Source organism: Halostagnicola kamekurae (assembly GCF_900116205.1).
Taxonomy (GTDB): domain Archaea; phylum Halobacteriota; class Halobacteria; order Halobacteriales; family Natrialbaceae; genus Halostagnicola; species Halostagnicola kamekurae.
This window is the reverse complement of record NZ_FOZS01000002.1, coordinates 888,591-943,405: the sequence shown is the minus strand read 5'-3', so window position 1 is coordinate 943,405 and position 54,815 is coordinate 888,591. Positions and strand designations below refer to the sequence as shown.

Annotated in this window: 60 protein-coding genes (2 of these 60 cut by a window edge); 40 read left to right on the top strand and 20 right to left on the bottom strand. The window is 64.8% G+C overall.

What is annotated here, in order from left to right; genetic code table 11:
* The 7 genes from BM348_RS21840 to BM348_RS12565 form a co-directional block, all read left to right on the top strand.
* Positions 1–347, top strand: the 3' portion of a protein-coding gene (locus BM348_RS21840; protein WP_245779442.1) for a hypothetical protein. The gene continues 127 nt to the left of window position 1, outside the view; only the last 347 of its 474 coding nucleotides appear in the window; the start codon falls outside the window, past its left edge; it ends in the stop codon at positions 345–347.
* 99 nt (positions 348–446) lie between these two features.
* Entirely contained in the window at positions 447–1,739 is a 1,293-nt protein-coding gene (gene aroA / locus BM348_RS12590) for a 3-phosphoshikimate 1-carboxyvinyltransferase (protein ID WP_092905147.1), read from the top strand.
* A 249-nt stretch (positions 1,740–1,988) separates the two neighbouring features.
* The gene (locus BM348_RS12585; RefSeq protein ID WP_092905146.1) at positions 1,989–2,741 is read left to right on the top strand and encodes an ABC transporter ATP-binding protein; all 753 of its coding nucleotides are present in this window, start codon (positions 1,989–1,991) and stop codon (positions 2,739–2,741) included.
* A gap of 116 nt (positions 2,742–2,857) precedes the next feature.
* Positions 2,858–4,489, top strand: a complete 1,632-nt coding sequence (locus tag BM348_RS12580; RefSeq protein ID WP_092905145.1) for a hypothetical protein — start codon at positions 2,858–2,860, stop codon at positions 4,487–4,489.
* 85 nt (positions 4,490–4,574) lie between these two features.
* Entirely contained in the window at positions 4,575–5,726 is a 1,152-nt protein-coding gene (aroC, locus tag BM348_RS12575) for a chorismate synthase (RefSeq protein ID WP_092905144.1), read from the top strand.
* A 351-nt stretch (positions 5,727–6,077) separates the two neighbouring features.
* Positions 6,078–7,991: a 2-oxoacid:acceptor oxidoreductase subunit alpha gene (locus BM348_RS12570; RefSeq protein ID WP_092905143.1), complete on the top strand. Its 1,914-nt coding sequence runs from the start codon at positions 6,078–6,080 to the stop codon at positions 7,989–7,991.
* 3 nt (positions 7,992–7,994) lie between these two features.
* A complete protein-coding gene (locus BM348_RS12565) occupies positions 7,995–8,930 on the top strand; it encodes a thiamine pyrophosphate-dependent enzyme (RefSeq protein ID WP_092905142.1) in 936 nt (311 codons plus the stop codon).
* A gap of 189 nt (positions 8,931–9,119) precedes the next feature.
* Here BM348_RS12565 and BM348_RS12560 read toward each other — a convergent pair whose 3' ends face one another.
* Both BM348_RS12560 and BM348_RS12555 read right to left on the bottom strand, forming a co-directional pair.
* Positions 9,120–10,283, bottom strand: coding sequence for an outer membrane lipoprotein-sorting protein (locus BM348_RS12560; RefSeq protein WP_092905141.1), 1,164 nt, complete (start codon positions 10,281–10,283; stop codon positions 9,120–9,122).
* 92 nt (positions 10,284–10,375) lie between these two features.
* Entirely contained in the window at positions 10,376–10,714 is a 339-nt protein-coding gene (locus BM348_RS12555) for a hypothetical protein (protein ID WP_092905140.1), read from the bottom strand.
* Positions 10,715–10,919: 205 nt separating this feature from the next.
* On the opposite strand from BM348_RS12555, the gene lrpA1 reads away from it, so the two are divergent.
* The 3 genes from lrpA1 to BM348_RS12540 all read left to right on the top strand — a co-directional run bounded on the left by lrpA1 (position 10,920) and on the right by BM348_RS12540 (position 12,577).
* Complete coding sequence (gene lrpA1, locus BM348_RS12550) at positions 10,920–11,348, top strand: HTH-type transcriptional regulator LrpA1 (protein WP_092905139.1); 429 nt, start codon at positions 10,920–10,922, stop codon at positions 11,346–11,348.
* A 64-nt stretch (positions 11,349–11,412) separates the two neighbouring features.
* Positions 11,413–11,901, top strand: a complete 489-nt coding sequence (locus BM348_RS12545) for an SRPBCC family protein (RefSeq protein ID WP_092905138.1) — start codon at positions 11,413–11,415, stop codon at positions 11,899–11,901.
* A gap of 103 nt (positions 11,902–12,004) precedes the next feature.
* The gene (locus BM348_RS12540; protein WP_092905137.1) at positions 12,005–12,577 is read left to right on the top strand and encodes a nitrous oxide reductase accessory protein NosL; all 573 of its coding nucleotides are present in this window, start codon (positions 12,005–12,007) and stop codon (positions 12,575–12,577) included.
* Positions 12,578–12,617: 40 nt separating this feature from the next.
* Here the strand turns inward: BM348_RS12540 and BM348_RS12535 are convergent, their stop codons facing one another.
* The 4 genes from BM348_RS12535 to BM348_RS12520 all read right to left on the bottom strand — a co-directional run bounded on the left by BM348_RS12535 (position 12,618) and on the right by BM348_RS12520 (position 15,317).
* Positions 12,618–13,067: a hypothetical protein gene (locus BM348_RS12535; protein ID WP_092905136.1), complete on the bottom strand. Its 450-nt coding sequence runs from the start codon at positions 13,065–13,067 to the stop codon at positions 12,618–12,620.
* An 88-nt stretch (positions 13,068–13,155) separates the two neighbouring features.
* Positions 13,156–13,902, bottom strand: coding sequence for a 7-cyano-7-deazaguanine synthase QueC (gene queC / locus BM348_RS12530; protein ID WP_092905135.1), 747 nt, complete (start codon positions 13,900–13,902; stop codon positions 13,156–13,158).
* A gap of 14 nt (positions 13,903–13,916) precedes the next feature.
* On the bottom strand, positions 13,917–14,834 hold the full coding sequence (locus tag BM348_RS12525; RefSeq protein WP_092905134.1) for a 7-carboxy-7-deazaguanine synthase QueE: 918 nt from the start codon (positions 14,832–14,834) through the stop codon (positions 13,917–13,919).
* Entirely contained in the window at positions 14,835–15,317 is a 483-nt protein-coding gene (locus BM348_RS12520) for a 6-pyruvoyl trahydropterin synthase family protein (protein WP_394328104.1), read from the bottom strand.
* A gap of 113 nt (positions 15,318–15,430) precedes the next feature.
* Here BM348_RS12520 and BM348_RS12515 point away from each other — a divergent pair, with 113 nt between their 5' ends.
* Complete coding sequence (locus BM348_RS12515) at positions 15,431–16,120, top strand: competence/damage-inducible protein A (protein WP_092905132.1); 690 nt, start codon at positions 15,431–15,433, stop codon at positions 16,118–16,120.
* On the opposite strand, the gene BM348_RS22205 is transcribed toward BM348_RS12515, so the two are convergent.
* On the bottom strand, positions 16,117–16,239 hold the full coding sequence (locus tag BM348_RS22205; protein WP_281244696.1) for a hypothetical protein: 123 nt from the start codon (positions 16,237–16,239) through the stop codon (positions 16,117–16,119). The genes BM348_RS12515 and BM348_RS22205 overlap by 4 nt on opposite strands.
* A gap of 118 nt (positions 16,240–16,357) precedes the next feature.
* Between BM348_RS22205 and BM348_RS12510 the strand changes: the two genes are divergently transcribed.
* The 6 genes from BM348_RS12510 to BM348_RS12485 all read left to right on the top strand — a co-directional run bounded on the left by BM348_RS12510 (position 16,358) and on the right by BM348_RS12485 (position 20,720).
* Positions 16,358–17,443, top strand: a complete 1,086-nt coding sequence (locus tag BM348_RS12510; RefSeq protein WP_092905131.1) for an ATP-NAD kinase family protein — start codon at positions 16,358–16,360, stop codon at positions 17,441–17,443.
* A 102-nt stretch (positions 17,444–17,545) separates the two neighbouring features.
* Entirely contained in the window at positions 17,546–18,577 is a 1,032-nt protein-coding gene (locus tag BM348_RS12505; RefSeq protein WP_092905130.1) for a phosphate signaling complex PhoU family protein, read from the top strand.
* Between the two features lie 102 nt (positions 18,578–18,679).
* The gene (locus tag BM348_RS12500; protein WP_050050350.1) at positions 18,680–18,883 is read left to right on the top strand and encodes a DUF7525 family protein; all 204 of its coding nucleotides are present in this window, start codon (positions 18,680–18,682) and stop codon (positions 18,881–18,883) included.
* A gap of 257 nt (positions 18,884–19,140) precedes the next feature.
* Positions 19,141–19,365: a DUF7123 family protein gene (locus BM348_RS12495; protein WP_050050349.1), complete on the top strand. Its 225-nt coding sequence runs from the start codon at positions 19,141–19,143 to the stop codon at positions 19,363–19,365.
* A gap of 52 nt (positions 19,366–19,417) precedes the next feature.
* Entirely contained in the window at positions 19,418–19,852 is a 435-nt protein-coding gene (locus BM348_RS12490) for an SRPBCC family protein (protein ID WP_092905129.1), read from the top strand.
* Positions 19,853–19,862: 10 nt separating this feature from the next.
* The gene (locus BM348_RS12485) at positions 19,863–20,720 is read left to right on the top strand and encodes a nitrilase-related carbon-nitrogen hydrolase (RefSeq protein ID WP_092905578.1); all 858 of its coding nucleotides are present in this window, start codon (positions 19,863–19,865) and stop codon (positions 20,718–20,720) included.
* Positions 20,721–20,965: 245 nt separating this feature from the next.
* On the opposite strand, the gene BM348_RS12480 is transcribed toward BM348_RS12485, so the two are convergent.
* Positions 20,966–21,772, bottom strand: coding sequence for an RIO1 family regulatory kinase/ATPase domain-containing protein (locus BM348_RS12480; protein WP_092905128.1), 807 nt, complete (start codon positions 21,770–21,772; stop codon positions 20,966–20,968).
* A gap of 163 nt (positions 21,773–21,935) precedes the next feature.
* On the opposite strand from BM348_RS12480, the gene BM348_RS12475 reads away from it, so the two are divergent.
* On the top strand, positions 21,936–23,279 hold the full coding sequence (locus BM348_RS12475; protein WP_092905127.1) for a DUF7544 domain-containing protein: 1,344 nt from the start codon (positions 21,936–21,938) through the stop codon (positions 23,277–23,279).
* A gap of 73 nt (positions 23,280–23,352) precedes the next feature.
* Positions 23,353–24,495: an acyl-CoA dehydrogenase family protein gene (locus BM348_RS12470; protein ID WP_092905126.1), complete on the top strand. Its 1,143-nt coding sequence runs from the start codon at positions 23,353–23,355 to the stop codon at positions 24,493–24,495.
* A 64-nt stretch (positions 24,496–24,559) separates the two neighbouring features.
* On the opposite strand, the gene BM348_RS12465 is transcribed toward BM348_RS12470, so the two are convergent.
* The 3 genes from BM348_RS12465 to BM348_RS12455 form a co-directional block, all read right to left on the bottom strand.
* Entirely contained in the window at positions 24,560–25,066 is a 507-nt protein-coding gene (locus BM348_RS12465; RefSeq protein ID WP_092905125.1) for a DUF2062 domain-containing protein, read from the bottom strand.
* Between the two features lie 99 nt (positions 25,067–25,165).
* Entirely contained in the window at positions 25,166–26,422 is a 1,257-nt protein-coding gene (locus BM348_RS12460; protein ID WP_092905124.1) for a Glu/Leu/Phe/Val family dehydrogenase, read from the bottom strand.
* A gap of 106 nt (positions 26,423–26,528) precedes the next feature.
* On the bottom strand, positions 26,529–27,392 hold the full coding sequence (locus BM348_RS12455) for an HpcH/HpaI aldolase/citrate lyase family protein (protein ID WP_092905123.1): 864 nt from the start codon (positions 27,390–27,392) through the stop codon (positions 26,529–26,531).
* A 159-nt stretch (positions 27,393–27,551) separates the two neighbouring features.
* Here BM348_RS12455 and BM348_RS12450 point away from each other — a divergent pair, with 159 nt between their 5' ends.
* Together BM348_RS12450 and BM348_RS12445 are read left to right on the top strand one after the other, a co-directional pair.
* The gene (locus BM348_RS12450) at positions 27,552–28,952 is read left to right on the top strand and encodes an NAD-dependent succinate-semialdehyde dehydrogenase (protein ID WP_092905576.1); all 1,401 of its coding nucleotides are present in this window, start codon (positions 27,552–27,554) and stop codon (positions 28,950–28,952) included.
* A 76-nt stretch (positions 28,953–29,028) separates the two neighbouring features.
* Positions 29,029–29,508 (top strand): MaoC family dehydratase, encoded by a 480-nt coding sequence (locus BM348_RS12445; protein ID WP_092905122.1) that lies wholly within the window; start codon positions 29,029–29,031, stop codon positions 29,506–29,508.
* A 43-nt stretch (positions 29,509–29,551) separates the two neighbouring features.
* Here BM348_RS12445 and BM348_RS12440 read toward each other — a convergent pair whose 3' ends face one another.
* On the bottom strand, positions 29,552–32,086 hold the full coding sequence (locus BM348_RS12440; RefSeq protein WP_092905121.1) for a DNA topoisomerase I: 2,535 nt from the start codon (positions 32,084–32,086) through the stop codon (positions 29,552–29,554).
* A 210-nt stretch (positions 32,087–32,296) separates the two neighbouring features.
* Here BM348_RS12440 and BM348_RS12435 point away from each other — a divergent pair, with 210 nt between their 5' ends.
* The 5 genes from BM348_RS12435 (at position 32,297) to BM348_RS12415 (ending at position 39,013) form a co-directional block, all read left to right on the top strand.
* Positions 32,297–32,845, top strand: a complete 549-nt coding sequence (locus tag BM348_RS12435) for a ribbon-helix-helix protein, CopG family (RefSeq protein ID WP_092905120.1) — start codon at positions 32,297–32,299, stop codon at positions 32,843–32,845.
* A gap of 279 nt (positions 32,846–33,124) precedes the next feature.
* Positions 33,125–34,330: an Nramp family divalent metal transporter gene (locus tag BM348_RS12430; protein WP_092905119.1), complete on the top strand. Its 1,206-nt coding sequence runs from the start codon at positions 33,125–33,127 to the stop codon at positions 34,328–34,330.
* Between the two features lie 33 nt (positions 34,331–34,363).
* Complete coding sequence (locus tag BM348_RS12425; protein ID WP_245779441.1) at positions 34,364–36,523, top strand: hydantoinase/oxoprolinase family protein; 2,160 nt, start codon at positions 34,364–34,366, stop codon at positions 36,521–36,523.
* The gene (locus BM348_RS12420; protein ID WP_394328096.1) at positions 36,520–38,253 is read left to right on the top strand and encodes a hydantoinase B/oxoprolinase family protein; all 1,734 of its coding nucleotides are present in this window, start codon (positions 36,520–36,522) and stop codon (positions 38,251–38,253) included. Before BM348_RS12425 ends, BM348_RS12420 begins: the two co-directional genes overlap by 4 nt.
* Entirely contained in the window at positions 38,246–39,013 is a 768-nt protein-coding gene (locus BM348_RS12415) for a maleate cis-trans isomerase family protein (protein WP_092905117.1), read from the top strand. Before BM348_RS12420 ends, BM348_RS12415 begins: the two co-directional genes overlap by 8 nt.
* Positions 39,014–39,046: 33 nt before the next feature.
* On the opposite strand, the gene pth2 is transcribed toward BM348_RS12415, so the two are convergent.
* A complete protein-coding gene (pth2, locus tag BM348_RS12410) occupies positions 39,047–39,385 on the bottom strand; it encodes a peptidyl-tRNA hydrolase Pth2 (protein ID WP_050050980.1) in 339 nt (112 codons plus the stop codon).
* 131 nt (positions 39,386–39,516) lie between these two features.
* Here pth2 and BM348_RS12405 point away from each other — a divergent pair, with 131 nt between their 5' ends.
* From BM348_RS12405 to BM348_RS12390, 4 genes are all read left to right on the top strand, one after another.
* On the top strand, positions 39,517–40,164 hold the full coding sequence (locus BM348_RS12405) for a DsbA family protein (protein ID WP_092905116.1): 648 nt from the start codon (positions 39,517–39,519) through the stop codon (positions 40,162–40,164).
* 110 nt (positions 40,165–40,274) lie between these two features.
* Entirely contained in the window at positions 40,275–40,877 is a 603-nt protein-coding gene (gene dcd / locus BM348_RS12400; RefSeq protein ID WP_092905115.1) for a dCTP deaminase, read from the top strand.
* A 94-nt stretch (positions 40,878–40,971) separates the two neighbouring features.
* Positions 40,972–41,871, top strand: a complete 900-nt coding sequence (locus BM348_RS12395) for a thiamine-phosphate synthase family protein (RefSeq protein WP_092905114.1) — start codon at positions 40,972–40,974, stop codon at positions 41,869–41,871.
* Between the two features lie 32 nt (positions 41,872–41,903).
* A complete protein-coding gene (locus tag BM348_RS12390; protein ID WP_092905113.1) occupies positions 41,904–42,578 on the top strand; it encodes a class I SAM-dependent methyltransferase in 675 nt (224 codons plus the stop codon).
* Positions 42,579–42,693: 115 nt separating this feature from the next.
* Here the strand turns inward: BM348_RS12390 and BM348_RS12385 are convergent, their stop codons facing one another.
* The 4 genes from BM348_RS12385 to BM348_RS12370 form a co-directional block, all read right to left on the bottom strand.
* Positions 42,694–43,089: a hypothetical protein gene (locus BM348_RS12385; protein ID WP_139231189.1), complete on the bottom strand. Its 396-nt coding sequence runs from the start codon at positions 43,087–43,089 to the stop codon at positions 42,694–42,696.
* Between the two features lie 91 nt (positions 43,090–43,180).
* Positions 43,181–43,615: an acyl-CoA thioesterase gene (locus tag BM348_RS12380; RefSeq protein WP_092905111.1), complete on the bottom strand. Its 435-nt coding sequence runs from the start codon at positions 43,613–43,615 to the stop codon at positions 43,181–43,183.
* Positions 43,616–43,675: 60 nt separating this feature from the next.
* Complete coding sequence (locus BM348_RS12375; protein WP_092905110.1) at positions 43,676–44,449, bottom strand: DUF7001 family protein; 774 nt, start codon at positions 44,447–44,449, stop codon at positions 43,676–43,678.
* A gap of 7 nt (positions 44,450–44,456) precedes the next feature.
* Positions 44,457–45,386, bottom strand: coding sequence for a sulfide-dependent adenosine diphosphate thiazole synthase (locus BM348_RS12370; protein ID WP_092905109.1), 930 nt, complete (start codon positions 45,384–45,386; stop codon positions 44,457–44,459).
* 135 nt (positions 45,387–45,521) lie between these two features.
* Here BM348_RS12370 and BM348_RS12365 point away from each other — a divergent pair, with 135 nt between their 5' ends.
* Entirely contained in the window at positions 45,522–46,163 is a 642-nt protein-coding gene (locus tag BM348_RS12365) for an alpha/beta hydrolase (protein WP_092905108.1), read from the top strand.
* A 40-nt stretch (positions 46,164–46,203) separates the two neighbouring features.
* On the opposite strand, the gene BM348_RS12360 is transcribed toward BM348_RS12365, so the two are convergent.
* Together BM348_RS12360 and BM348_RS12355 are read right to left on the bottom strand one after the other, a co-directional pair.
* Positions 46,204–46,893 (bottom strand): YqjF family protein, encoded by a 690-nt coding sequence (locus BM348_RS12360; RefSeq protein ID WP_092905107.1) that lies wholly within the window; start codon positions 46,891–46,893, stop codon positions 46,204–46,206.
* 93 nt (positions 46,894–46,986) lie between these two features.
* A complete protein-coding gene (locus BM348_RS12355; RefSeq protein ID WP_139231188.1) occupies positions 46,987–47,232 on the bottom strand; it encodes a hypothetical protein in 246 nt (81 codons plus the stop codon).
* A gap of 138 nt (positions 47,233–47,370) precedes the next feature.
* On the opposite strand from BM348_RS12355, the gene truD reads away from it, so the two are divergent.
* From truD to BM348_RS12315, 8 genes are all read left to right on the top strand, one after another.
* Entirely contained in the window at positions 47,371–48,789 is a 1,419-nt protein-coding gene (truD, locus tag BM348_RS12350) for a tRNA pseudouridine(13) synthase TruD (protein WP_092905105.1), read from the top strand.
* Positions 48,790–48,919: 130 nt separating this feature from the next.
* Positions 48,920–49,636 (top strand): DUF2103 domain-containing protein, encoded by a 717-nt coding sequence (locus BM348_RS12345; protein ID WP_092905104.1) that lies wholly within the window; start codon positions 48,920–48,922, stop codon positions 49,634–49,636.
* 125 nt (positions 49,637–49,761) lie between these two features.
* Positions 49,762–49,971: a hypothetical protein gene (locus tag BM348_RS12340; RefSeq protein ID WP_092905103.1), complete on the top strand. Its 210-nt coding sequence runs from the start codon at positions 49,762–49,764 to the stop codon at positions 49,969–49,971.
* Between the two features lie 42 nt (positions 49,972–50,013).
* Positions 50,014–50,286: a hypothetical protein gene (locus BM348_RS12335; protein ID WP_092905102.1), complete on the top strand. Its 273-nt coding sequence runs from the start codon at positions 50,014–50,016 to the stop codon at positions 50,284–50,286.
* Positions 50,287–50,307: 21 nt separating this feature from the next.
* The gene (locus BM348_RS12330) at positions 50,308–50,442 is read left to right on the top strand and encodes a DNA-directed RNA polymerase subunit P (protein ID WP_049952364.1); all 135 of its coding nucleotides are present in this window, start codon (positions 50,308–50,310) and stop codon (positions 50,440–50,442) included.
* A gap of 5 nt (positions 50,443–50,447) precedes the next feature.
* On the top strand, positions 50,448–50,705 hold the full coding sequence (locus BM348_RS12325; RefSeq protein ID WP_092905101.1) for a KEOPS complex subunit Pcc1: 258 nt from the start codon (positions 50,448–50,450) through the stop codon (positions 50,703–50,705).
* A gap of 116 nt (positions 50,706–50,821) precedes the next feature.
* Complete coding sequence (locus BM348_RS12320) at positions 50,822–51,223, top strand: prefoldin subunit beta (RefSeq protein WP_092905100.1); 402 nt, start codon at positions 50,822–50,824, stop codon at positions 51,221–51,223.
* Positions 51,224–51,329: 106 nt separating this feature from the next.
* Positions 51,330–51,599: a DUF3194 domain-containing protein gene (locus BM348_RS12315; RefSeq protein ID WP_092905099.1), complete on the top strand. Its 270-nt coding sequence runs from the start codon at positions 51,330–51,332 to the stop codon at positions 51,597–51,599.
* Positions 51,600–51,692: 93 nt separating this feature from the next.
* Here BM348_RS12315 and BM348_RS12310 read toward each other — a convergent pair whose 3' ends face one another.
* Positions 51,693–53,966, bottom strand: a complete 2,274-nt coding sequence (locus BM348_RS12310; RefSeq protein WP_092905098.1) for a VWA domain-containing protein — start codon at positions 53,964–53,966, stop codon at positions 51,693–51,695.
* A gap of 34 nt (positions 53,967–54,000) precedes the next feature.
* Here BM348_RS12310 and cobN point away from each other — a divergent pair, with 34 nt between their 5' ends.
* Positions 54,001–54,815: the start of a cobaltochelatase subunit CobN gene (gene cobN, locus BM348_RS12305; RefSeq protein WP_092905097.1), read on the top strand. The gene runs 3,145 nt beyond the window's last position; only the first 815 of its 3,960 coding nucleotides appear in the window; the start codon lies at positions 54,001–54,003; its stop codon lies off the right edge, out of view.

The window sequence follows — 54,815 nt, the reverse complement described above, 5'->3', positions numbered from 1 at the left end:
CCGCGGAGGCGGAACTTTCGTTCGACCTCCCGAACCCCGCGATACCGGACGGCTTCGAACTCGACCGAATCACCGTCCTGAACAGGGGTTTCGGCACGACGGCGACGAGCTGGTACGTCGAGCCGACCACGCCCGAACGCGAACTGTTCGTCGCCGTCAGGGAGCAACCCCGATTCCATCCGGACGTGCTCACACCGATCGATATCGCCGGTCACGAGGCGTATCGTCGCGCCGGTGGCCTCGAGAGCATCTTCTGGGAGTGCGAAGGCGTGAGCTACGAGGTTTCGAGCCCGCATCCGGGCGAACCGCTCGAGGAAATCGTGGCGTCGATCGGCTGTCCCGAGTGATCGAATCCTCCTGCAGAATCTGGCGGCCGAGAGAGCGGTCCGATCGTTCTGGCCAACCGTACCGGTATCGGTATAGGGCATCCACTCCACAGACCGAGCATGAACGTCACGCTCGCTCCGTCGGAGCTCGAGGGAACGGCGACGGCACCGCCATCGAAGAGTTACACGCATCGTGCGATTCTGGCGTCGGGGTACGCCGATAGCGCGACGGTCCGCGACGCGCTCTGGAGTGCGGATACGCGAGCGACCGCGCGTGCGGTGACCCTGTTCGGGGGCAGCGTCACCCGATCGGACGACGGGACCCTCGAGATCGAGGGCTTCGACGGGACTCCCGAGGTGCCGGCGGACGTGATCGACTGCGACAACAGCGGCACGACGATGCGTCTCGTCACCGCGGCGGCGGCGCTGGCCGACGGCACGAGCGTGCTCACCGGCGACGGGTCGCTCCGGTCGCGTCCACAGGGGCCGCTGCTCGAGGCGCTCTCGGATCTGGGAGCCGACGCGGCGAGCACGCGACAAAATGGACAGGCACCACTGGTCGTCACCGGTCCGCTGTCGGGCGACCGCGTGTCGATTCCGGGCGACGTGTCCTCGCAGTACATCACCGCCCTGTTGATGGCCGGCGCGGTGACGGCAGAGGGTCTCGAGATCGACCTCGAGACGGAACTCAAGTCCGCGCCGTACGTCGACGTGACGATCGAAGTGTTGGCTGACTTCGGCGTCGACGCCGAATCGACCGATGACGGCTTCGCGGTCCCGGGTGGGCAGTCCTACGCGCCCGAAGGCGGCGAGTACGCCGTCCCCGGCGACTTCTCGTCGATCTCGTATCCGCTCGCGGCGGGCGCGATCGCGAGCGAGGGTGGCGTTCGAATCGAGGGGGCACATCCGAGCGCGCAGGGTGACACCGCGATCGTCGATGTGGTCGATCGGATGGGCGCGAACGTCGAATGGAACCGCGACGACGGGACGATCGACGTCTCGACGGGTGCGCTCGAGGGAATCGACGTTTCGGTCGAAGACACGCCTGATCTCCTCCCGACGATCGCGACCCTCGGCGCGGTCGCCGACGGCGAGACGCGGATCACCGACGCTGAACACGTCCGATACAAGGAGACCGATCGCGTGAGCGCAATGGCGGAGGAACTCGAGAAGATGGGCGTCGAAACGACCGAAACCCGGGATTCATTGACCGTTCACGGCGACGAGTCGACGGTTCGGGGAGCGATCGTCGACGGACGCGGCGACCACCGCATCGTCATGTCGCTGGCGCTCGCGGGACTCGTCGCCGACGGCGAAACGACGATCCGGGGCGGCGAACACGTCGACGTTTCCTTCCCCGGGTTTTTCGACACCCTTTCGAGTCTCGGTGCGACGCTCGAGACCGAGAACTAAGGCGGCTCCAGCGTCTCACCCCTCGATTTTTCTGACCCGGAAAACGGTAGATCGTGTTTTATGGGTTCGAGGGAAACGAACGGATGCCCATGAATTGGCCGCTGACGCGAGTTCGGCTCAGGGGGAGCACTCGACGCGCCTCGCGTTCGTTCGGGGGACGCATTTTCGATTGGAACCGCGACACTAGCGGTGGGTTCTTTTAATTGGCATACACTTAGTGAGTGTACTCACAAGAGAAATTTTATAGACATGAACGCTATCACAGCAACCGATCTCACGAAGCGATTCGACGGAACAGTCGTCGTCGATAATCTCGATCTCGTCGTTCCCAGCGGCACCGTGTACGGCTTTCTCGGACCGAACGGTGCCGGGAAGACGACGACGATGCGAATGCTGACGACGTTGACGCGGCCGACTTCCGGGAGCGCGACGATCATGGGCGAACCGGTCACCGACCGCGACGCCGTCCGATCGTCGATCGGCTACCTCCCCGAGGACCCGCCGGTGTTCGACGAACTCACGGGCAGGGAACAACTCGAGTACTACGCGCGCCTCAGGGACATTCCAGAGGAGACCGCGAACAAACGCATCGACGGCTGGCTGGATCGGTTCGATCTCCGGGCAGATGCCACAAAGCGGATCGAGGCGTACTCGAAAGGGATGCGCCAGAAGATCGGACTCATCCAGGCCTTGCTACACGAACCCGATGTCGTCTTCCTCGACGAGCCGACGTCCGGACTCGACCCGCGCGCGGCGCGGACCGTTCTCGACGTCCTCGACCAGGTCGCCGACGAGGGCCACACCGTCTTCCTCTCGACGCACATCCTCTCGGTCGTCGAGGAACTGGCGGACCTCGTCGGCGTGCTCTATCAGGGCCGCATCGTCGAAGAGGGCGATCCGGCGGAGTTGACCGGAACGCTCGAGGCCGCGGAAGACTCCACTCTCGAGGACGTCTTCCTCTCGGTAACGACCGACCACAGTGCCCCAGTCGTCGGTGAGTAACGGATGTACGGAGCACTCTTCCGGCACAGTCACGAAAGGGTCGATCTCGCACCACCGTGGCGAAGACGACTCGAGCGGTCGGTGCAGCCGCGGGTACGACGGATGGAGGGGAGACTATGATCGGCGCGAATCGCTCGCAGGCGATGAGCCACGTCTGGACCGTCGGCCGAACGGAGATCCGCCGTCAGTGGCGCAAACTGCGCGACAATCCGATGCAATTGCTGGCCATCGTGATCGCGATCGGATTTATGGGACTGTTCGCTATGGTGGGAATCGGTCTGTTGTACGCGTTCGGATCGGGCGTCGCGTCCGGGGAGTTCGAGGAACCGCTCGAGGTCGCGCGGATGGGTGTCGTCTACGTCTGGATCTTCATCACGGGGTTGAGCGGCTACCAGACGTACGCGACCGGATTGGACCCGGATCGATCCGACGGCCTGTTGACGACGATTTCTCACCGCGAGTTGATCGGCGGGTTGGTCGTCGGTAAGCTACTTCTCTGGGGCGTCCCTGCGTTCGTCCTCGGCGGAATCGGCGCGCTCGTGTTCGCGGCCGGCGCCGGGTCGGTCGCCACCGCGCCGCTCCTGCTCGTTACCTTCTGTTCGATCGTCACGCTCGGCATTCTCTCCGGGTTCGTACTCGCCCTCGCGGTCAAGAACTCCGGGGCGAGGTCGAAGCTTCTGGCCCGTCTTCGGACGGTATTTCTCGCAATCCTCGGAGTGGTTTATATGGGCGTCTTCATCACCAACTCGGTCGGATCCGTGCTCGATCCGGTGGTTTCGATCGTGGTCCGAACTCCACTGGCGTGGTTCGGTGATCTGGCGCTACTCGCGCTCAGTACCGACGCGTCCGTACTCCGCGCGTTCGGTGCGGTCGGGTTGGTCGCCGTCGGCGTGGCGATCGCCCCCGCCGTCCTCGGCCGCCTCGCGGAGTGGCTCTGGTACGCCGACCCGGTTCGGGTCGATCACTACGAAACGAAGACAGAACCGACCGAATCGGGCTCCTCGAGGCTCGCGTCCGTCGTCTCGAGGCCGATTTACGGCGTCGCTCGAGTCGACTGGATCCGCGCCAGACGAAACCCGATCACGCTCTCGTTCGTACTCTACCCGCTGATGTTACTCGTGATGCCGATCACGTCGACCGTCCGGACCGGCAGCGTCGGTGGTATCCTCCCGCTTCTCGTCGGCCTCTCTGGGGCCTGGATCACCGGGTCGCTGTTCACGTTGAACGTGCTCGGGAACGAAGGCGCGTCGCTGCCGGTAACTGCGCTCGGAGTGTCCTCCGGTAAAACCCTGGTCGCCGGGCACGTGGTCGCCGGCGTCCTCGTCGGCGTCCCGGTGACGGTCATTGCGACCGCCGCACTGGGCATCGTGAGTCCGATGGTGCTCCCGCTGGTCGGCACGTACACGCTCTCGGCGCTCGTCCTGGGGCTGTGTGCCGGCCCGCTCGCGTCGGGAATCGGGACGCTCTTTCCGCGGTACGAGGAGGTGAGCGTCTCCCGGAGTCAGGAAGCGATCATCCCGAGTACGATCGCGTTCGCCGTCTACTCGATCGCGCTCTTTCTGGTCGCGGCGCCGACGATGTTCGCACACACGGGCCTCATCAACGACGCCCTCGCCGACTCGCTCGGCGTCCACCCCGTCGTTATCGGCGTTCTTGGGGCCGCACTGAGCGCAGCGATGGCGGGCTGTCTCGGCGCGCTGTCGGTGTTCCGCTCGTCTCGAGCGATCGAACGGTTCCACTTCGACTGACGAATTCCGCCGCGTCGATCGGGCCGCTCGAGTCCTTGGCTCGATCCCTGCATCGCTAAGTGTCCGCGTCTCTGATGTGGTGGTAATGAACGGCAATACGTTCGGTCGCCTCTTTCAGGTGACCACGTTCGGCGAGAGTCACGGCGAGGCGATGGGCTGTACGGTCTCGGGCTGTCCGGCCGGCCTCGAGCTGTCCGAATCGGACATCCAGGGGGACCTCGATCGGCGCAAACCGGGCCAGTCGATGATCACGACCAGTCGCGGCGAAGCCGACGCCGTCTCGATCAAATCGGGCGTCCAGGACGGGTACACGACCGGGACGCCGATCGGGATGGTCATCCAGAACAAGGACGCCCGGTCCGGCAAGTACGAGCCGTTTATCACCGCGCCGCGGCCGTCCCACGGCGATTTTACCTACTCGGCGAAGTTCGGGACGCGAAACTGGGGCGGAGGCGGTCGTTCGTCCGCGCGCGAAACGGTCAACTGGGTCGCCGCCGGCGCGATCGCGAAGAAGATCCTCGCGACCCAGGGGATCGAGCTCAAAGCGCACGTCAACCAGATCGGATCGGTCGAGGCACCGGAGGTGAGTTTCGAGGAGATCATAGAACACAGCGAGGAGAACGACGTTCGCTGTGCTCATCCCGAGACCGCAGCGGAGATGCAAGAACTCATCGAGGACTATCAGGAGGAAGGCGACTCTATCGGCGGTTCGATCTACTTCGAAGCCCAGGGAGTGCCGACCGGGCTGGGCGCGCCGCGATTCGATTCGCTCTCGGCGCGGCTCGGGCAGGCGATGATGGCCGTGCCCGCGACGACGGCCTTCGAGTTCGGTCTCGGCCGCGAGGCGCGCGAGTGGACCGGCAAGGACCGAAACGACGACTGGGAGTTCGACGCGGACGGGAACCCGACGCCGGTCGAGAACGACCACGGCGGCATTCAGGGCGGAATCAGTTCGGGCGAACCGATCTACGGCGAGGTAACGCTACACGCGCCGACCTCGATCCCGAAGAGCCAGCAGACCGCCGACTGGGAGACGGGAGAGCTGAAAGAAGAGAAGGTCATTGGCCGCCACGATCCGGTCCTTCCGCCGCGGGGCGTTCCGGTCGTCGAAGCGATGCTCGCGCTCACCCTCGTCGACTTCATGCTACTGTCGGGACGCATTAATCCGGATCGGCTCGACGATCAGCCCGGAGAGTACGACACCGACTACCATCCGAGTAATCCACAGAACGAGTAACCGGACTCTCGAGTTCGACGCAGATAGCCGAATCAGGCCAAACATATTATCGTTCCAGTACGTTTTCACTGTCGTTTCGGCGCTATTCGCTACGAGTGGCAGACTGGGCAGCTCTTTTTGGGTTTGGTGACCGAACGTCCACTCTACTAATAGATTACGCGAATTTGGTTTTCGAACGGGAGATATCACACACTTTTGGTGAACGTTCCGAACAAACATGAGAGATCTGACCGTCTAAAGTGGATGGTTGTTCATTCTTCACGATAGATGCATGGCAATCTATAGCAAAGTCTTTAGGGAGGTAAGACCGAAGAATCAGGTACTGCTGGCCCACCGGCCACTGACCTTACTATGAGCGATGACGAACTCATCTGGCGAATCGCAGGGGGTTCCGGGGATGGAATCGACTCGACGAGCCAGAACTTTGCAAAGGCGCTGATGCGCGCCGGGTTGCACGTATTCACCCACCGTCACTATCCGTCACGGATTCGCGGTGGTCACACGTACGTCGAGATCCGCGCATCGGCCGATGACGTACAGTCACGCGGCGACGGCTACAACTTCCTGCTCGCGCTGGGCGACTCGTTCGCGCGAAACCCACAGGAAGAGGCCTACTACGGAAACGAAGAGATCAAGCCGCTCTCGGAGAACCTAGACGACCTCCGCGAGGGCGGAATCATCGTCTACGACGAGGGGCTCATCAGCGAGGAGGACGTGGCAGATCTCGAGCTAGAAAAGCGTGCCGAGGAGAACGACTGGCACGTCTTCCCGATGGATCTCCGCGGCCTCGCGAAAGAACACGGCCGCGAAGTCATGCGAAACACCGCGGGCGTCGGCGTCACCGCCGCGTTGCTCGACATGGATCTCGAACACATCGAGGACCTCATGAGCGACGCGATGGGCGGTGACGTCCTCGAGTCGAACCTCGAGATCCTCCACGAGGCCTACGAGATCGTCAACGAGGAGTACGATTTCGAACACGACCTTCGCGCGCCGACCGGCGAGCACGAGACCGAGCAGGCGCTGCTCTCGGGTTCGAACGCGATCGCCTACGGCTCGATCGACGCCGGCTGTCGGTTCATCGCCGGCTACCCGATGACGCCGTGGACGGACGTGTTCACGATCCTCAGCCAGAACTTCCCGGATATGGGCGGGATCGCCGAACAGGTCGAAGACGAGATCGCGGCCGCGGCGCTGGCCGTCGGTGCCAGCCACGCGGGCGCGAAAGCGATGTCCGGCTCCTCCGGCGGCGGCTTCGCCCTGATGAGCGAGCCGCTCGGACTCGCGGAGATGACCGAGACGCCGATCGTCCTCCTCGAGTCGATGCGCGCCGGCCCCTCGACGGGGATGCCGACCAAACCCGAACAGGGCGACCTCGAGTTCGTCCTCTATACGAGTCAGGGTGACTCCTCTCGAGTCGTCTTCGCGCCGGGAACGATCGAGGAGTGTTACGAACAGACGCGCCTCGCGTTCCACATCGCCTACGAGTACCAGATTCCGTCGATCATCATCTACGACCAGAAGCTCTCGGGCGAGAACACGAACGTGCCGGTCGAGTTCTTCGACCGCGAGCCGAATCCGGACCTCGGCTCGACGCTCACCGAAGACGAACTCAAGGAGGCCGCACACGACGCCTCCGGGAAGTTCCACCGCTTCGCCTACGAGCACGAGTCGGGCGCCGAAAACGGCGTCAGCCCACGCTCGCTGCCCGGACAGGAAGGTGGGCGTTACCTCGCGACCGGTAACGAGCACACGCCCGTCGGTCACATCAGCGAGGACCCGGACAACCGCGTCTACCAGATGAGCCGCCGCGTCCAGAAGCTCGAGCACATTCGCGAGGAGCTCGACGAGGAACACGACTCGAACCAGACCTACTTCGGCGACGAGGACGCCGACTTCGGCATCATCACCTGGGGCTCCTCCCAGGGAGCAGTGGCCGAGGCGGTCTCCCGGCTCAACGAGAACGGCCAGTCGGTCAAGGCGATCGGCGTCTCCGACATGATGCCGTTCCCCGAGACCGAGATGGTCGAGTTCTTAGAGAGCGTCGACGAGGCGATGGTCGTCGAGATGAACGCGACCGCCCAGTTCCGCGGCCTGATCCAGAAGGAACTCGGACGCTACGGCGAGAAGATGACAAGTCTGTTGAAGTACAACGGCAACCCGTTCGAACCCGCAGAGGTCGTCGAATCCGCCGAGATCAACCTCAACGGTGGCGACGAGGAACCGTCCGCACAGGTACACATCGAACCCGCAGCAGGTGACTAACCCATGAGTGCATTCAACGCAATCGGCGACGAACGAGAGATCGACCGCGAGGAGTACACCCCAGGGGTCGAGCCACAGCCGACGTGGTGTCCGGGCTGTGGTGACTTCGGTGTGCTCAAATCGCTGAAACAGGCCCTTCCGGAAGTCGGACGAACCCCCGAAGAAACGCTCGTCTGTACCGGAATCGGCTGCTCGGGGAAGCTAAACAGCTACCTCGACACCTACGGTTTCCACACGATCCACGGCCGCTCGCTGCCGGTCGCTCGCGCGGCGAAACTCGCTAACGACGGCCTCGAAGTGATCGCCGCCGGCGGCGACGGCGACGGCTACGGCATCGGTGGCAACCACTTCATCCACACGGCTCGAGAGAACCACGACATGACCTACATCGTGTTCAACAACGAGATCTTCGGCCTGACGAAGGGCCAGACCTCGCCGACGAGCCCGAAGGGTCACAAGTCGAAGACCCAGCCCGGCGGAACGGCCAAGACGCCGATCCGACCGCTCTCGATGTCGCTGACCTCCGGTGCGACGTACATCGCCCGCACCGCGGCGGTCAACCCGAACCAGGCAAAAGAGATAATCGCGGAAGCGATCGAACACGACGGCTTCGCACACGTCGACTTCCTCACCCAGTGTCCGACCTGGAACAAGGACGCGCGCCAGTACGTCCCCTACATCGACGTTCAGGAGTCCGACGACTACGACTTCGACATCACCGACCGCGGCGAGGCCGCCCAGATGATGCAGGAGACCGAGGACGTCCTCAACGAGGGAACCGTCCTCACCGGTCGCTACTACGTCGACGAGGAGAGTCCGTCCTACCAGGAGGAGAAAAAGAACCTCGGTCGCGTCCCGCAGGAACCGCTGGCCGAGCGGTACTTCGACGACGACGCCGAGTGGGAACGCAGCTACGACCTGCTCGAGCGCCACACGTAACCACCGCGACCCGTTCGACCCGTTTTTCTTGGGGCTGGCCGCCGACGCGCCGATCTCACAAACCCGAAGAGACGGCTGTCAGCAAATACCGCGAGAACGATAGCCGTCGCGGACCGCCTCGGTTTCCCTCGCCTGTTCGGTTCGCCCCGTCTGTTCAATTCTCCGCGTCTGTGGACCGGTTCGATCCGATTAGGCGTGTAGCGACTGGGCGATCTCGAGGACCGTTTCCTCCTCGAGGTCCGCATCGGCGAAGACGTGGTAGTAGTGGCCGTCGTGTTCCCACTCGAGTTCGGTCCCGTGTTCGGTTTCGCCGAGTGTCGCGTCGGCACCGTTTACGGAAGCTGGCGACCCCTCGACCGGAATTGCCCGCGGGCCGTCGCCGATGGCGACCCGAACGCTTCGGTCTTCGTCGTCCCGGTAGGACTGTGTGACCTGTGTTCGGTCCTCCTTGAGATAGACGGTACGCGTGACCGACTCGAGATCGAAACCGGACGGGAGCGTGTCGGCGTCGGGAGCGCTCACGGTGAAGTAGACCGACTCGTTTGCGGCCTCGACAGTGTCGTACTCCGTGATCTCCGGGAGCGTGATCCCCTCCGACTCGGAATCGGCCGGCGGTTCGAACTCGAAGAGATCGTCCTCGAGTTCGTCGTTGAACGAAACGTCTCGGTACGTGACGCTAAACTCGACCCGATCGGAGACCATCTCGAACTGGAGCGGGAACATCGTCTCCGCGTCGAAGACGATCTCGATTTCGTTCGGCTGGTCGTCGTCGACGGCCTGGAGTTCCGTCTCGAGCGGAATCCGATAGGTCGTCTCATCGACCATGACGTCGATCGAGCGCTCGACCGTCTCGTTCTGGTGCGGTTCGAAGACGACCCGGTGGGCCCGTCGGCCGTCGACGGTCGTCTCATCGACCGATTGGACGTCGAACCGCTCGAAGTATCGTTCCTGTTCCGCGTAGATCCGCTCGAGTCGACTGGTATCGTTGTTCTGGCTTTCGTAGCTCGTGACCGATCCGGACTCCTGATGCCAGACCGTATCGCCGTCGTCGACGACGACGTAACCGCCGTCCTCGTCACCCGATCGCTCACCGCCGCCTTCGGTTCGGCTCTCGCCAGTCTCGCGGAGCCAGACGGACTCGGTTATCGTTCGGGTGTCGGAGCCGTTCGGAGTGGTCGTGGTCGTCGTCGTTTCGACCGTCGCCGAGAGGGTCTCGGGCGGCTCCGCTTTCGAGAGTTCCTGACGGACCTCGGTTCCCGATTCCGCAGCCCCATCGACGAAACCGACACAGCCAGCCGTCGGCACCACGAGAGCGAGAATGATGAAACCCAATGCGGTGCGAGGCAGTCTCATGCGAAATGACTTTCTCGTGGAGGCTATTATTTCATCGGATTCGAGTTGGAACCGCCTCGCGGCGCGATCGATCGGTCCTCTCGAAAACGTGTTCAGCCATCCGATTCGGTCCTCCGCTTTCCTCGAGGGCCGTACCCGCGGGCGAACAGCTTCGAGACGTGACTGAGAACCAGAAGGGATCCGACCAGTCCGCCGAGGGCGTACGGATGAAAGCCGTACGCTAGTTCTCGAAGTCCGTACAGGACGACGATCACGCCCATGAGAACGGCGGTGCCGCCGGCCCACCGCGAGGCGTAGGCCGGATCGACCGACTCCTCGTACGCCGAGTGGAGGTCGACGCGGCCTCGAACGGCGATCAGGTAGCCGAGATAGAGAATCGCCGCGCCACAGGCGAGCCAGACCAGCCCGCTGATCAGATTGTAGTCGATCATTGGGTGTTCTGCGGTCACCGGCCGAATAAGTTCCACGGTCGCCCGGCCTCGGTGTCGACTCACTCGTCGCCTCGAGTCCGTGATCCGGCGGTGACGAGACGTGTCGCGCTCACCGGCGGAGCGGCAGTTTCGGACCGGCGTTCATCAACGATCCGTCGTTTCCAGATACAAAAGATATTTTTCTGCGCCAGCAAAACATACTGGTATGAGCACTCAGGCAACGCAAGATCGCATCCTCGAGGTTCTCGAGGAGGATGCGCAGGCGTCCTACGCCGACATCGCCGATCGGGCGGACGTCTCGAAACCAACCGTTCGAAAATACATCAAACAACTCGAAGAAGAAGGCGTCATTATCGGCTACTCTGCGGATATCGATCCGAAGAAGCTCTCGAGCCAAACGATCGCACTCGTCGGGATCGACGTCGCCAGCGAGCGATACGTCGAGGCGACGAACGCGCTCAAATCCCTCCAGAAGGTCGAAGCGCTCTACAGTTCGAGCGGCGATCACATGCTGATGGCGGAGGTTCGAGCCGAGGACGGCGACTCGCTCGGCGAACTCATTTCCGACGAAATCCTCGAGATAGACGGCGTCACGGCGGCACATCCATCTTTCCTCCAGGAACGGTTGAAGTAATCGCCGACCGGACCCGACGAACGGCGGCTTCGTACTTTTCCCGCTCGAGGGCGTGTATCCGCCCATGGCTACCTACCAGCGAGAGACGCGAGTTCGGGCGCCGCTCGAGGACGTGTGGGAGTTTCACTCGTCGATTTCGGGACTCGAGGCGCTCACGCCCGACTGGTTGAACCTGCGCGTCGAGTCCGTGGTCGGCCCCGACGGCGACCGCGATCCGCCGGTGCTCGCCGCCGGGACCGGCGTCTCGCTTTCGATACGCCCGTTCGGTGTCGGTCCGAGACAGCGGTGGCGGTCGGTCATCACGGCGCGGGAACGGTCCGACGGCAGCGCGTACTTCCGGGACGAGATGATCGACGGCCCGTTCGAAACCTGGGTCCATACCCACTCGTTCCACGCGGACGGCGACGAGACGATCCTCCGCGATCACGTCGAGTACGCGCTTCCGTTCGGCGTCGTCGGCGACGCGGTCACGCCGTTCTCCCGGATCGGGTTCGAGCCGATGTTCCGGATCCGACACGGGCGAACGAAAGACCGACTCGAGTCGCCTCACTAACCGTTGTCTCGCACGTCCCGCGGGTGCGGTCGGAGCCCTCGATTCGAAGCGCGTTCGACGAGCGAACCAAATTGGTTTTGCGACTCGGCCGAGTACCTCCGGCATGAACCGAACCGGGAGCCGACCGCTCTCGAGGCGGGCGTTCGTCGCCGCCGCGGGCGTCGGCGCCGGATGCCTCGCGGGCTGTCTGAATCGCTCGGAGGAGCCCGAGGGGGACTCCGAAGACGAACCCGAGCCGATCGAACTCGTCGACCATCCCGGCGACGAGCCGATCGAGCCGCCCGAGGAGTACCGGTGTCCAGTCTGTAATATGCTGCCCGCCGATTGGGACAACTCGAACGCACAGCTCGTCCACGAAGGAGAAGGTGCCACGTTCTTCGACTCCGCGGGCTGTCTGTTCAATTACTACGTCGATCCAGCGAAAGAGGGGGGACCAGACGCGGAGATCAGCGCCGTCTGGACGACGGGCCACGAGAGTCTGGATCTGATCGACGCGACGGAGGCCTCGTTCGTCCTCGAGCACGATCAGGAGCGCATCGACGCGCCGATGGACAGTCCCGTGCCGTTCGCCGACCGAGACGACGCCGTCGCGTACGTCGAGGAGTACGACGACCTCACCGAAGACGACATCGTCGGACTCAAGGACGCGGACAGCGAGGCGGCCTCGATCTACTAGCCGTGATTGGTTTTCGTCTTCGCTGCGGCCTCGAAGCGACTCAGATCGTTCCCGGGGGATCGACCCCGCGGCGCGCGGGCTCACAGCCGTCGTGAAGCGGTGAGAGTAGCCGAAGGGCATAGACGAGCGCCACCGTCGTCCCCGCAGCGAGTACAAACAATAGTACGGGCTGTGCGAGGTGTAAGGTCTCGAGCGTCGAGAGTCCGAACCCGCTGCCGAACAGCGTCAGGAGTATCGTCGTGCTCGAGTCCTCCGGAAGTGCATCGATGACGAGCGATCGATAGCGCCGCGTGTACGCGATTCCAACGACGATACCGAGCGGAACCGCCGGCCAGCGCCACCCCGGATCGAGCCCGCCCACCTCGCTCGCGAGCAGCCAAACGACGAGGGGAAGCCCGGCGAGGAGGACGACGAATTCGCCGCGACGATCGGCAAAAACCGTCCAGTCGCCGTCCTCGTCTCGAAACCACTCGAGCGGTATCGATCGCATTTACTGGTAGTTCAATGCAGCGACGGATGAGCGTTTTCCTCGCGGTCGTTCGAGTCTGTGAGACGCTGATGGCCGAACCGGCGTGGCTCTACCCGTCGTCTGTCCCAGAGTGAGGGGGCCGTTTCGCGTACGCGATCGGATCGCGAGCGTCGTTGTTTCGGAACGCCTCGAGTCGAAACGCACACGAATCGCAGGTCCCGCAGGCGGGTTCATCGTCGCGATAGCACGACCAAGTGTGCTCGTAGGGGACCTCGAGTTCCAGCCCGCGGCGGGCGATGTCGGTCTTGGACCACTCGACGAACGGCGCTTCGATCGAGATGTCGGTCTCAGGTTTCGTCCCTGCGTCGACGACCGCCTCGAAGGCGTCGAAGAAGGCGGGCCGACAGTCGGGGTAGCCCGAGAAGTCCTCGCTGTGCGCGCCGATGAAAACCGCCCCACAGTCGTGGGCCTCCGCGTAGGAAACCGCCATCGCGAGGAGGTTCGCGTTGCGAAACGGAACGTAGGTGTTCGGAATCTCGTCGCTGTCGGGCTCTGCGTCCCCGACCGCGAGCTCGTCGTCGGTCAGACTCGAGCCGCCGATCGCGGCGAGATGGCCGGTTTCGATCCGAAGGAAGTCCTCGACCTCGAGGGCCTCCGCGAGTGTCCGCGCACACTCGAGTTCGCGCGTTTCCGTGCGCTGGCCGTAGGAGGTGTGCAGTGCGTATATGTCGTAGCCGCGCGCTCGAGCCTCGTAGGCGGCCGTCGCGCTGTCCATGCCGCCCGAGAGAAGGACGACGGCTCGCTTGTCCTGTGCTGTCGATTCGTCTGTCGTCGTGTCCTCTGTTGTCGGTGTCATTCGTGATCGGTTGATTACGTTTCGGGGGCGTCGTTCCACAGATCGACGTGGAGACGGGGCGTGTATCGAAAGCCGTGTTCCATCGCGAGTTCGGCGACGCGGGTCCGAGTTTCGGCGAGCCGGTCGCGGGTCGCGCCCTCGGGCATCAACAGCACGTCGTCGGCTGCGATCGACGCCGTCGACGCCGCGCGGAGGTCCTCGAGGATGGACTCGACTTCGGTTACGTCCGACTCGTCGGTGACGACGAACTTCAACTGGCTGTCGTACGTCTCGACCAGCCGCGCCATCGCCTCGAGATCGATCCGGTCGCGTTCGTGGCGCGACGCTATCCCGTCGGAGTCTCGACTCGAGTCGCCCGCGGATCGCTGACCACTCTCGGCGTCGTCCCCAGCGCCGTCACCAGATTGCTCCCCGCGCGGGTCCCGCTCGGGAGTCGGGGTGCTGTTCTCGAGTTTCGGGCTGATCGACGCGAGATCGATCGGCGCGTCGCGGAAGATCGTCCCGTTGGTCTCGACGGTCGTGTGATAGCCACGTTCCGAGAGCCGTTCGAGCAGGCGGACCGACTCTTCGTGAAGCAGCGGTTCGCCGCCCGTGAGCACGACGTGGTCCGCCCGCTCGAAGGACTCGACTTCGGCGACGATTTCGTCGAGGCCCATCCGGGCGTGGGTCGGCTCCCAGGACGTGTGATAGGAGTCACAGAACCAACAGCGCAGGTTACAGCCGCTCGTGCGAACGAACACGGACGGGACGCCGGCGAGGATCCCTTCCCCCTGTAGCGAGTAGAAGAGCTCGTTGATCGGTAGTGCGCCGTCCTCCTGGCTGTCTTTCGAGGTCTGCGTGGCACTGGTATCTCCGCTCGAGGCCCGAGCCGCGTCAGCGCCTCCGCTCGAGGCTGTCTCGTCCGAATCGGGGCCGGTACTCGAGACGGGCATTCAGAGACGGCCTCCGCCGCAGAGTTCGCTCGTTTCGCTCACTCGCACGCCGACGGATTCGACGGTTTCGGGCAGCGTTTCCGCGAGTTTCCGCTCGAGGACGACGCTCATGACCTCCGCCGTCGGCGGGTGCTCGAGGACGACGACCCCGTCGGCGTCGCCCGCAGTCTCGAACGCGTCGACGAGCGGATCACCGGCCTCGAGCAAGAACTTGTGGTCCCACTCGTCGATCACCTGGGTAATATCACCTTTGTCGACGACCCAGCCTTCGTCGGTCAACTCGCCCGTCACCGTGACGGCGACTTCGTAGTTGTGGCCGTGCGGACGAGCGCACTTCCCGTCGTGGTGGCGCAATCGATGCCCGGCGCTGATCCGAATCGGCCGGTCGTGGCCGATGCGGAGCGTTCGCGTGGTATCGAGGACGTTCGTCGAGCGAGGGCGCTCCGCGCTCGTCGAGGCGTCTCCGGTCTCGAGTTCCTTCATCATACCACAGGAATACCGCGAGAATACTTAGTTCCTCTCCTCTCGACGCTCGGCCGGCACGGCGACCGTTTCGAATGCGAGATAGCTATGGGTCAGGCGCGCGTAGAACGGACATGGACGTCGCAGTAGTGACCGTCGGGGACGAACTGCTCGCCGGTCGAACGACAAACACGAACGCAGCGTGGCTCGGCGAACGACTCGCCGACCGGGGCGTACGCGTCGAGCGCGCGACGACCGTTCCCGACCGCGTCGGCGACATCGCCCGCGTGGTCAACGAGTACCGCGCCGAGTACGACGCGGTGATCGTCACCGGCGGGCTCGGTCCGACCCACGACGACGTGACGATGGACGGCGTCGCCGCGGCCGTCGGACGACCGCTCGAGCCCCACGATGACGCGCTCGCCTGGCTGGCGGAAAACGGCGGCTACTCCCGCGAGGACCTGACGGACGGCACTGGCACGCTCCCGGCCGGGTCCCGGGCCCTCCACAATACGGAGGGGGTCGCACCCGGCGCCGTCCTCGAGAACATCTACGTCCTGCCGGGGGTCCCACGGGAAATGAAAACGATGTTCGAGGCGATCGCCCCCGAGTTCGACGGCGTCGAGACACACCGGGCCGTCGTGGTCGCAGACGAGCCCGAGAGCGCGCTCCTCGATCGACTCGCCGACCTCCGATCGGAGTTCGACGTCTCAGTCGGCAGTTACCCCGGCGAGTCGGTCCGCGTAACCATCGAGAGCTCCGATCCGGAGATCGTCGAGGCGGCCGCCGAGTGGCTCGAGCAGCGAGTCGAGAGCCCCGCCTAGCGGTACAGCGCCGAGAGCCAGCCGACGGTGAGAAGCAGGCTCACGATCAGAACGCCCCATCCGGTCCACGCCGGCAACACCGGTTCCGTCGCCAGAAGCAGGTCTGGTAGTGTACTCATGTACGGTAGTGTCCGCTCACCCCTCTTAACGTTTCAGAAACCGACCGATCCCGACCTATCGAGTCGCGACTGAACGCGAAGCCACACGCCTATTGGGGCGGACTCCCAAATTTCGCGCATGAACGAAATCGGGTTCGTCGTCAATCCGATCGCCGGAATGGGCGGTCGGGTCGGGTTGAAGGGAACGGACGGCAAACTCGAGGAGGCCCGACGACGAGGCGCGACGCCGCGCGCACCGGATCGCGCCTCCGACGCCCTCGAGACGCTGTACCGGCTGGATCCCTCGCCCACCGTCTACACGGCGGCCGGGAGCATGGGAGAATCGGCGGCGGTCGCCGCCGGGTTCGACCCGACCGTCGTCTTCGAACCCGAATCCGCGGCCGAAGGTGAATCCGAGACGACTGCCGAGGACACGCGCGGAGCCGTTCGGGCGTTTCTCGAGCGCGGGGTCGATCTCGTGGTGTTCGTCGGCGGCGACGGCACCGCCGCGGACGTCGCCGCGGTGCTGGAGGAAGCAGACGGGGAGACGCCGATGCTCGGCGTCCCCGCGGGGGTGAAAATTTATTCGTCAGTCTTCGCCGTGACGCCCGCAGACGCCGGTCGCGTGGCCGCCGAGTTCGACCGCGTGGAGTCGCGCGAGGTCAACGACATCGACGAGGCGGCCTACCGGGAGGGAACGGTCCGCTCGGAGCTACGGGCGGTGGTCCCGGTTCCGGTCGCTCCGGAGATCCAATCGAGCAAGCAACTCGCCAGCGGGAGCGTCGACTCGCTCGCCGATGGCTACGCTCGAGACGTCGACGCCGGGCGGACCTACGTGTTCGGCCCGGGGAGCACGGTCGGGCGAATCGAAGACGCATTCGAGATCGACGGCTCTCCCCTCGGCGTCGACGTCTGGCGGGACGGCGAGGTCTTGGTCCGAGACGGGTCCGAGAGCGAGATTCTGGCGGCGCTTTCGGACCCGGTCACGATCGTAGTGTCACCGATCGGCGGACAGGGGTTTCTCTTCGGCCGCGGCAACCACCAGCTCTCGCCCGCCGTGATCCGACGGTCCGACGCGCTCGATATCGTCGCCTCGACGGAGAAACTCGACGACATCGGCGCGTTTCACGTCGACACCGACGACGAGCGCCTGAACGAGGAGCTGCGAGGGTGGATCAAGGTCCGAACGGGCAGGTACACGACCCGGCTCGTGAAGGTTGTTTAAGGTCTGGTCCTGATCTGCTGCGGAGATTAACCATATAACGACAGCGCCGAATGTATGCAGCATATAGTCAAGATTAAGGCCCGGTCCAGCGTACGCTGTGACATGGAAACACGGAAAGTGCAACGGCTCGGTCCGTCGACGCTGGCGATGACGCTGCCGGCCGAGTGGGCGTCCGAGCACGGCGTCGAGAAAGGCGACGAAGTGTCGCTTCGAACCAGCGGCAAGGGCACGCTCACCGTGATGCCCGAATCCGCGAACTCGGAGGAAACCGAGGCGATCATCCACGCCGACGACCTCGATTCCGAAGCGGTCGAGCGGGCGATCGTCGCCCAGTACGTCCTCGGGCGACGAGTCATCCGCATCGAATGCGAAGACGGCGCGCTCGAGTCCGAACACATTAACGCGGTCTACCGCGCGGAGACGCAGTTGATGGGCCTCGGCGTCATCGAAGAGACGCCGGAGAACATCTCGATCCGCTGTTCGGTCGATCCGGAGGACTTCACGCTCGATAACCTCTTGGAGCGCCTCGAGCGAACCGGACGGACGATGCGCGGCGAAGCGATCAAGGCGCTGGCACACGGCAACCCCGACCTCGCACAGCGGGCACTCAACCGCGAGCGACAGGCGAACAAGATCTTCGTGTTACTGCTTCGTCTCATCTTTACGGCCTACCAGAACCCGAACCTCGCCCGCGCGGTCGGACTCAACAGCGGCTTCCCGCTGATCGGCTACCGATCGATCGCGAAGAACCTCGAGTTGACCGCGGACAACGCCGAGGACATCGCGGACATCGTGATGGAGACGGAGGGTCACACCCTCGACATCGACAGCAACGTGATGCGCGAGATTCGGGAACTGACCGAACTGGTCGACGACATCACCGCCCTCGCGGTCGAGTCGGCCGTCGAGCGAGACTACGACAAAACGATCGAAGCGCGAAAGCTCTACCGTGACATCGCGGATCGGGAAGAGGAGATCCTGGCCGAGTTGCCTGAGATGAACAACGACGACCTCCTCAAAGTTCGAGAGGTGCTGGTCAGCGTCCAGCAGACCGCGGGGTACGCGATGCGAAACACGGAGATCGCCGCAAATCTCGCGCTCAACGAGGAGTCCGACCACACGACGATCAAGTAACGCGGGACTCCTTGTCTGAACCCGCGGCGAACTCGAGGACTCGGCCGCTCGAACCGCCGCGAATGAGTGCAATTAAGAGCGTTCACTCGAAACCACCGTGATATGGCTACGCAAACGGAATCTGCGACCGACAAGGGCGTCGGTCTCTCGATGGCACTCGGTGCGCTCGCCGTCGTCGGTGCAATCGCAATGATCGTGGGTGCGCTCGAACTCGGCGGCATCCCCGAAATCACTGCGGCGGGCGGCTTCGCCGGCGCAGTAGCGTTTTCGATCCTCGCGGTCGCCGGGATTCACCTCTGGGACTGAGCTGCTGTCACCGGATTCTCCGTCGACCTCGCGGAGACCGGCAGCGAGACATCCGTTCGACAGTTCGTGTCGAACGGCGAACGTATTCTCGGGGAGGTCCAGCCCCGAAGCGTTGCCTCGAGAGTGCAAGTCCTAACAGCGTCGTTTCGACGAATTACGCGCACGCCGATCGGTCAGTAGCGGCGATAGTCGCTCCCAGCGGCCGGTCTCAGCCGTTAAGAGTTAAGGCGACCGAAACCCTAGATACCGTACTGACGATGACCGACTACTCCAACGAAGAACAGCGCATTCTCTCGTATCTCCGCGAGAGTGCGGCCCGAGGGGAGCAGTACTTCCGGGCGAAAAACATCGCATCGGCGATCGGCCTCTCGTCGAAGCAGGTCGGGGCTCGGCTCCCGCACCTCGCGGAGAAGTCGGAGGATGTCGATATCGAAAAGTGGGGTCGCGCGCGCTCGACGACCTGGAAAGTCACGCTCAGTTGAGTCAGTCGAGGATTCACCGTCTTTTTACCCGTCAATCACGGAGGTATCGCACATGACAGTACGGGTCGATCGATCGTTCGAAGTCGACGCGACTCCCGAGCGCGTCTGGGAGTTCATTTCCGACCCGGAGAACCGAGCGCGGGCGATCAGCGTCGTCTCCGAGTACACGATCGATGACGAAGCCGGCCGAGAGGCGACGTGGCACGTCGAACTTCCGATTCCGTTGGTTCGACAGACGATCACGGTCGAGACCGAGGACGTGACGCGAGCGCCGCCCAACGAGGTGGCGTTCGTCGGGCGGTCGAAGGTGATGGACGTGAAAGGGGAACACGAGATCACCCAGACCGAGACGGGCGCTCGCCTCGAGAATCAGTTCGTCGTCGACGGCAAACTCCCCGGCGTCGAGACGTTCTTCAAGCGGAACCTCGACGACGAACTCGAGAACCTCCGCCGAGCGCTCGAGAACGACCTCCGATCGGCCCCCTGAGCTGCCGATGGTGTCTGACCAATCGGACTCGAATTCGCGGGACCAGTCGACAGCGGGATCGGAGATCGAACTCGCGCTGGCACAGATCGCCATCGAACCGGGTGACGTCGACGGAAACGTCGAGCGAGCGACGGCGGCGGTCGGTCGAGCGGCCGCGGCCGGGGCCGATCTCGTCGCGCTCCCGGAACTGTTCAACGTCGGATACTTCGCTTTCGACGAATACGCGAGCCACGCCGAACCGATCGACGGGCGCACGTTCGGACGGCTCAGGGACGCGGCCATCGACCACGGCGTGGCCGTTCTGGCCGGCAGCATCGTCGAGGACCTTGCGGCGACCGACGCCGTTTCGACGCCCGCGGAAACCGGCCTCGCGAACACCGCGGCCCTGTTTAGCGCCGACGGCGCGCTCGAGTTGGTCTACCGAAAGCACCACCTCTTCGGGTACGAGTCCGCAGAGAGCGACCTGCTCGTTCCCGGCGAGTCCGTCGACACGGCGACGATCCGCGGCTTCACGGTGGGCGTGACGACCTGCTACGACCTCCGATTTCCCGAACTCTACCGCGAACTGGTCGACTCGGGCGCGCAGTTGCTGTTGATCCCCAGCGCGTGGCCGTACCCGCGAGTCGATCACTGGGAGGCGCTCTCGCGGGCTCGAGCGATCGAAAACCAGTGTTACGTCGCGACGATCAACGGGTCGGGATCGTTCGACGACGCCGACCTGCTCGGGCGGTCGACCGTCTACGATCCCTGGGGCGTCCGCCTGGCCTCGAGCGGCGACGATCCCGCGCTGGTCACGGCGACGGTCGATCCCGAGACGGTCGAAGGGGTTCGCTCGTCGTTTCCAGCGCTCGCGGACCGACGACGGTAGTCAGATTGCCGCGGAAGCTCCCGATTCGCGAACATGGTCGCGTGACGAACGTCGGTTCCGCGACCGAGAACTTTTTGTTCCTCCCGACCGGCATATGAGTTACCGGTTCGAGGCGCTTTTCACGTCTTCACCGGTACTGCTCGTCTCAGGCTCCGCCGAACTCCTCGAGGACGGATCCACCGCTCGCCCACGCCTTTCGCCTTCTCGTTTCAGTTACGACAGATAGTGGAGTCTGGTCGGCAGAGTCACTCCTGCAGGTCGGCGACCTTCTCGACTTCGCTTCGAAGCCTCGTGGAGTCGAACTGGTGGTCCGGGCGCATTCGCACGAAGTCGAGGAACTCCCGCGCCGACAGCAACGCGTCGGCGTCGTAGACCGCCGCCGCCTCGCGAACGGCGTCTCGAGCGCCGATTCGAGGCTCGAGGAGAGCCATCGCACACGCGAGGTCGTACGCCGTCGTTTCGTCCATGCGACCCGCCGAGACGCTCGTGGCGTCGATGACGTAGAGCTCTCCCTCACAGAGGAGGACGTTTTCCGCGCGCAGATCACCGTGTGCCAACTCGTTCGCGTGCATCGTCGCGAGCAGTTCGAACAGTTCCGGCGCTCGAGCGCGGACGTCCGAGTCGTCGACGTCGTCGAGCGACCGGAAGTCGGGAAGGTACTCGAGGACGAGGACGCCGAGACCGTTGACCTCGAACGACTCGATGGGTTTCGGCGCGTTGAGGCCGATTTCGCGGATTCGCTGTGTCGCGTCGTACTCGTGTTCGACCATCTGGCGAGGGGTATCGAACCGATCGAAAAAGCCCTCAGTCCCCGACGTGAACGCGCCCATGTTTCGCCCGGCCGTCAACAGCGCGTGGACCAGCGCGTTCTGCTTGGAGACAATCTTGACGAAGAACTCGTCGTCGATCACGCAGGGCGTCGAGAGCCAGTTGTCCGCCTCGAGAAACTCGACGCGCACCACGTCCCGGTCGTAGCGCTCCGCCAGGGTGCGTGCGACCCGCTCGAGACGACCCCATTCGATGGAGCCACGCGCGAGTTGACGGATGTCCATATGGTTTCGCTAAGGACGGTGAGGCATATATGCGTCTCGAACGGTTGTCGAGAATGGATGTCCGCCCGCGGGTGCCGTTCGGAAACTACTGAAACCCAATCGTTTCGTGTGACGTGCACAACAGTATTATTTTCATGGTGGCGATACAACCCCCGAGACAATCATGTATGCCGTGGATGATCTCAGCGACGCAATCGACGCGACTCGCGAGTTCCTGACGCCGATCAGTCTCGGCCTGGTCCTCAAACTCGCTCTCATCGTTTTCTTCGTGAGCAGCCTCGGGTTCTCCGGACCCGTGTTGCCGATGGGTGATCCCGGGATGATGGTCGACGATCCGACCCAGATTGGCACGCAGGGAGAATCTCAGGAAAGCATTCAAGAACTATACGAAGAGGAAACGGGCGAAGAGTTCCCCATGGATCAGATGATCGCGGTCGCGCTCGTTTTCGCGGCAGTCTTCTTCGTCATCGGGCTCATCTATATGTTCATCCAGGCAATACTGGAGTTCGTCCTCATCGAATCGCTTCGATCCGACGAGGTACACGTCAGACGATACTTCCTCGAGAACGTCGGGCGCGGGTTTCGACTGTTCCTCTTTCGAGTGGTCCTGAACGCCATCCCGGTCGCCATCGCAGGCGGACTGCTGTACTACCAGTTCACCGGTGGCGACGTACTCGATCAACTGACCGGTGCCACGATGTGGGGGGCCCTGGCGGTGGCAATCGTCTTCGCGCTCGTCTACAGTATCATCCTCAGCTTTACTACCGAGTTCGTCGCCCCGATCATGTTACTCGAGGACCGCGGGGTATTGAGCGCCTGGAGCCGGTTCTGGGCGACGTTCAAGGAAAACTGGGCGGAGTACGTCGTCTATCTCGTGCTCGCCTGGATCATCATGCTCGTCATCACGATCACCGCGTGGTTCGTCATCGCCGTTGCGGGATTCGTCCTCGCGATTCCGTTCGCGATTCTGGCGTTCGTCCTCTTTGTCCTCCTCGCGGACCTCGGCGTGATCGGCGGCATCGTCTTTACCGTCTTCATGATCGGTGCCCTCCTCACGTTCTTGTTGTTGCTGTCGGTCGTCTGGACGCCGATCACGGTCTACTTCCGGTATTACGCGCTCTTGTTGCTCGGGGACACGAACGCCGACCTCGATCTGATCCCGGATCTCCGCGGGGCGCTACGCGGCACCGCGGTCGGGGCGGCCGGTGGCGCTGGGACGGCGGGCCGAGAGACAGAGTCCGGCTGGGACGACGGAACTCGAGACGAGTACGATTCCGAACCCGACGACTCCTGGTCGACGACCGAACCGGACGACGACGACGGGTTCGAGTGGTACGAGACGCGCGATTCCACGGACGAATCGGTCGACGCAGACGAACCGGTCGACGACGGCGACACCGATACGAACGGCGAATCGGACCGAGACACTTCGACGGACGCCCGCGAGGACCGCGACGAGGACACGGACGACGACGATGACGACGGACTCGACGACCGCGGCTGGTAGCGTCGGGCAGTGACTCCGCCGGCCCCCTGATATCCGTCGGTGCGCTTATGCCTCGAGCCGGCAAGTATTGCGTATGGCCGCCGAACTTTCGGACGAGCATCGGATGATTCGCCAGACCGTCAGAGACGTCTGTACGGACGAGATCGAACCGATCGCTCAGGAGATCGAGGACGAACACCGGTTTCCCGAGGAGGTGTTCGACGTCCTCGCAGAACTCGACGTCATGGGCGTGCCGATCGGCGAGGAGTACGGCGGACTCGGGGGCGATACGATGATGTACGCGCTGGTCGCGGAGGAACTCGGTCGCGTCTCGGGGTCGGTCGGGCTCTCGTACGTCGCACACACTTCCCTGGCGTCGAAACCGCTCGAACTGTTCGGCACCGACGAGCAGAAAGAGCGGTGGCTTCGACCCCTCGCCGAGGGGGAGTACCTCGGCGGATGGGCGCTAACCGAACCCGAAAGCGGGTCGGACGCCTCCGGAATGAGCACGACGGCGCGAAAGGACGGAGCTGAGTGGGTTCTCGACGGGACCAAGCAGTTCATCACCAACGCGTCGGTCGCCGGTTCGATCCTCGTCAAGGCCGTGACCGACCCCGAGGCGGGGTACGACGGCATCTCGACGTTCATCGTCGATCCGAACGAGGACGAGGGCTTCGAGGTGACGACGACGTGGGAGAAGATGGGACTCAACGCCTCGCCGACGTGCGAGATCTCGTTCGACGACGTGCGCCTCCCGGCGAATCGCCTGCTCGGCGAGGAAGGCGAGGGCTGGGAGCAGACGAAAACGACCCTCGACGGCGGCCGCATTTCGATCGCCGCGCTCTCGACGGGACTGGCACAGGGGGCCTACGACCATGCCAAGCGCTACAGCACCGAGCGCGAACAGTTCGGGCAACCGATCGCGAAGTTCGACGCCGTCCGCGACAAGATCGTCGAGATGTACCGCAAAACCGAACGCGCGCGGCTGCTCACCTACGAGGCCGCCCGCACGTACGATCGGGGCGACCCCGTCACGAAAGCCTCCGCGCTCGCGAAACTCGACGCCAGCGAAGCCGCTCGAGAGGTCGCCGAAGACGCGGTGCAGGTGCTCGGCGGCTACGGCTATACGACCGACTTCGCCCCACAGCGGTTCTATCGCGACGCGAAACTCATGGAGATCGGCGAGGGCACAAGCGAGATACAGCGACTCGTCATCGGGCGGGAACTCGGGCTTTAATCGAGCCGGAGAATCGACGGGCCGATTGCCGGAGTACCCGCCGGGTCAGACAATCCACGTCGAGTCACTTGCGACGGTTGAACGGGAACAGCGATACCGAAACGACCGAGGAACGAACCGTCGTTCCCTCCCGTCGACGATACGACCGCGTCAGGTGGAAGGCTATTAGGTAGCCGATCGCGAACAGTATCGCTCCGATGACCACGTTGCCGACCAGCAGAAACTGGACGAGTTCGATCGCCGTATCGGCGGTCTCGTGCTCGAGCGTCACCAGTTGGTCCGAGCCGAGAAACGCGGTTCCGAGCCGGTAACTGCCGAGATAGACGGCTGGTTTGACGAGCGGGTTCAGGAGGATGGCCGCCGCGAACATCGCCGCCTTGCTCGCCCAGGACTGCCAGTACGCGAGCACCGCCAGTGCCCCGAGGCTGAGCCCGCCGGTCGGCATTGACGTCACGAAGAGCCCGATCGCGAAACTGATGGCGACCTCGTGTGCGGTGTGATCCGCTCTGAAAGCCGCCGTCAGTTCGCGTCGAACGCGGTCGCGATAGACCGCCACCCGTTCTCGAAGCATTCGGTTTGAGTCAATGGCAAGCCTTCAGGAAAAAACTATCGGTGGCGACGGGACGCGTTATAACGCCCGTAGCCCCCGTCACACTTGCGTTCCGGTGAATTACGGGAACGTTCCGGCTTCTTCGAACGCGCCGGCGACCCGCTCGAGGGCGACGACGTACGCCGCCGTCCGGAACGACTCGAGGTCGTTTTCTTCGTAGCTCTCGACGAGGTCGTCGAAGGCGACGACAATGATCGACTCGAGTTCCTCGTTGACGCGCTCTTCGGACCAGTAGAAGCGCTGTCGGTTCTGCACCCACTCGAAGTACGAGACGGTGACGCCGCCCGCGTTCGCGAGGATGTCGGGGATGACCAGCACGTCCTTGTCGGCCATAACCTGATCCGCTTCGGGCGTCAGCGGGCCGTTTGCGGCCTCCGAGATGACGTCGGCCTGCACCGACTCCGCGAGGTCGCCGTCGATGGCGTTCTCGAGCGCCGCGGGGATCAGCAGATCCACGTCGAGCGTGAGGATGTCTTCGTTCGTGATCTCATCGGTCGCGCCCTCGAATCCGGAGATCGAACCGGTTTCGTGTTTGTGATCTTTCGCGGCGACGGGGTCGAACCCGTCCGGGTTGTAGACGCCGCCGCTCGAGTCGCTGGCGGCGACGACTTTCGCGCCCATCTCGTCGATCAGCTTCGCGGCGATCCAGCCGGCGTTGCCGTAGCCCTGCACGGCGACTGTCGCGTCCTCGAGGTCCTTTCCGAGGTAGTCGAAGGCTTCGCGCGCGGCGAGGACGGTCGATCGGCCGGTCGCCTCGACGCGGCCCTCGCTGCCGCCCGAGTCCAGCGCCTTACCGGTGATGACGCCGGGCTGGGTCGTGTTCTCGAGGGTCTCGTAGGTGTCTTTGATCCAGTTCATCTCCCGCTGGCCGGTGTTTACGTCCGGCGCGGGAACGTCGCGATCGACGCCGATCAGCGGTCGGAGCTCCTTCGCGAACGCCCGCGTGAGCCGTTCGATCTCGTCTGCCGAGTACTCGTCGGGATCGATGATGATGCCGCCTTTCCCGCCGCCGTAGGGAATCCCGACAGTTGCACACTTGTACACCATCCAGCCGGAGAGCGCTTTCACTTCGTCACGGGAAACGCCCGGGTGGTAGCGAATGCCGCCTTTGTACGGGCCGCGGTCGCCGTTGAACTGCGAGCGAAACGCTTTGAATCGCTCGAGCGATCCGTCGTCGAGCTCGACGGTGAGATTCGTCTCGAGCACGCGCTCTGGGTGTTTGAGGCGCTCGATGACGTCGTCACTGGCGTCGACGTACGGGCTCGCCTCGTCGATCTGGGATTGCAAACTTTCGAACGGGTTGGTTTGCTCCGACATACACAGCTATTTTTCCGACCGGGGGATAAGCGTAGCGAATGTCTGTCACGGTCAGTTTTAAAACATATATAATTCATATAAATATGGCCTAGGATGGGAAGACCGTTCAGTTCGGCCCGATGTCGTCGTCCGCTCGGTCGAGAATTCGTTCGGCGCGTGCGATCAACGGCGCGTCGATCATCTCTCCGTCGACCTCGAAGACGCCGCGGCCGTCGTCGTCCGCGTCGCGTTTGGCCGCGAGGACGTCGCGCGCCCACGTCACCTCCTCGCCGGTGGGTTCGAACGCCGCCGCGATCGGAGCGACCTGTGCAGGGTGGATCGCGAGCTTGCCGTCGTAGCCCAGTTGGGCGGCGAACGCCGCCTCTTCACGCAGTCCGGTCTCGTCCTCGAAGTCGGTGAAGACGGTGTCTACCGCGTCGATGTCGGCGGCGGCCGCCGCGAGGACGACGCGCTCTCGAGCGTAGAGCACTTCCGTCCCCTCTGTCGTCCGCGTTGCGCCGATATCGGCGGCGAGGTCTTCGGCACCGAACACGAGCGCAGTGGTTTCGGGGACCGACGCGATTTCGGGTGCAGCGAGGACGCCCGCGGCGCTCTCGACGAGCGAAAAAATCGGCAGCGTCGCGTCGCGGTCGGCGAGACGACCGACGAGCGATCGAACGTCCTCGCTCGAGGCCACCTTCGGAAGCATGAGACTATCGACGGCCGGATCGTCGCGATCGTCTCCGAAGATCGCCTCGAGATCGGCCGCGACGGCGGTCGAACTCGGGTTGACGCGCACGCACACTTCGCAGTCGGGATCGAAGTCGGGGTCACCGAGAACGGTCGCGACCGTCTCTCGCGCCGCCGGTTTGTTCGACGGCGTGATCGCGTCCTCGAGATCGAAGACGATCACGTCCGCGCCGAACCGGGGCGCTTTTCGGAGTCGGTCGGCCTGATCGCCCGGTGTGAACAGAACGCTTCGACGAGCCATACGGTGTCTGCGTGGGTGAGTGAGGTGAAAGTACGGGTCGGTTTCGACGAGCGGACCGGTCGTTCCGTTGCGAGCGGAGAGGCGGTTCGTCGCTTGAGAACGCGGCCGTTGGCCGACGCCACCCTGAAACCTATGAGGCTCCTCGTCGTCACGATACCCATGTCAATCGAGAGCACGAATCCCGCGACCGGCGAGACCGTCGAGACGTACGAGGAGGACTCGAGCGCGGACCGAGACGAAGCGCTCGAGCGGGCCGAAGCGGTGTTCGACGAGTGGCGCGAGGTTCCGATCGAGGATCGACAGGAAATGTTGGCGCGTGCCGGCGAGCAGTTGCGCGAGAACGAGTCGACCTACGCGGAACTGATGACCGAGGAGATGGGCAAACCCATCGCACAGAGTCACGCTGAGGTCGAAAAGTGCGCCTGGCTCTGTGACTACTACGCGGAACACGCCGCCGAACACCTCCAGGACGATCGAATCGCGAGCGAGTCGGACGCCCGAACGCTCGTCAGCTACGAGCCCATCGGGACGGTGCTCGCGATCATGCCCTGGAACTTCCCGTTCTGGCAGGCGTTTCGCTTCGCCGTGCCGAACCTCGCCGCCGGCAACGTGGGGATCCTGAAACACGCCTCGAACGTTCCCGGCTGCGCTCGAGCCATCGAGGAGGTCTTCCGGGAGGCTGGCTGCCCCGAGGGCGCGTTCACGTCCCTGTTGATCGGCTCCGAGGAAATCGACGAGGTCATCGCCGACGACCGAATCGAGGCCGTCACGCTCACCGGCTCGAGCGGCGCGGGCCGTTCGGTCGCGGAAACGGCCGGCAGCGAACTGAAAAAGACCGTCCTCGAACTCGGCGGGAGCGACCCGTTCGTCGTCCTCGACGACGCGGACCTCGAGCTCGCGGTCGAGAAGGGAACGCAGGCGCGGCTCATCAACTCCGGACAGTCCTGCATCGCCGCGAAACGCTTCATCGTCGTCGAGGACGTCTACGACGAGTTCCTCGAGGCGTTCGTCGAACGCATGGACGAACAGGTCGTCGGCGACCCGACGGACGAGGACACCGACGTCGGCCCGCAGGCTCGCGAGGATCTCATGGAGACGCTCGACGAGCAGGTTCAAGAGACCGTCGAGCAGGGCGCGGAGTGTCACGTCGGCGGGGAACCCATGGACCGCGAGGGCGCGTTCTATCCGCCGACGGTGCTGACCGATATTCCCGAGGGCTCGCCGGCCGACCGGGAGGAGCTGTTCGGACCCGCCGCGTCGGTGTTTCGGGTGCCCGACGAGGAGGCGGCCATCGAGAAGGCGAACGACACCCAGTTCGGCCTCGGTGCGAGCGTCTGGACCGAAGACTACGCTCGAGGCGAACGCGTCGCCAGACGCTTCGAGTCGGGGATGGCGTTCGTGAACGAACTCGTCAAGTCCGATCCGAGACTGCCCTTCGGCGGCGTCAAGGCGTCCGGATACGGCCGCGAACTCGCCGAGCAGGGCATTCGGGAGTTCGTCAACGAGAAGACGATCTGGGTGCAACACCAGAACGGCGAGGACGACGGACTGGTCGAGTGAGCGGCGTCGAAGCGACCAGCAGTCCAGCGTTCTCATCACCAGAGACGTTTTTACCGTATTCCACAACGGTTCTGTTATGACCGGGCGCTACTACGAGGACCTCGAGGTCGGCGAGACCATCGAGCACGAGCGCAGTCGGACGATATCCGAGAGCGACAACCAGCGGTTTTGCGATCTGACGATGAACCAGCAGCCGCTGCACCTCGACTCCGAATTCGCCGCGGAGACCCAGTTCGGCGAGCGGATCGTCAACGGCCTCTACACGATGTCGCTCGCGGTCGGGATCTCGATCCCCGAAACGACCGACGGGACGATCGTGGCGAACCTCTCCTACGACGACGTCGAGCATCCCGCGCCGGTCTTTCACGGCGATACGATTCGCGCGCAATCGACCGTGACCGAGAAGCGAGAAACGTCAGACGGCGAGCGCGGCGTCGTCACAATGTGCGTCGAGGTCTTCAACCAGCACGACGAGCTAGTCTGTTCGTTCGATCGAACCGTTCTCTCGAGAAAGCGCGAGCACGTCGAAGACGGGCACAGCGACGAGAACGAGTAGCGACCGGCTTCGGGGCGCGATTCAGTCCGTTGCGGAACGCGATTCAGGCCTTGGCCTGCCACGTCCGAATCCGATCCGCGCTCACGCCCTCGACGCTCTCGGCGACGGCGTCCGGATCCGCGTCGGAGAGGTCCGCGACGTCTTCGATGCCCGCGTTCGCGAGCTTTTCGACGGTCTTCGCGCCGATTCCCTCGAGCGCTTCGAGATCCGAGCCGCTGTCGGCCTCCCGCGCCTGGAACTCCCGGTAGTTACAGATCGGACAGCCAAGTTCCCACGGCTCGTCGCCGTTGTGGACGAGCAGTTCCGGCAGGTCGTGTTCCTCGCATCGCTCCTCCGTTACCTCGATTTCGCCGCGGCGGGGAAGCGGCAGCGAGTACTCGCAGTCGGGATAACGGGTACAGCCGACGAGCCTCGAGCCGCTCTGGAGCGTCTTGACGGCGAGTTCTCCCCCGTGTTCGTCGCCGCACTCGGGGCACTCTCCGAGGGTGGGGCCCTCGCCAGCCTCCTCGGCCTTACAGAGCGCACAGCCGTGAACGAACGTCTGTCGCCCCGCGAGCATCTTCACCTCGTTGAGCCCGTGTTCCTCGCACTCTTCCTCGAGGATCAGGGGCTTGCCCGTCGAGGGCAGCGGAAGCGTGTTCTCACAGTCGGGGTAGCCGTCGCAGCCGATGAAGTACGAGCCGTGACGCGAGCGCCGAACGAGCAGGTCCTCGCCGCACTCCGGACATGGCCCGAGGCGCTTGTCGTCCTTGAGCGACTTGCGTAGTTGATCGCCGATCTCCTCACGGGAGTCGGCGAGATTCGCGAAGATGTCCTCGAGCATCTCGCGGGACTCGTCGGTCACGTCCTCGAGGGTCGCCTCGCCGTTCGCGATCGCGTCCATGTCGGCCTCGAGTTGGGCGGTCATCCCCTCGCTGACGACGCGGTCGGCGTAGTCCTCGGCGGCGGTGACGACGGCCATCGCGAGTCGCGTCGGCCGCGGCGGATCGCTCTCGATGTAGCCGCGATCGTAGAGTTTCTCGATGGTCTCGTGACGGGTCGACTTTGTTCCGATGCCCAGGTCCTCCATCGTCTCGATGAGCCGCGACTGGCCGTACCGCCGCGGGGGCTGGGTCTCCTTGGCCTCGAGTTCGGCGTCGGCGAGCGCGAGTTCCTCGCCCACGTCGACGGCGGGCACGAAGTTCTCGGAGGTGTTGAAGTACGGATAGACGGCGTGGTAGCCGGGTTCGACGAGCCGTTTGCCGTTGGCCTTGAGCCGCTCTTTCCCGTCGACCTCCGCGACGACCTTGAGGTGTTCCCACTCCGCGGGATCCGCGACGGTCGCGTAGAAGCGCCGCACGACGAGTTCGAAGACCTCCCACTCGTCGTCGCTCACGTCGCCACCGCGGGCTGGGATCTCTCCCGTCGGGTGGATCGGCGGGTGATCGGTCGTCTCCTCGTCGCCTTCCGTCGGGACGATCTCGTCGGCCTCGAGCAGCGATTCTGCGCTCTCGCCGAGCGTCGGGTGGCCGACGAAGTCGTCGAGCAGTTCCTCGGGATCCAGGTCGTCGGGATAGACCGTGTTGTCCGTTCGGGGGTAGGTGATGTAGCCCGCGGTGTAGAGGTCCTCGGCGATGGACATCGCGCGCTTTGCGGAGTAGCCGATGGCGCTCGCGGCGCGGATGAACTGGGTCGTGTTAAAGGGCGTCGGCGGCGAGTCCGTCCGCGTGCGGCCGTTGACGTCGACGACCGTCGCCGAGTCCGCGCTCGAGAGCGTCTCGTAGACGCTCTCGGCGGTAGCTTCGTCCCAGATTCGTTCGGCTTCGTTATCGTCCTCGTCGCGGTAGAAGTACTGGGCCTCGAAGGGCGCGGTCGGGTCCTCGCCGCTCTCGCCGTCGGCCTCGGCACCGTCGCCGCCGGCGGTCTTCGAGAGATCGGCGACCAGTTCCCAGTAGGACTCGGGGTCGAACGCCTCGATCTCGCGCTCGCGGTCGACCATCAGCTTGAGCGTCGGCGACTGGACTCGCCCGACGGAGATGAAGTCGTTGCCCAGTTGGCCCGAGGAAAGCGAGAGGAAACGGGTCAGCGACGCGCCCCAGATCAGGTCGATGATCTGGCGAGCCTCGCCGGCAGCGGCGAGGTCGAAGTCGAGTTCGTCGGGTTCGTCGAACGCCGATTTGACCTCGTTTTCGGTGATCGAGGAGAATCGCACCCGACGAATGGGAATGTCGTCGTTCGCCTCCTCGACGATCTCGTAGGCCTCCTTGCCGATGAGTTCGCCCTCGCGATCGTAGTCCGTCGCGATCGTCGCCCGTTCCGCCTTCCGCGCGAGAATTCGCAGCGTCGCGACGATGTTCTCCTTGGTCGGCGTCTTCTCGACGCTCGCGTCGATCAGTTCCGCGGGTTCGACGTCTCGCCAGTCGGAGTACTCCGGCGGGAAGTCCACACCGACGACGTGGCCCGACAGTCCCACGCAGCGCTTGCCGCCCCACTCGTAGACGTTCACCCCGTTCTCGCGACTCGAGTCCATCGAGCCCCCGCTCAGGATTTCGGCGATGCGCCGCGCAGCGTTGTCCTTCTCCGTGATTATCAGCTCCACGGTCGCTCACCTCCCGAGCCGAATCCATCTCTCATGATCGCTCGGTACGACCGAGATTGGGATAACGCTTTCGCCGAAATTCGCCCGAAACCGCCGGATAGCGCGGGTGTGCGTGCGCTGTGCGCTCGCGTGCGCGAGGTGGCCTTTCGAGATGTGGCTCCACAAGCGCGTGTGCGGACAGTTATCCCGCTGGAATCCCTCCCCGAACGTATGACGCGCCGAATGACGGTATCGCTCGACGACGACGCGGAGACGGCACTCGAGTCGCTCATGTCCCAGACCGACAACGGGCAGAGCGAGGTGGTTCGACGGGCGCTCGCGTTCTACGCGGCGAACTTCGAGGCGGCAAGCGGGCGACCGAGCGACAATTTAGAGCAGTACTACCAGATGCTCTCCTCGGGCGAGCACGTGCTGCTCGACGTCGACTTCCTGCACTGTTTTCTCGAGCATTTATACGAGGCGGGCGACCCTGACCCCGAGTTCGTCGAGGCAGCGGATCGAGTTTCAGACTACCACGCTCACGAGTACGCAGAGCGATTCGAGAGCGTCGAAGAACTGCTCGAGTGGCTGTCGTTCTGTGGTTTCCTCGCCGTTCGGTCACAGGGAGAGGGCGTCTATCAGATCGTCTTCGCGTCCGAGCCGATCCGCTGGTTCATGACGCGGTTCATCGAGCGCAGCACGGTCGACCTGCCGGTCGATCTCGAGATCGATCAGGGGCTGTCGAAGGTACTCATCACCGAACGTCGATCGGCCGAGTGAGTGGGCGGCGGCGCGCGATCAACGGACCGGGTTCGTTTCGATCGAAGTAGCGCTCGTTCTGTCGAAAGTGGTACTCGTTCCGACTGGAGTAGCACTCGTTTCGACCGGAGTTGCGCTTTCCGATCGAGGCTTCTGCTCGAGACCACATCATACGCTTTCATAGATCCTCATACGAGTTCATACGAGATCGGCGTATGCGAACGCGTACCGCATCTCGTATGATCGACTCTCAACAACCCTTTTGTCGATTACAGAGAGGGATGTGAGTGGATATCGCACATGGGCATCGTAGAACAACTCAAGGCGATCGGTCCGGGGGCGCTGGTCGCGGCGGCGTTCGTGGGACCGGGTACAGTAACGACAGCGAGCGTCATCGGAGCCGAGTACGCCTATCTCCTGTTATGGACTATCGCGTTCTCGATCGTCGCGACGATGGTCCTCCAGGAGATGAGCGCCCGGCTCGGGCTCGTTTCTCGAGAAGGACTGGGGGAAGCGCTTCGAAACGAGTTTTCGAACCCGATCGTCAGGACGGTCACCGTCGGATTGGTGGTCGCCGCGATCGGCATCGGAACGGCGGCGTTCCAGACCGGCAACATCGTCGGCGGCGCTGCGGGATTGGCCACCATCACCGGCGTTAGCGAGACCGTCTGGGGGCCGCTAATCGGCATCGTCGCGGGTGCGTTGCTCTGGACGGGCAACTACAAGCTGATCGAACGGGTGTTCATCGGTCTCGTCACGATCATGGGGCTGGCGTTCGTCGTCAACGCGATCATGGTCCGGCCGGATTTCGGAGCCATCGCCGGCGGACTCGTTCCGCGCGTTCCGGACGGATCGGCCTACCTGATCGCTGGCCTCGTCGGAACGACCGTCGTCGGCTACAACCTGTTCCTTCACGCGAGCACCGTCCAAGAGCGCTGGGACGGTCCGGAGGACCTCGCCGAGTGTCGTACCGACACCATCGCGATGGTCGCCATCGGCGGGATCATCACGACCTCGATCGTCGTAACCGCGGCGGCGGTGTTCCCCGAGGGAACCACGATCGAAAACGTCGGCGAGATGGCCGACCAGTTAGAGCCGGTCTTCGGCGGGTACGCGATGACCTTCTTCGCGATCGGGCTGTTCGCCGCCGGCTTTACGAGCGCGATGAGCGCGCCGCTGGCCGGAGCCTACGCGACCGCTGGCGCGCTGGGCTGGGAACGTGACCTCACGTCGACGCGGTTCCGGGCGATCTGGATCGCGATCCTCGGCGTCGGGATCGTCTTCTCGGCGCTCGATTACAGCCCAGTGGAGATCATCGTCTTCGCACAGGTCGCGAACGGCCTTTTGCTGCCGATCCTCGCGGTCTTCCTGATCTACGCGATGAACAACGAGACCCTGCTCGGCGAGTACACGAACGGGACGCTCCAGAACGTCCTCGGCGCGGTGATCACGCTGGTCGTCGTCGGGCTCGGTCTCCAGACGCTGTACGACGTGCTTCTCGCGTAACGAACGCACCAGCATTATCTTTCCACCTCTCACATGAACGAATCAGACATGACGGACGGAATCGAATCGGACCAACCAACGCACGACGGGACTCCGGCGGGCGATGGACCGGAACGCTCGAGCGACGGCCACTCGGAACGCTCGAGCGGCGGTAATTCAGGCGACTCGAGCGCGGCGGAGACTCGAGTCGGCGTCGACGTGGGCGGCACGTTCACCGACGTGGCGCTCTCGGTCGAGGATCGGCTGGTCACCGCGAAGGTGCCGACGACCGACGACCAGAGCGTCGGCGTCCTCGAGGGGATCGAGAAGGCCTGCGAGCGCGCGGGCATCGATCCGGGCGAGATCGACGAGTTCGCCCACGCGATGACGGTCTCGGTCAACGCCCTGCTCGAGCGCGGCGGCGCTAAGACCGCGCTGGTCACGACCGCGGGCTTTCGGGACGTCCTCGAGATCGGCAGACAGGACCGGCCCGACCTGTACGATCTCGAGGTCGAGAAGCCGGACCCGCTCGTACCCCGACGCCGGCGGTTCGAACTCGACGAACGAACGACGCCGGACGGAATCGAACGAGCGGTCGACCCCGACGAGGTTCGGGAACTGGCCGCGACGCTCCGCGAGCGCGACGTCGAGAGCGTCGCGATCTGTCTGCTCCACGCCTACGCGGATCCCGAGAACGAGCGGGTCGTCGCCGATATTCTTCGGGACGAACTCGAGGTTCCGGTGTCGGCCTCCCACGAGGTGCTCGCGGAGTTCCGGGAGTTCGAGCGGACCTCGACGACGGCCGTCGACGCCTACGTTCGCCCGGCGATCGACAGCTACGTCGGCCGACTGGTCGACGAGGCGACGGACGCCGGCATTCCCGCGCCGCGAATCATGCAGGCCAACGGCGGCATCGCAGACCCCGAGACGGTTCGCCAGCAGGCGGTCACGACGACGCTTTCGGGGCCGGCCGCGGGCGTGGTCGGTGCCGCGGCGACGGTCGACGACGCCGCTGTCGACGGACTGGTCACCTTCGACATGGGCGGCACCTCGAGCGACGTGAGCCTCGTCCGTGACGGCGAGGCCGAGCGGACGACCGACTCCGAAATCGACGGCCTCCCGATCCGGACGCCGATGGTCGACGTGAACACCGTCGGCGCTGGCGGCGGATCGATCGCCTGGGTCGACGCCGGGGGCGCGCTCCGCGTCGGACCGCGGTCGTCGGGTGCCCAGCCCGGTCCGGCCTGCTACGGCCGCGGCGGCACCGAACCGACGGTGACCGACGCGAACGTCGTGCTGGGATACATCGGCCCCGAGACGGCACTGGGCGGCGAGTTCACCCTCGACGTCGAGGCCGCCCACGACGCGCTGGAACGACTGGCCGATGAAGCCGGCCTCGAGAGCGCGCTCGAGGCGGCCCGCGGGGTCTACCGCGTCGCGAACGCGACGATGACCCGGACGATCCGGTCGGTCACCGTCGAGCGGGGCCACGATCCGCGCTCGTTCGCGCTCGTCGCCTTCGGCGGCGCGGGGCCGATGCACGCGGCGGCGCTCGCCGAGAGCCTCGAGGTCGACCGCGTCGTCGTCCCGCGACCGGGCGGCGTCCTCTCGGCGTTCGGTCTCCTCGCGGCCGACGAGAGCTACGACGCGGTCCGAACCGTCGGCGTCGACCTCGAGACCGCCGATACGGACCGTCTCGAGAACGTCTACGACGGCCTCGTCTCGGACGTGCGCGCCGAGGCCTCCGATCCCGACGCGGCCCGAATCGAACGAACCGCGGACTGTCGGTACGCCGGCCAGAGCTTCGAACTGTCAGTCTCCGTCGGCGAACGGTTCGATCCGGCGGCGGTCGCCGAGCGATTCCACGACGCTCACGAACAGGCCTACGGCTACGCGATGGACGAGACCATCGAGGTCGTCAACCTCCGAGCCACAGCGACGGTCGACGGCCCCGACCCGCTCGTCCGCCACGACGGCGACGGCGAGGCTCGAATCGGAACGAGAGACGCGCACTTCCCCGGCCATGGCACGCGCGAGACCGGCGTCTACGAGCGCGATAGCCTTGAGCCTGGCGCGCCGATCGAGGGTCCCGCGGTCCTCGAGCAGGCAGAAAGCACCACCGTCGTCCCGCCCGCGTGGTCGGGCGAGATCCTCGAGGACGGGACGCTCGTCATGACTCGAGCCGAATCGACGACCGGAGGACCGGGCCAATGAGCACACCGAAATCAGCCACACCGATGACCGACGACCCCATCGATCCGATCACGCTGGAAGTACTGCGAAACCAACTCGAGAGCGCCGCCGAGGAGATGGGTCAGACCCTGATCCGCGGGGCGTACTCGCCGAACATCAAGGAGCGCCGGGACTGCTCGACGGCGCTGTTCGACGCCGAGGGCCGGATGATCGCCCAGGCCGAGCACATCCCCGTCCACCTCGGCGCGATGCCGGAGTCGGTCGCGGCCGTCCGCGAGCACGATCCGAAACCGGGCGACGTGTTCGTGCTCAACGACCCGTTCACCGGCGGGACGCACTTGCCAGACGTGACGATGGTCTCGCCGATCGCGCCCGATTCGGAGATCGTGGGCTACGCGGTGTCTCGGGCCCACCACGCCGACGTCGGCGGGATGACGCCCGGTAGCATGCCGGCCGGTGCGCGCGAGATCTACCAGGAGGGGCTCCGGCTGCCCCCAATCAGGCTCGTCGAGGGCGGCGAGATCCGATCCGACGTGCAGTCGCTCATTCTCTCGAACGTCCGCAACGCTCGAGAGCGCAAGGCCGACTTCCGCGCCCAGCTCGCGGCGAACGAGCGCGCCGAAGCGCGCGTCGCGTCGCTGATCGACGAACACGGTGAGGAGACCGTACTGGCCGGGTTCGACGCCGTCATCGAGTACTCTCGAGACCGGATCGCGAGCGAACTCGCGGAGATACCGGACGGCGTCTACGAGGCGTCGGACGTGCTCGAGGGCGACGGGATCACCGACGACGACGTTCCGATCGAGACGACGGTCACGGTCGACGGCGCGAGCGTCGACGTCGACTTCTCGGGGACCGCTTCGCAGGTCGACGGCAACCTCAACGCGCCGCTGGCCGTCGCCAAGAGCGCGGTCTACTTCGTCGTCCGGTGTATCACGGATCCCGAAATTCCACCGAACGAAGGCTGTTACGATCCGGTTTCGGTCGACGCGCCTGAGGGGTCGGTGCTCAACCCCACGTCCCCCGCCGCGGTGGTGGGCGGCAACGTCGAGACCAGCCAGCGAGTCACCGACGTGGTCTTCAGCGCTCTCGCGAAGGCGACTCCGGACCGCGTGCCGGCGCAGGGGCAGGGGACGATGAACAACCTGACCATCGGCGCTCGAGACGGCTCCTTTACCTACTACGAAACCATCGGCGGCGGCTTCGGCGCGCGAGCCGGCGCGGACGGGATGGACGGCGTACAGGTCGGCATGACGAACACGCTCAACACGCCCATCGAGTCGATGGAGACCGAGTACCCGATGCGGGTCGAACGCTACGCCTTCCGGCCCGGAAGCGGCGGTCGAGGGACGTTCCGCGGCGGGCTCGGCCTCGAGCGATCGGTAACCGTCGAGACCGAGGCTACCGTTTCGCTGCTGACGGAACGGCGGCGGTACGCCCCCAGCGGGGTCGCCGACGGCGAGGACGGCGCTCGAGGGCGGAACGTCCTCGAGGTACCGGACGGATTCGACCTCCCCGAGGGCGTCGAACTGGACGCGGACGCCGCGGCGGGAGACGCCGACGAGTCGCTTTCGGCGGGCGAAACCTCCGTCGCAGCGAAGACGACGGTCGACGTCCCCGCCGGAACGACGGTCACGGTCAGAACTCCCGGCGGCGGCGGTCACGGCGATCCGGACGGTCGCGATCCGTCGGCGCTCGAGCGCGACCGAGCCGACGAGAAGAGCGTGTCTGGAGCGAGCGACGATGAGTGACCCGAGTCCCGATCGAATCGATGGATCCGACGACGGGACCGAACTCGCGCGCGACGACGGCCCCGCTCGAATCGGCGTGGTCGTCCCCTCGTCGAACACGACGGTCGAACCCGAGTTCGAACGGACGACCGAAGGTGACGTGACGATCCACGCGGCCCGAATGGCCCTCGAGTCGGTCACCGTCGACGAACTCGACGCGATGAGCGACGACGCGGTTCGCGGCGGAAGGCTGCTCGCACACGCCGACGTGGACGCTGTCGCCTACGCCTGTACCACGGGGAGCTTGCTCCACGGCCCCGGCTTCGACGCGGAACTCGAGGAGCGCCTCGAGGACGCCGCGGGCGTCCCCGCGGTCGCGACGGCTCGATCCGTCGTCAGAGCGCTCGACGAACTCGCCGTCGAGCGCGTCGGCGTGGTGACGCCGTACACCGAAGCCCTCGACGAACGCGAAGCGGAATTTCTCGAGGACGCGGGCTTCGACGTCGTCGCCATCGACGGTCGCGGAATCGAGGCGAACACCGCTATCGGCGCGCTCGAACCCGACGACGCCTACGAACAGGCGATGGCGATGGCCGACGGGCGCTCGCTCGACGGCCTGTTCGTCTCGTGTACGAACTACCGATCGCTCGCCGCGGTCGATCGGCTCGAGGCCGAACTCGGCGTTCCCGTCGTGACGAGCAACGGGGCGACGCTGTGGGACGTCTGTCGGGTCGCATCGATCGACGTCGACGCGCCCGGCGCGCTCTTCGATCTCGACTGAGACCGCGACCTCGAGTTGAGCCCCGAACGGCGCTCAAAACAGCGGCAGTTCGCCCGTCACGCGATCGACGAGGTCTTCTTCTGCGGGACCGACGGCCAGCGCGGTGACGGTCCCCGGCTCGAGCTGCGTGTGTCCGGCGTCGCGGATGAGCGACTGAGCGATCCCCTTGTGGTCTGCGATTTCGGAGAGTTCGTGTAGTTCGCGTTCGCTGCTTCCCTTCAGGACGATCTTCTTCTGGCCGCCGTTTTTCCACTCCCGCTGGGTCCGCTTGTCGGCCTTCTCGTAGGCCGAGAGGGAGGCGTGTGCGACCTGGGCGGCGAGCTTGCCCTGGCCCATCCCGATATCGGTTCGCGCGACGATGGCCTGTTTCATGCTCGAAGACTCGAGCGGGACCGATATAGGCGCGGCGATCAGCCGCGAGTCGACTCGCGCGATCGTGGTAACAAACGGCGACGGGATACCGCTGTCACTACATATTTCACCCCGCGGTCGCTAGCAAGCATATGGATATCTCACGCCGGAAGTTCGCGGCAACGGCTCTCGCCGGGGCGGGCGTCGCCGTCGCGGGTTGTCTCAACTCGAACAGCGGAAACGGCGGCGAGTTCGAACTCGAGGGCGAGCCCGCGCTTCCGGTTCCCGTCGCGGGTGATCCGGAGGCAGACGTGACCGTCATGGTGTTCAAGGACTTCGGCTGTGGCGCGTGCGCGAGGTACACGCTCGAGGACGAGTTGAACGTGTATCCGCGCCTCAAGGAGTCGTATATCGATCCCGGAGAGATCCGATACGAGTTCCACGACTTCCCGATCCCAGCCAACCCCGATTGGTCTTGGGAGATCGCAAGCGCCGCGCGTTCCGTGCAGGATCAGGGCGGCGACGAGGCGTTCTGGCAGTTCGAAGAGAATATTTACGCCGAGTTCACCGACGGATACTCGCTCGACGTGATCGAATCGACCGCGAACGACGCTGGCGTCGACGGCGAAAAGGTGGTCACCGATACCGAAGACGGCGCCTATCGAGGCGAACTCGAGACCGAACGCGAACGGGCCAAGAACGCGGGCATCAAAGCCACACCGACGGTCATCGTCGACGGCGAGCAAGTCGAGGACCCGACCTACGACCCGATCGAATCGGCTATCGAAGACGCACTGTAATCGCCCGTATCGCCGTTCTCATCCTCGGACCCTCAACCGTCGTCTCACTCCTCGAGGAAGTTTCCGCGCAGGTCAGTGGCTTTTAAGTTCCGCAACGCGAGTGCTCGCACATGATCCTTTCCGACGCGGACATCCTCGAGCGCCTCGAGGAGGGCGATCTCGTGATCGACCCGCTCGACGACTACGAACTCCAGATCCAACCGGCGAGCGTCGACCTCCGGCTCGGTCGGGAGTTCCTCGAGTTCCAGCGGACGAACATCCCCTGTATCCACCCCACTTCCGAGCGGGAGGTCGACGAGTACGTGACTGAAACGGTCGTCGAGGACGACGACGATTTCATCCTCCATCCCGGGGACTTCGTGCTGGGGACGACACACGAGCGCGTCGAGATTCCCGCGGACCTCATCGCGCACGTCGAGGGCCGCTCCTCGCTGGGTCGTCTCGCCGTCGTCGTCCACGCGACCGCGGGGCTGTGCGATCCGGGCTATCGGGGTCAGATCACCCTCGAGCTTTCGAATCTCGGCTCCGCACCGGTCGCGCTGACCCCCGGAATGCGGATCTCCCAGTTGACGTTCACGGAGCTCAAAACCCCCGCGGACAGGCCGTACGGAAGCGACCGGGGCTCGAAGTACCAAGATCAGGACGGCCCGCAGGCCTCCCGGATCCAAAGCGACGACGAGTTCGGCGGCGACCAACTCGAGCGCAGCGACTGAGACCCGTCGGCGAACCGCCCTCATCGACGACGAACGAACTCCACCGACGGTGAGCCACAGTTATCCCGGCGGGGTTCCTACGTCGGGCCAACGAATGAAATTCGTCGAAGAAATCGTCGTCGAGGAGTTTCTCCCAACGGTTCGGTCGATGCTAGCCGGCGAGCTTCGCGAGCGCGATCTCACCCAGAGCGAGGTCGCGGCGGTGCTCGGAATCAGCCAGAGCGCGGTCTCGAAGTACGCCCACGGGGACGTGACGATCAACCGCCGGATCGCCGACGACCCGCGCGTCGAATCGCTCGTGGCGGAACTCGGCGCGGGGCTGGCCACGGGCGATACGACGCCGGTCCAGGCGCTCATCGAACTCGAGATCCTGATTCGAGACCTCGAAGGCGGCGGAGACGTCTTGACCGCACTGCACGAGGAAGCGGTTCCGGAACTTGCGGAGTACGAATCCAGCTTTCGGGTCCACGATCCCGAAAGCGACCTTCGGGCGGGCGAGCGCGTGCTCTCTTCGCTCCGGCGGGGACTTCGGGTTCTCGAGAACGCGAGCGGGTTCGCGGGGCTGATCCCCGCGGTCGGGTCGAACCTCGTCGCCTGTACGCCCGACGCGGCGGGAGTCGACGACGTCGCGGGGGTTCCGGGGCGTATCTTCGACGTGAAGGGGAAGGCGACGGTCCCCGGCGGTCCGGAGTTCGGCGTCTCCGAACACGTCGCGTCCGTGTTGCTCGCGGCGCGCCGACACGGGGCGGACGCGTCCGCGGCGGCGAACATCAAGTACGATCGGCAGCTCGTCGACACGCTCGCCGATCAGGGTCACGTCACCGCGGAGTTCGACGAGTCGAGCGACGTGACCTCGAGCGTCGGAGCGGCCATCGAGTCCCAGCCGGACGCGACTGTCCTCTACCAGACCGGCGGGATGGGGATCGAACCGATCACGTACGTGCTCGGCCCGGACGCGGAATCAGTCGCTGACACGGTTCGCTCGTTACTTTAAGGGCGGCGACCCACCTGCTATCTGAACCACCGATGACCGAAACGGGAACCGGAGACGCGCAGGCGTTCTACGGACGATGGATGCGACTCTACGACCTGTTGGCGCACAGAACGCCGGGGATCGCCGCGCTTCGGCGACGGGCAGTAGAGGCCTGCCGACTCGAGCCCGGCGACACCGTCGTCGAGATGGGCTGCGGTACGGGGGCGAACCTCCCCGTCCTCCGGTCGGCGGTCGGCCCCGAGGGCACCGTCGTCGGGATCGATTTCACCGCTCCCGTCCTCGAGCGAGCGCGCGACCTCACGGAACGGTACGACAACGTCCACGTCGTCCGCGGAGACGCGACGACGCCGCCGGTTTCGGAGCCGATAGATGCGGTGCTCGCCACGTTCGTCGTCGGCATGCTCTCGGACCCGGCAGGTGCGGTCGAGGACTGGTCGCGACTGGTCGAATCCGGCGGTCACGTCGTCCTGGTGAACGCGGCGAGAAGCCAGCGGTGGTACGGGCCACCGGTAAACGCGATCTTCCGCGCGATCACAGTCCTTTCGACGCCGCCAACGACGAAGCTTCGCTACGAGACCGAACCGACGCGGCGATTAGACGAGCGCATCAATCAGGCCCATACCGCTCTTCGAGAAAACGCAGACGCGGTCGCCCACGAAACGCACGCGTTGGGGGTCGTTCGATTGACCGGCGGTCGAATCGGGTAATCGAACGCGTGCGAGGTCGTCGAGTTCTCGGGAGTCTCGATCACCTGCTCTCGCCCGCTCGTTTCGGTCCTGTACGGTCGCTCGAACGACCCGACACTCCCACCGATCTCGCGACTCACTCGGTCCTGCGTTCGCTGTCGTACTCGAGTCGGATGTCGCCGACGACCAGCGGTGGGACCGTTTCGGTTCGAACCGCCAGCGTCCGTACGACGGGCTCGAGAACGTCCAACTCCGGGCCCCGCTGGACTCGCAACGGGTCCGTCTCCCAGCGAACGAACCCGTAGTCGGCCAAAAGCGGGAGGTGCCGATGCACGAGCGCAGCCCGAAGTTCGCGGTCTTCCGCGGCGGGTTCTCGACCGAGCGCCGCCTGGGGAAGATCGAGGAACTCCGCCGGCTGCGCCTCGAGGAGCGATACCAGGAGTTGCCGCCGCGGCCGGGACGAAAGCGCGTCAAAAATGCGGTCCCGCTGGTCGACGACCCCAGTTTCGTCTTGATAGGTGGGCGACACCATAACACCCTCCTGTATGAGAATAACACACATAATAGTTATTGTTTATGGAGAACCTCGAGTATCGGCGTGAGCCGACAACGTCATCGAACGATCACGACGCGTCGTTTTCGTCGAGCGACCCAGCTTCGAGTCCGGGTTCGCGTTCGAGTAACGGCTCTCGAATCTCCGCGGGAAGTGGCTTTGGACGGTCGGTTTCCGGATCGAAGTGGACGTTCGTCGTCTCGCCGGTGGCAACGACACTCCCATCGACCCTGAACTCGTAATCCATCGTCCAGCTCGTCTCGCCGAGGTCGGTTACTGACACGGCGACCTCGAGGTCGTCGTCGAGGGAGATCGGTCGGCGAAAGGAAAGCTCGAGGTTCACGATGACGAGTTCGAACTCGGTCACGTCGACGTCGAGGACCGACTCCAGATACGCGAATCTGGCCTCCTCGAGGTACGTCGAGTACACCGCGTTGTTGACGTGGTTCAACCGGTCGATGTCCCGAAAGCGCACGGGAATAGACAGCGTGAATTCGTCGCTCATTGCTCGGTACTAGCGCTACCGACCCAAAAATGGACACCGAATCCGGCGGGTGTCGAAGCGTCAATCGCGGCCGTACATCTCGGCGTGATCCGGGCAAAAAGCGGGTTTCCGAAGCTGCGCCTCGATCACGCCCTCGTGGCGGTGGGCGTCGAACAACCGACACCGCTGGTCGTCGCAAAACGACGCCCCCGTCAGGAGGTAGTCCACCGGTTGCAGGACGTACCCCCCGAGCGCGTCCGTCGTTCGCGGATCGTCTTCTATCAGGAACTCGCCCTTGACGCGGTTCTCGAGCACCTCTCGCGGCGGCGAATCGCCCGATAGCAGCGCGTGTCGTTGTTTTTCTTTGTAGTAGCGCTCGGGCTTCGCTGGGGCCTCGTACAGCCCGGGGACGGAGACGAGCGCGGGTTGACCGAGGACGTTCACCCGCTTGTGCCAGCGGCCGTCGTGGTCGCCCCAGGTACCGATCGCCCGATCGAGTATCGCGACGTGGAGCGTCTCGAGATCCCGGTCTTCCGGGGCCATCGCCGCGTTGAGCGCTCGCTGGACCTGTAGGCCGTCGTAGAGGACGCCGCCGCCGCGTTCGGGCGACTCGAGGACCCGCTCCTCGTATCGGATCGTCCCGAGCATCGCGTTCCCCGTCTCGCGGTCGTACGGAGATCGAACGCGAGCCTCGGCGAACCGCTCGGCCAACTCGTCGGTGCGGTGGACGTCGAGAAACCGGTCTCTCACGGCGACGGAGACGCCGACCGACGCCAGGCGCTCCTCGAGCCAGTCTGCGATCTCGTCGACCCGGGCTTCGGTCGTCGGCGCTCGATACAGGACGACTCGGTCCATCGCCCGCTCAGTCGTCCGCCGGGGTCGCTCGAGCGGTCAGTTCGACGGGGTCGGCCTCGACCTCGAGTTCGTCGAGCGCGACCTGGGCGGCGCGTTTTCCGGAGACGAGCATGGCGCCGAAGGTCGGGCCCATGCGCGGCAGTCCGAAGGTGGTCGCGGTCGCCATTCCGGTCGCGATGAGACCCTCGTGGACGAGGCCGGTGTGTTCGACAACGGCGTCTTCGCTCTCGCCGACCCACATCGAATCGTGGCCTGGAGAGTCGTGACCGGGCGCGCCGTAGGTGTCGCTGTCGGTCTGGTCCATGACCTGGCCGCGCTCTTTCGCGTCCTGAATGCCGGGCGCGTCGAGCACGCCGCGCTCGTCGAGTTTGGTGACCGCCATCGCGTCGTGACCCGTCGCGTCGATCACGAGGTCCGCTTCGACCGCGATCGGGTCGACGCAGGTGATCTCCCGGGGCAGCGCGTGGACCGGCGTCCAGTTCATGACGATGCCGCCGACGCGGTGGTCCTCCCGGATGACGATGTCGGTGAACTCGGTCATGTTCTGCATCTTCGCGCCCGCGTCGCAGGCCGCCTTGATCAGCCCGGAACAGGCCTCCGGCCCGTTCGCGACGTACAGATCTTCGCTGTCCTGGGACTCCTTGTAGGAGACGTCCAGTTCATCGAGCACCTTCTGGGCGGGACTGCGAACCGTGACCTTGTTCATCAGGAAGCCGCCGAGCCAGAAGCCGCCGCCGAGGTAGTTGTTCTTCTCGACGACCATCACTTTGACACCGCGTTCGGAGAGCTCCTTCGCCGCCGTGAGGCCGGACGGGCCGCCACCGACGATGATGACGTCCGAGTCCGAGAAGTCCATGAACTCCTCGGTCCACTCCTGTCCGATCGCTCTCGTTACGTCCGCTTCGCCGACGTCGCTGAACTGTTCGAACTCGCTCATACAACCAAGTAATAACACTGAGTGGTGAAAAAGGTATCGAGATGGCCGATATCCCTCGCCAGTTTCCGATATCGGCGTCTGGCTTCTGTCTCCGGCTTGCCAACACCTTTCGGCGTCCGTCCCGTGGGACCGACCATGATCGACGATCCACACGGGAACCAGCCGATAGAGCGCGTTGGAGCCGACCTCGAAGACGCCGCGGCGGCGATGGTCCTCGTTCACGGCCGCGGAGCCCGCGCGAGCGGGATGCTCGAGTTCGCAAACGAGTTCGCGCGCGACGACGTCGCCTTTCTCGCGCCGCAGGCCCACCGCGGCACCTGGTACCCGAACTCGTTTCTCGCACCGATCGAGGACAACCAGCCGCACCTCGACTCCGCGCTCGCCAAACTCGAGGACGTACTCGAGACGGTCGAATCGGCAGGAATCCCGCTCGAGCGGACGATCCTGCTCGGCTTCTCACAGGGCGGTTGTCTCTCGACCGAGTACGCGGCTCGAAACGCCGACCGGTACGGTGGCGTCGTCGCCCTCTCGGGGGGATTGATCGGTCCCGAAGGGACGCCTCGAGACTACGACGGCTCGATGGACGGAACGGCGGTGTTCATCGGTTGTGGCGATCAGGACCCGCATATTCCGGTCGAACGAGTCGACGAGTCGATCCGGGCCTTCGACGACCTCGAGGCAGAGACCGAGAAACGGATCTACCAGGGCGTCGGCCACACGGTTCTGGAGGACGAACTCGAGTACGTCCGCGAACTCGTCGACGGCGTGGCGGAGTGATCGGTGTCAGAGGGGCAGAAAGCGTGATCTGTCCCCACCCTCACAAACGTCTGCTTCGCGAGGCGACCACGTCCAGTCCCGGACTGTAGTGATAGACGGGCTCTGCGTCCGGCGTTTCGAACCCGTGCGCCGAAAACAGTGTGTTGCGTTCGATTTCGGCGGCGGCCGGGTACAACTGCCACGGCTCGTGTTCGACCTCCGTGTACCGGATCGAACCATCCTGGGCTTCGGTGTAGAACCGATAGCGTTCGACCAGAAACTCCCCGAACGGATCGTTCGGGGCCGAAAACGGGTCGTCGGTCGGCCAGTAGGTCCCCTCGTAGTGGGCGGGTTGCGCGCCCGGATGTCGACGCCGACACGAGAACGCGATGCGGCCGTCTTCGACCGTCAGCGAGATCCGCGCGTAGTAGTACGGCAAGTGGTGGAAGAGGCGCGCCCCGAGTACGCTCGCAATGCCCTGCGCGTCGAGGCTGAAGAAGTAGACGCTCGGCACGCCATCGTGGGTAACGTACGTTCTGACGTTGAGTTCCGGTAGTCTGATACCGAGCGATTTCGGAACACCCCTCGGTCGGACGGCGACGTTTGTGAACGGAACGATCGACAGCCACGCGGACCCGTCGTACTCGTCGGGCGTCAATCCCTCGGGAAGGTGGGCGTCCATCACGCCGGGATCGACCGGCCAGTTCTCGAACAGCAGTTGCCGCCACCCCATCTCCAGTGGAACGACCATGGGTAACACTCACGCGTGCGAACAAAAGTCGCTTCCTACGAATGCGGTGGATTATCGGAGTCGATTTCCTCCTTCTCGGGGCCGTTCGACTCGTTACACGTGTATCCAAAGCGCCGCGCTCACGAGGGCGAGGGTCACGACGGCTCCCCCGACGATCGCACTTCGTTTCTCGAGCGCGCCGGGATGGCATGCAAGCGCCAACGGAACGACACAGCCGAGAGCGCCAGCAAGCAACGTGCTGATCCGAACGGAACCGCCGGTGATGAACGGAACGGCGACGGATGCAACGAGTACGCCACCCATTACCGGTAGCGCGCTCCGGAGCGGAGACTGTCCCATACGGAACGATGGACTCCGCCTACCAAATGATATTCGGTAGACCTGTTTCCGCCGGCCGGTTCTCACATACTGGACCGGATGCCGCCTCGAGAACGAACCGATTTAGTCCCGGCGGCCAAAGCCGTTTCCAGTACGAACATGCGCCCCCCCCATCCAACCGAACAGGCCGTCGGCATGGAGTGGTACGTCAGCGACGCCGACGGGGTCGGCGGTCGCTTGCGTGCCGCTGACGATCACTTTCGCGTGCGCGAACTCGAGCGGTTCTCGACCGAGCCGGTCGACGCGTCGACGGACGCCTATCCGCACCTCGTCTTTCGGGCGACGCTCACGGCGTGGGACACGAACGACTTTGCGTCCCGGCTCTCCGACGCGCTGGGGATCAGTCGCGAACGGATCAACTGGGCCGGAACCAAGGACAAGTACGCGGTGACGACCCAGCTGTTTTCGGTCTACGCGCCCGATCGGAACGATCTCCCTGACGTGAACGAAGCCGATATCGAGGTGCTCGGACGGGCGGGACGCGGGCTCGAGTTCGGCGATCTCGCCGGAAACAGCTTCGAGCTAGTCGTCAGCGATACCGAGCGGCCGGAAACCGCAGACGAGATCACCGACGCACTCGCGGCGTTCGGCGGCGCTGGTTGGACGAACGGGACTGACCGAACAGGCGGGACAGGCGACACCGGTAGCGATAACAGTGACGAAGGCGGATCGGCGGAAACCATCGGCGTCCCCAACTTCTTCGGCCAGCAGCGGTTCGGAAGCCGGCGGCCGGTCACGCACAAAGTCGGCCTCGCTATCGCTCGAGGCGACTGGGAAGGGGCCGTGATGGCCTATCTCGGCAATCCGACTGACGCCGAACCGGAGGGGACGCGGGACGCCCGCCGATTCGTCGACGACAGCCGCGACTGGCAGGCAGCGCTCGAGCGGTTTCCCAACCGCCTGCGGTACGAGCGCTCGATGCTCCACGAACTGGCCGAACACCAGAGCGAGGGGATCGGCGAGCCGAATCCAGAAACCTATCGGGCGGCCATAGAGCGGGTTCCGTCGAACCTCCAGCGACTGTTCGTTCACGCGGCCCAGTCCTACGCGTTCAATCTCATGCTGAGCGAACGGCTCGAGCGCGGGCTTCCGTTCGATCGGCCGGTCGAGGGTGACGTCGTCTGTTTCGCCGATCGAGACGCCCCCGACGGGCTCGAGTTGCCCGATGTCGAGCGCGAACAGCGCGTCGACGAACGCCGAGTTCGATCCGTGACCCGCCACTGCGAGCGCGGGCGGGCGTTCGTCACGGCCCCGCTAGTCGGAACCGAGACGGAACTGGCCGACGGCGAACAGGGCGAGATCGAACGCGACGTTCTCGACCGGCTCGGCCTCGAGCCGTCGGACTTCGACCTCCCCGGCGAGTTCCACTCGACCGGAACCCGCCGCGCGATCCTCGTTCGCACCGACCTCGAACTCGAGCGGGAACCGCTGACGCTATCGTTTTCCCTGCCGAAAGGCTCCTATGCGACCGTGTTGTGTCGCGAGTATCTGAAAGTCGATCCGGTCGACCTCGGGTAGCTCGAGTTGCCACACCGCGCCGGTGCCCCACCGGAGTGGGTGGGTCGCCGGGGCGCAGTCACTCGCGGGACAGTCCGCGAGCGAAAAGCGCGGGCGTTTTACACGGACAGTCCCAACCCCGAGCAGAGCAATGGAGTGTCGCCACTGCGCCTCGGCGCTCGAGAAACCCGGAGACTTCTGTCTCGTCTGTCGGGAGTCGAACACCGACCGGGTGGTGCTCGAGGCCGGCCGCGAGCGGGCGACGATCACGATGCTCGCCGACGAGGCGGCGATCGGCGAGACGACGATCACGACGGTTCCCGAGACCGGCGAGGAAGAAACCGTCGAGTTCCGCAACTTCGCCGAGTTGATCGGCGACGAAATCCGCAGGAAACGCCCCGAGGAGGTCTACGCGGCGGGAGACCGAACCGTCATCCGCGCCGTTCGGAACACCCTCCATCACACGTTCTATCGCGTAGACGACGAGCAGCCGGTCGACGCCGTCATCGAGCGAAACGGGGAGCGAGCGCTCGACGTCGTCGATCTCCCGCTCGCGGAGAAAATCGGCGGCAGCCACACGACCCTGATCGGCGGCCGCACTGGGATGCAGGCCATTCGGACCGTCGCGGGCCACCCGCACGTCAAGAAGGTCATTCCCGGCCCGATCGACGCGGGCGGGAAGGGGTCACAGTCGGGGCTGCGCGCGAAAGTCACGCGGGCTGACGATGGTGGAAATATTCGCCTCCTTTTGCGAGACGGCTCGAGCGTGCAGGAAAACCGGATCGTGACGACCGCGCGCGACCGCGAGATGGGCGAACGGATCCGAAGCGACCTCAACGACGTGCTCGACGAGGAGGAGTTCCAGTAGCGATACCCCGTCGGTCTGCGGGACGTGACGGTCATCGCCAGCGGACGCTACCGACTCGAGAGAAGAGACAGTACCTGCTGGTTCTCGGGCACTTTTCCGACAGTCCGTAATTAGATGTAATTACGATGCTCGAGCGCGCCGACTTCGTCCTAGCGACGATTCCACTCCTCGCGGTGAGTGGACTTGCCGTTCGAACGCTCCTCGGACTCGTCGGAATCGGAACCGGCATGCTCGCTATCCCGCTCGCACCGGTCGGCTACCTGGCCGCGTTCGGGGTCATCGTTCGAGAACTACTCTGGGTGTCCAGACCCGACGGGCCGGTCGGACGAGCGTGACTCAACAGCTTTATCAATCCGCTAGGGGTACGGTACGATACTATGAGCAACAACTCTGGGATCGTCGGTAGCGCTGGCCGATTCGGTGCACGCTACGGGCGCGTTTCCCGACGGCGAGTGAGCGAGATCGAGGCGGACATGGAAGACGCGACGGTCGACGGCGACGACGTGACGCGCGTCGGAACCGGCATCTGGAAGAACGAGGAGACCGGCGAAGTGTTCACCGGCGGTGCCTACCGCCCGCAGACGCCGGCCGGAAAGACCGTGACCCGATCGATCCGAGCGGCACTGGCCGAAGACGAAGGCGGCGACTAACGCGAGCGAACCCACTCACCCATGAGCTACAAATGTTCCCGCTGTAAACGCGACGTCCAGCTCGACGAATACGGCGGCGTCCGCTGTCCGTACTGCGGACACCGAGTCCTGCTCAAAGAGCGCAGCCGCGACGTCAAGGAAGTCGACGTCCACTAGTCCGCGTGTTTTCTCACGGCGCGACCCTCGAGTTCGAGTACGACAGCGACGCTCGAGCGCGCCTCGTCGCCGAAAGCGTCACAAGAGAGATCGGCGAGATCGACGACGACCGCTCTCGAACGACGATTTCTCGATCCAACCGGACCGTTTTCATCGAGATCGAAGCGCGGGACGTGATCGCCCTGCGAGCGGCGCTGAACACCTGGTTTACGCTGGTCGACGTGGCGGAGGAGACCACCACTGCGGGAAGCCGGTTCGTCTGACGAGCAGACGGCCGCGAGCGAACTACGGCCGGTCAATCGGCCGCCGACCGAACGGTCGCGAGTGCCGGTCGAACGCAAAGCTTGGCTTTATCAGTCCGGAGGGCTTCGGTCGGGGTATGCAAGGAAACCTGCCGCCGGAAGCACAGGAGAAAATCGAGGAGCTACAGGACCTCCAGGAGACCGCCCAGACGGTCGCCGTCCAGAAGCAGGAGGCCGAATCCTCGCTGACCGACGCCGAGAACGCGCTCGAGGAACTCGAGAACATCGACGACGAGACGACCATGTACCGGCAGGTCGGCGAACTCCTCGTCGAGACCGACTACGACGAGGCCGAAGACGACCTCGACGAGAAAGTCGACAATCTCGAGATTCGCCTCGAGACCCTCGAAAAGCAGGAAGAACGAGTGCAGGATCAGTTCGAGTCCCTGCAGGAAGAACTCGAGCAGATGCTCGGCGGCGCTGGCGGCGGCATGGGCGGCCCGGCCGGCCCGGGCGGTCCGGGCGCAGGCGGCGCGTAAACTGATCTCGAACGCGAAACCGATCGAACGCGACCCGAATCGGGATTCGATCCCCAGTCGCCCCACTTTTTAGGGCGGTACCACCACATCGACAACAGAGCCAGCAATGAATACAGACACGGAGACAGACGCGAACGCCGATCCGGACCCGGAGACGGTCGTACAGACCGCCTCCGACGCGGCGGAGGAACGAATTTTCTCGGCGTACAAACAGTCGGCGGTCCGCGATTACGACGTGACGGTCGTCTTCGAAGACGGCGTGCTCGAGGTCGACGTCTACCTCAACGCGCCAGAAGACGAGGCCGATCCGGACGCCGTCGCCGACGAGGCGGCGCTGGCGGCCAGAGCGGCCGTCGACGAGCTGTTCGACGAGTAATAGTTGCGGTTCGCCGGCGCGCGACCGCAGTAAATTTTCGAGCTATTACGGTACCTCCTCTCTGACTGCCCGTACAGTCGGGACCGCCTCGAGTTACTCCGTCTTCGTGGCCGATTCCGCGGCCGAACGCACCGTTTCGACCGAGAGCGACGACAGCGAGACGAGTTCGCCGTCCGTTTCGGCGGCGACGAGTTCGGAGAGCCCCGATCGAGAGTCATCTCCCGCGTCGACGACGACGACCGACGCACCCACGGCGCGGAGCCGTCTGGCTGCCCGCCGCGTCGCCTCCGTCGGACTCGAGGTTTCGTCCGCGACGTTCGCCCCGCCGTCGGTGACGAGCACGACGACCGACGCCTCGGCGTCCGTCCGCTCGAGGACCGACCGGGTCGTCTCGAGGCCCGCCGGAAGCGGCGTGCGATCGCCGGAGGGGAGGTCCTTGAGGTGGCGCGCGGCGAGCGTGACGCTGTCGGTCGGGGGAAGCAACACGTCGGCGTCGTCTCCCGCAAACGCGACGAACGCGACCTCGTCACGGTGCTGGTAGCTGTCTCGAAGCAACTCGAGGACGACGCCCTTGGCCGTCCGCATCGCGGGGGCCATCGAGGCGCTCGCGTCAACCGCGAACACGATCGTCACCGCGGCGTCGCCGCTTCGCACGGACCGACGGAGGTCCCGCTCGCCGACGGTCGACTCGCCGCGACTCGCCGCCGATCGGACGGAGGCGGCCGCATCGATCGACCCTCCGCCGTCGCCCTCGGAAACAGGTTCGGTCCGAACGCGAGCCCCCCGGCCGTCCGAGGTTGGGGTTGCGCTCGCTCGAGCGCCGCCGGACGCGTCGCCGCGAGTCTCGACCGCGGACTCGACCTCGAGATTCGGTGCGTCCGCCTCGCCGATCTCGGCCCGCTGGCCGGGTAGCAACGGGGTCGCCGTCTCGTCGGTGCTGTCGTCATCGCCATCTCCATCGCCGCTGCCGTCTTCGTGACTATCGTCGCGGTAGCTCTCATCGTCACTCCCGCCGGTTTCGGGTTCCGCGTCGGCTCGCGGGTCGCTCGAGGAATCGGACTCGCCGCTCGCCGATTCACCGTTGTCGGGGGCTTCAGCCGGCGACGGCCCGTTCGGCTGTTCGCGCGCTGAGTCCTGTTCGCCGCCGTCGCCATCGTTTCCACCGTCGTTTCCCCGTTCCGCACCTTCGTCGTGGTCTTTCTCAGCGTCGCCACCATCCTCCGCAGTTTCGGCGTCGTTGCTACCGTTTTCCGCACCGTCGTCGCCCTCTCCGTCGTTCGTATCGTCCGATTCGCTCTCGGCGTCGTCGGAGCCCTCGAACTCCTCTTCGAGCAGGTCCTCGAGATCCGGAGTCTCCTCGAAGGGGGTACTCCGAAGCCGGTGGGGGAGGGTGTACGAAGCGGCTTCGCGGACGTCGGGTTCGATGACGGTCGTCCGCCCCTCGAGTGCGGCGATCGTTCTGGCCGTTCTGGCGGTGGCGACGTCGCCGCGGTGGCCGTCGACGCCGGCCTCGAGACAGAGGCGGGCGATGTCGGCTTTGAAGTCGGCGGGGAGGTCGACCGACGGAAGCCGCTCGCGGGCTTCCGCGAGGTCGTTTCGGAGGGTTCGAACGTCGGCGGCGTACTCGGCGGTGGAGTCGTCGGGCTCCAGTCCGAGGCCGAGCGAGCGGTCGATGATCTCGACGCGGTCTTCGATCTCCCGGCAGCCCTCGACGGTCGCCTGCAGCGCGAAGCGGTCTCGAAGCTGCGGGCGGAGGTCGCCCTCCTCGGGGTTCATCGTCCCGACCAGCGTGAACTCGGCGGGATGAGAGACGCTCATACCGTCCCGCTCGACGGCGTTGACCCCGCTCGCCGCGGCGTCGAGGATGATGTCAACCAGGTGATCATCGAGGAGATTGACCTCGTCGACGTAGAGGATGCCCCGGTGTGCGCGGGCTAACAGGCCGGGGTCGAAGTCGGCCTCGCCAGCGAGCGCGTCCTCGACGGAGAGGGTTCCGACGACGCGATCCCGGGTGGCGCCGAGCGGGAGTGTGACGAGCGGAACCGGCCGCGTCTCGATCGGCACCTCGGCTCGAGCGCCGGTGATTTCCCCGTCGTTCGTCCGCGCCCGACAGTCCGTACACTGCAGGCGCGGATCGTCCGGCGAACAGCCGTACGGACAGTCGGCGACGGCCCGCTGTTCGGGGAGCAGATCGGTCAGCCCGCGAACGGCCGTCGACTTCGCGGTTCCTTTTTCTCCCGCGACGAGCGCGCCGTCGAGGTCGTCGTTGACGGCGACGGCGAGCAACACCCGCTTGAGTTCCTCCTGCCCGACGATCGCTGGAAAGGGGAGTGACGATAGCTTTTTGCCTCCAGCGTTTGCAACCATGCTTGCGCTAATACAATAGAGGTTTAAAAACACGATGGCATCCATTGGGATCTACACTGCGACCGAGAACGAACTCGGGTCGATCGGCGAGGCCGCGGCGCGCCTCGAGGGCATCGAACTGGTCGTCAGATCCGAGTCGGATCTGGACGACGAGGCGTCGATCGAGGCGTTCGTCGACGAGTTGACCGACGCGACGGCCGCGATCTTCTGGCTCCACGGGGCCGAAGACAGTATGCCGGGCTACGACTACGCGACGGCAGAACTCACAGAGGCGGGGGTTCCGCTCGTCGTGAAGGCGACCGGCGACGCCTTCGCCTTCGAGGACACGACCGTCGCCGACTCGCACCGCGATCTCGCGTACGACTACCTCGAGAAGGGCGGAACGATCAACGTCGAGAACCTGTGTCGATACCTCGTCTCGGAGTACGGCGACGGTGACGACAGCGATCTCGCGGGCGAGTACGCCGATCCCACCGCGCTCCCGACAGAGGGCGTCTACCACCCCGACTATCCGGGCGTCGAGTACGAGGAACTCCTCGAAACCTTCGACCCTGAACGGCCGACGGTCGCCGTCTGGTTCTACGAATCCCATTGGACCCACGAGAACACCCGCTACGTCGACGCGCAGGTGCGAGCGCTCGAGGAGCAGGGTGCGAACGCGCTGCCGATATTCTGTAACCCGGCGACCGACACCGACGAGCAAGAGGACGCCGAGTGGGTGACCGACAACTGGCTCCTCGAGAGTGACAACGGCGAGGCGTCGAAGACGCCTCGAGAAAGTGATGAAACCGCCGGTGGCGAGCCGATCGTCGACGCCGTGCTCTCCTCGTTCATGTTCTCGCTCTCGAT

Coding starts and splice junctions, on each gene's coding strand:
- aroA (WP_092905147.1), top strand. CDS start 447: ATGAACGTCACGCTCGCTCCGTCGGAGCTCGAGGGAACGGCGACGGCA.
- BM348_RS12585 (WP_092905146.1), top strand. CDS start 1,989: ATGAACGCTATCACAGCAACCGATCTCACGAAGCGATTCGACGGAACA.
- BM348_RS12580 (WP_092905145.1), top strand. CDS start 2,858: ATGATCGGCGCGAATCGCTCGCAGGCGATGAGCCACGTCTGGACCGTC.
- aroC (WP_092905144.1), top strand. CDS start 4,575: ATGAACGGCAATACGTTCGGTCGCCTCTTTCAGGTGACCACGTTCGGC.
- BM348_RS12570 (WP_092905143.1), top strand. CDS start 6,078: ATGAGCGATGACGAACTCATCTGGCGAATCGCAGGGGGTTCCGGGGAT.
- BM348_RS12565 (WP_092905142.1), top strand. CDS start 7,995: ATGAGTGCATTCAACGCAATCGGCGACGAACGAGAGATCGACCGCGAG.
- BM348_RS12560 (WP_092905141.1), bottom strand. CDS start 10,283: ATGAGACTGCCTCGCACCGCATTGGGTTTCATCATTCTCGCTCTCGTG.
- BM348_RS12555 (WP_092905140.1), bottom strand. CDS start 10,714: ATGATCGACTACAATCTGATCAGCGGGCTGGTCTGGCTCGCCTGTGGC.
- lrpA1 (WP_092905139.1), top strand. CDS start 10,920: ATGAGCACTCAGGCAACGCAAGATCGCATCCTCGAGGTTCTCGAGGAG.
- BM348_RS12545 (WP_092905138.1), top strand. CDS start 11,413: ATGGCTACCTACCAGCGAGAGACGCGAGTTCGGGCGCCGCTCGAGGAC.
- BM348_RS12540 (WP_092905137.1), top strand. CDS start 12,005: ATGAACCGAACCGGGAGCCGACCGCTCTCGAGGCGGGCGTTCGTCGCC.
- BM348_RS12535 (WP_092905136.1), bottom strand. CDS start 13,067: ATGCGATCGATACCGCTCGAGTGGTTTCGAGACGAGGACGGCGACTGG.
- queC (WP_092905135.1), bottom strand. CDS start 13,902: ATGACACCGACAACAGAGGACACGACGACAGACGAATCGACAGCACAG.
- BM348_RS12525 (WP_092905134.1), bottom strand. CDS start 14,834: ATGCCCGTCTCGAGTACCGGCCCCGATTCGGACGAGACAGCCTCGAGC.
- BM348_RS12520 (WP_394328104.1), bottom strand. CDS start 15,317: ATGAAGGAACTCGAGACCGGAGACGCCTCGACGAGCGCGGAGCGCCCT.
- BM348_RS12515 (WP_092905132.1), top strand. CDS start 15,431: ATGGACGTCGCAGTAGTGACCGTCGGGGACGAACTGCTCGCCGGTCGA.
- BM348_RS22205 (WP_281244696.1), bottom strand. CDS start 16,239: ATGAGTACACTACCAGACCTGCTTCTGGCGACGGAACCGGTGTTGCCG.
- BM348_RS12510 (WP_092905131.1), top strand. CDS start 16,358: ATGAACGAAATCGGGTTCGTCGTCAATCCGATCGCCGGAATGGGCGGT.
- BM348_RS12505 (WP_092905130.1), top strand. CDS start 17,546: ATGGAAACACGGAAAGTGCAACGGCTCGGTCCGTCGACGCTGGCGATG.
- BM348_RS12500 (WP_050050350.1), top strand. CDS start 18,680: ATGGCTACGCAAACGGAATCTGCGACCGACAAGGGCGTCGGTCTCTCG.
- BM348_RS12495 (WP_050050349.1), top strand. CDS start 19,141: ATGACCGACTACTCCAACGAAGAACAGCGCATTCTCTCGTATCTCCGC.
- BM348_RS12490 (WP_092905129.1), top strand. CDS start 19,418: ATGACAGTACGGGTCGATCGATCGTTCGAAGTCGACGCGACTCCCGAG.
- BM348_RS12480 (WP_092905128.1), bottom strand. CDS start 21,772: ATGGACATCCGTCAACTCGCGCGTGGCTCCATCGAATGGGGTCGTCTC.
- BM348_RS12475 (WP_092905127.1), top strand. CDS start 21,936: ATGTATGCCGTGGATGATCTCAGCGACGCAATCGACGCGACTCGCGAG.
- BM348_RS12470 (WP_092905126.1), top strand. CDS start 23,353: ATGGCCGCCGAACTTTCGGACGAGCATCGGATGATTCGCCAGACCGTC.
- BM348_RS12465 (WP_092905125.1), bottom strand. CDS start 25,066: ATGCTTCGAGAACGGGTGGCGGTCTATCGCGACCGCGTTCGACGCGAA.
- BM348_RS12460 (WP_092905124.1), bottom strand. CDS start 26,422: ATGTCGGAGCAAACCAACCCGTTCGAAAGTTTGCAATCCCAGATCGAC.
- BM348_RS12455 (WP_092905123.1), bottom strand. CDS start 27,392: ATGGCTCGTCGAAGCGTTCTGTTCACACCGGGCGATCAGGCCGACCGA.
- BM348_RS12450 (WP_092905576.1), top strand. CDS start 27,552: ATGTCAATCGAGAGCACGAATCCCGCGACCGGCGAGACCGTCGAGACG.
- BM348_RS12445 (WP_092905122.1), top strand. CDS start 29,029: ATGACCGGGCGCTACTACGAGGACCTCGAGGTCGGCGAGACCATCGAG.
- BM348_RS12435 (WP_092905120.1), top strand. CDS start 32,297: ATGACGCGCCGAATGACGGTATCGCTCGACGACGACGCGGAGACGGCA.
- BM348_RS12430 (WP_092905119.1), top strand. CDS start 33,125: ATGGGCATCGTAGAACAACTCAAGGCGATCGGTCCGGGGGCGCTGGTC.
- BM348_RS12425 (WP_245779441.1), top strand. CDS start 34,364: ATGAACGAATCAGACATGACGGACGGAATCGAATCGGACCAACCAACG.
- BM348_RS12420 (WP_394328096.1), top strand. CDS start 36,520: ATGAGCACACCGAAATCAGCCACACCGATGACCGACGACCCCATCGAT.
- BM348_RS12415 (WP_092905117.1), top strand. CDS start 38,246: ATGAGTGACCCGAGTCCCGATCGAATCGATGGATCCGACGACGGGACC.
- pth2 (WP_050050980.1), bottom strand. CDS start 39,385: ATGAAACAGGCCATCGTCGCGCGAACCGATATCGGGATGGGCCAGGGC.
- BM348_RS12405 (WP_092905116.1), top strand. CDS start 39,517: ATGGATATCTCACGCCGGAAGTTCGCGGCAACGGCTCTCGCCGGGGCG.
- dcd (WP_092905115.1), top strand. CDS start 40,275: ATGATCCTTTCCGACGCGGACATCCTCGAGCGCCTCGAGGAGGGCGAT.
- BM348_RS12395 (WP_092905114.1), top strand. CDS start 40,972: ATGAAATTCGTCGAAGAAATCGTCGTCGAGGAGTTTCTCCCAACGGTT.
- BM348_RS12390 (WP_092905113.1), top strand. CDS start 41,904: ATGACCGAAACGGGAACCGGAGACGCGCAGGCGTTCTACGGACGATGG.
- BM348_RS12385 (WP_139231189.1), bottom strand. CDS start 43,089: ATGGTGTCGCCCACCTATCAAGACGAAACTGGGGTCGTCGACCAGCGG.
- BM348_RS12380 (WP_092905111.1), bottom strand. CDS start 43,615: ATGAGCGACGAATTCACGCTGTCTATTCCCGTGCGCTTTCGGGACATC.
- BM348_RS12375 (WP_092905110.1), bottom strand. CDS start 44,449: ATGGACCGAGTCGTCCTGTATCGAGCGCCGACGACCGAAGCCCGGGTC.
- BM348_RS12370 (WP_092905109.1), bottom strand. CDS start 45,386: ATGAGCGAGTTCGAACAGTTCAGCGACGTCGGCGAAGCGGACGTAACG.
- BM348_RS12365 (WP_092905108.1), top strand. CDS start 45,522: ATGATCGACGATCCACACGGGAACCAGCCGATAGAGCGCGTTGGAGCC.
- BM348_RS12360 (WP_092905107.1), bottom strand. CDS start 46,893: ATGGTCGTTCCACTGGAGATGGGGTGGCGGCAACTGCTGTTCGAGAAC.
- BM348_RS12355 (WP_139231188.1), bottom strand. CDS start 47,232: ATGGGACAGTCTCCGCTCCGGAGCGCGCTACCGGTAATGGGTGGCGTA.
- truD (WP_092905105.1), top strand. CDS start 47,371: ATGCGCCCCCCCCATCCAACCGAACAGGCCGTCGGCATGGAGTGGTAC.
- BM348_RS12345 (WP_092905104.1), top strand. CDS start 48,920: ATGGAGTGTCGCCACTGCGCCTCGGCGCTCGAGAAACCCGGAGACTTC.
- BM348_RS12340 (WP_092905103.1), top strand. CDS start 49,762: ATGCTCGAGCGCGCCGACTTCGTCCTAGCGACGATTCCACTCCTCGCG.
- BM348_RS12335 (WP_092905102.1), top strand. CDS start 50,014: ATGAGCAACAACTCTGGGATCGTCGGTAGCGCTGGCCGATTCGGTGCA.
- BM348_RS12330 (WP_049952364.1), top strand. CDS start 50,308: ATGAGCTACAAATGTTCCCGCTGTAAACGCGACGTCCAGCTCGACGAA.
- BM348_RS12320 (WP_092905100.1), top strand. CDS start 50,822: ATGCAAGGAAACCTGCCGCCGGAAGCACAGGAGAAAATCGAGGAGCTA.
- BM348_RS12315 (WP_092905099.1), top strand. CDS start 51,330: ATGAATACAGACACGGAGACAGACGCGAACGCCGATCCGGACCCGGAG.
- BM348_RS12310 (WP_092905098.1), bottom strand. CDS start 53,966: ATGGTTGCAAACGCTGGAGGCAAAAAGCTATCGTCACTCCCCTTTCCA.